This window comes from Desulfitobacterium chlororespirans DSM 11544, assembly GCF_900143285.1.
Lineage (GTDB): Bacteria > Bacillota > Desulfitobacteriia > Desulfitobacteriales > Desulfitobacteriaceae > Desulfitobacterium > Desulfitobacterium chlororespirans.
The window spans coordinates 65,878-122,665 of the sequence record NZ_FRDN01000004.1 but is presented as its reverse complement, the minus strand read 5'-3'; the positions used below and the strand labels follow the sequence as shown (position 1 = coordinate 122,665).

Genomic DNA, 56,788 nt, shown 5'->3' with positions numbered 1-56,788 from the left:
AAAAGCTGATCACTAAAAAAATTGCTGCCTATCCTCAAATGACCGGCAAGAATGCGGCCTTCTTCTATTTTATCCCCACCGATTTAGGCAAGTTCTATGTTTATCTGCCCACGGATCCCCGAGCTGCTTATCTGACGGATCTGGGCTTAAAGGTTCCGGAAAGTGTAGCTGAACTTGCTAAAGACTCTGCCAGCTTTGCCATTGAACTGAGTGCGGAGAATGTGGATATCCTGAAGGACGTGGATATAATCATTGCCTATGGTGATGAAGCCTTGCAGAAAAGCCTGCAGGCCGATCCGCTGATGGGTACATTGCCGGCTATCCAGAGAGGTTCTGTAGCCATGATTCAGGATGGAACTCCCCTGGCTGCTTCCGGTACTCCCAGTGCGCTGTCCATTCCGGCCACCATCGATGATTACTTAAGCATCATTGGCAAGGCCGCTGACCGGGTGCGATGAAATTAAGAAAAACAATGATCCTGGCGATCGCCGGTGTGCTGGGTGTGGTGTTGTGCATAGGGGCTTCGCTGGCCTTTGGTTCACGCAATGTGGGTCTGGATGAAGTGATCAAGGCTTTGTTATACTCCGGCAGTGATTCCTTTGATGCCCTGGTGGTTCGGGAGCGGATTCCCCGCACGGTGTTCAGCTTGCTCGCCGGGGCCTCTCTGGGGGTGGCCGGTGCTCTCATGCAGGCCATTACCCGCAATCCCATTGCCGATCCCAGCATTTTAGGGGTGAATACTGGTGCCTCTCTGTTTGTGGTGAGCGGAATCGCTTTCTTTCAGATCAGCACTGCCGGTCAATATATTGGTTTTGCTTTAATAGGGGCTTTAGTGACGGCAGTCTTTGTTTACCGAATCGGCTCCCTGGGCTATGGGGGAGCAACTCCTATCAAACTGGCTCTGGCGGGAGCAGCTACCAGCGCGGCTTTATCCTCTTTGGTCAGTGCCGTGATCCTTCCCCGGACCGAGGTTATGAATGCCTTCCGGTTTTGGCAGATAGGCAGTGTCAGTGGAGCTACCTGGGAAGGTATTCTGGCAGTGGCCCCCTTTCTGGCTCTGGGGTTAAGCATTGGCATGCTGACAGCTCCGGCCCTGGATGCCCTGGCTTTGGGGGATGATGTGGCCACAGGGTTAGGGGTAAATACGGGAATGATCCGGATTGCCGGGGCAGTGGCGGGGGTGCTGCTTTGTGGTGCCACAACAGCTCTGGCGGGGCCCATCGCCTTTGTAGGATTGATGATTCCCCATACGATGAGGCTGATCTGCGGGCCGGATATGAAGATCATTATTCCCATGTCGGCACTGGGAGGGGCTATGCTTTTAACGATTTCCGATATTATCGGCAGGCTCATAGGTCAGCCCAGTGAACTGGAAGCCGGGATTGTCACGGCCTTTTTGGGAGCGCCGATTCTGATTATGATCGCCATGAGAACGAAGGTGCGTTCCTTATGATTAATCATGAGCTGAGTATAAAGCAACCGAATCCTGTCCAAGAGGGCTTTTACCGCCGCCGGGTCCGCATTGCCGTGGTGACCCTGCTTTTATTAATCCTGACCTTGCTCCTGTGCGGGACGATGCTCTATCTGGGCAATACCCGTTATTCTCTGGGGGAGATCATCAGGGTTCTTTTGGGTGAACAGATCAAAGGAGCGACCTTTGCCATCGGCACGCTGCGGCTGCCCAGGATGCTGGCCGGACTGCTGGCGGGCATGGCTTTTGGCATGGCGGGAAGGACATTTCAGACCATGCTCAGAAACCCTCTGGCCAGCCCGGATATTATCGGGGTGGCTTCCGGCTCCAGTCTGGCAGCTGTGTTCTGTATTATTATCTTGAAAATCAGCGGTCCCCTGGTCTCTTTGGCGGCAGTCACCACGGGGCTGGCCGTGGCCTTCCTGATCTATATGCTCTCCCGGAGAGGGAATTTTTCCGGGGGACGATTGATTTTGATCGGCATTGGCGTTCAGGCTATGCTGAACTCCCTGATTTCTTTCCTGCTGCTGAGAGCCAATCAATACGATGTGCCTGCTGCCCTGCGCTGGCTTAGCGGCAGTTTAAACGGCATGCAAATGAAGTCTATGCCGGGGCTTTTCCTGGTAGTGCTGATCTTTGGCAGCGTGTTGGTTCTACTGAGCAGGCAGTTAAAGATCCTGGAACTGGGAGACCAGTCCGCTATTACCCTGGGGTTAAGGACGGACCGGATCCGTTTGGCTCTGGTTCTCAGCGCTGTTTTCTTGATTGCTTATGCCACAGCCGTCACAGGCCCCATCGCCTTTGTGGCTTTTCTGGCCGGTCCCATCGCCGGCCGTTTGGCAGGCCCCGGTTCGTCAAATATCCTGCCGGCCGGTCTGACAGGAGCAGCCCTGGTGCTTTTGGCGGATAGTATTGGGCAGTTTGTCTTTGACATTCGTTTTCCGGTGGGGATTATTACCGGAATCCTGGGTGCACCTTATCTGTTGTATTTACTGATCCGTATGAATCGAACCGGAGGAGCCGCATGAAAAAAACACCTGTACTTTCGGCCAGCCATGTGGTGGCCGGTTATGATCATAAAATTATTCTCAATACCATCGATCTGGTGATTCCCAGCCATAAAATCAGCGTGATCATCGGAGCTAATGCCTGTGGTAAATCCACCTTGTTAAAAACTCTGGCCAGGCTGATCAAACCTGTTTCCGGTGAGGTTGCTATTGACGGCAAGCCCATCAGCACCATTCCCCCCAAACAGCTGGCCCGGGTGCTGGGCTTGCTTCCCCAGTCTCCGGTGGTCCCGGAAGGAATCGCCGTGGCGGACCTGGTTTCCCGGGGGAGGTTTCCTTACCAGAGCTTTCTTAAAGGCTTAGGGAAAAAGGATTATGAGGCTGTGGAAGAGGCTCTGGAGATTATGGGAATTACAGAACTTGCCAACCGCAGTGTGGATGAATTGTCGGGAGGCCAGCGTCAAAGGGTCTGGATCGCCATGGCTCTCGCCCAGCAGACGGATATTTTGCTCCTGGATGAACCGACCACCTTTCTGGACATCACCTATCAGGTGGAAATCCTGGATCTGCTGACGGATTTGAATCGGAAGCGGGGGACCACCATCGTTATGGTTCTTCACGATATCAATCTGTCCGCCCGCTATGCAGATTATATCTTTGCCGTTCATCAAGGGAATCTGATTGCCCAGGGGGCCCCCAGAGAGATTATCAGCGCAGATTTGATGAAACAGGTCTTTGGACTGGACTGTGTGGTGGCCCAGGACCCGGTATCCGGTTCGCCCTTTATCGTACCGCGGGGAAGATATCATGGGGGAGGGGAAGCGACTGCCAAGTAGGTCGGAGTCAGGTATCGCTGCTGAGAAGGTTAAAGTAAAAATTTATATTTTGGTTAACAAAAAGCAAAATCCCTCAAAACACTTCGTTTGAGGGATTTTTTGCTCCAAATTGGCCAACATCTTACTTACCTTATCCTGCGTTTAAATGTCGAGATAATCCACCTTGTACTGCCGTAGCTCTGAGCGGCAGCCACGGTGCTTACCAGTTCCCATCCTTGTGAACCCAATTGGTTTAATTCGTTTTGGAAGGCATTTTGGTCAACTTTACCTCCTAATATTCCTTTAGCATCAGTAAACAGTGTTTTGTACTCGAAACTTTCCATAGTCTCAGCCCCCTGTGTTTTCAATAATAAAATCTTCCGAACTGAAATTAGCATAATACCGTCCTGTATTTGCCGTAAATTTCAATACGCAGTAATCTGGGTCGGCAACACCTTGGGGATAGTACATAGTGTCACCCTCTTGCCAGATCATTTCCTTGCTGGCCGCATCTTCCAATACTTCCATCACACCTTTAAGCATGACGCCACGAAAGAATCTTTTATCGCAAAAATAGATACATGCTTTGGGGTTCTCACGGTATTGAGCCACACGCTTTGACGAAGTGTTGGTTGTGAAATAGAACGTTTTAAGATCATCTCTTTTTCTCGGCGGCAGCATGGCCTTTAAGTTTGGAAACCCTTCCTCATCAACCGAACCTATAAAAGAAACATTTTGTTTATCAATTAAATTGCCGATGGTTTGCTTTACATCTTTCATCATGCTTTATCAGCCCCTTATCAGTCTATTTGAGGCAATTATAACTCATCATTTCCCCATGGTAAATTACCCGTTTTTTTGTAGATATCGTTAGATCTTTTGCTTATTGTTCCAGCATAGGTAAAAGAGCTATAATGATGTTATGCAATATATCTATAAGGATATAGATATGGGGCAGTGCAAGGATACTGCCTAAGGAGCTGCAATTAAAATGGAATTCATTCCTGCCAAAACAATTTTATCCGGGTATGCTGAAAACAACCTCTGGTTCGGCTGCAATTATACGATGAATATCTACAAGGGCTGCTGTCATGGCTGCATTTACTGTGACAGCCGGAGCGAATGTTACAGAGTGGATGATTTCGATGAGGTAAGAGCTAAGGAAAACGCCCTTGCCTTAATTGAACGCGAGCTCATGTCAAAGCGGAGAAAGGGTGTTGTCGGCACAGGAGCCATGAGTGATCCCTACAACCCATTTGAAAAAAAGTATGAGCTGACAAAAGGCGCCTTGGAGCTGATCCATCGGTACGGATTTGGTGCGGCCATTGCCACGAAAAGCGATCTGATTGTCCGGGACAGAGAACTTCTCAAGAAGATAGGCAAGCATTCACCGGTGCTGGTCAAGATGACGGTGACCACGGCCGATGATGCTCTGTGCCGTAAAATTGAACCTCATGCAGCCCTTTCCTCCCGGCGGCTTGAGGCAATCGCAGAACTGACTCAGGAAGGGATTTTTGCCGGCATATTATTAATGCCTGTGCTGCCGTTCATTGAGGATACGGAGGAGAATATCAGCCGGATTATTGATCTTGCTCATCAAAAAGGGGCAAAATTTATCTATCCTGCCTTCGGGGTAACCTTAAGACAGAATCAAAGAGCATGGTATTATGAAAAATTGGCTGAATTGTTTCCATCCCTTAAAGAAAAGTACATAGAAACCTATGGGAATGCCTATGAATGCCGTTCCCTTAAGGCCGGGGAATTGTGGAGTTTATTTCAGGATAAATGCAACCAATACGGGATTCTTTACAAAATGCCCGACATCATAGCGAGTTACAAAGGGCCTTGCCGACTGGAGCAGCTTTCCTTGTTTGAATAGGCCCTTCTGGGCAAACCCCTGCTATGGCTTGAAGGTCGAGTCGCTACAGAAGCTTTTCATATAATCTAAAGTAATCCAGTCCGTAATGACCTAGCCCTAAATCTACGGTACCCACATAGGTAAAGCCGCTTTTTTCATAGAGTCTGATAGCTGGAAGGTTATGGTCATAGACATCAAGCCTGATGGATTTGATATGTTCATTGATGCTGTAATGTACCGCAAATTCGATTAAGGATGATCCAATACCTTGTTTCAAATAGGCAGGGTGGACGGCAAAGGTATGGATTACAAAAATCTCCGAATAATCTGCGTCAATGCCCCAGTTCGCCCCGTGGTATGCAGGTACCGGCTCATGGTTGAGAATAATCGACCCGGCTAGTTTCCCGGATGCTCTGGCAACGTAGAGATGCCTGTTGGCAATCCCTTCTACAGCATTTTCACGAATAGGATAGAGGCCTTTTCTCCAGCCTGGATAATTTTCACCTCTGGCCAGATAATCATTCAAATCGTCATAAAGCAAGGCCAGCTCTTCTATATCCGATTCAAGCCCTTTTTCAATTATAATGTGCATAAACTACATCCTCTGCTAGTTAGATTAATCTGCTCATGCTGTATGAGTCTCTTTTACACTATACAGTGGTCCCCTCAACTTCACAATCCTGCAAACGGCAGACATCTCCTGGAACCGAAACCCTCCACTATAACACCAGGCTTTTACGCAGTAATAGGATAGTGGGGAGAAGGAGGGTGATATGCTTAGATGAAGACTTACCAGACCGCAGAAATTGCCCGGCGTATGGGCATCCATCCCAACACAGTACGGCTTTATGAAGACCTTGAACTTATTCCCAAACCGGAGCGCAAGGTCAATGGTTATCGCATTTTTACAGATTTCCACATAGAACAGATCGAATTGGCGAGAACGGCATTAAAGGTCGAGGTTTTGCAAAACGGATTGCGAAAGCAAGCCATTGCCATTATTAAGACCTCGGCCTCCGGGAATTTTGACAAGGCAATGCATTTGACTGAACGCTATTTGCAGCAAATAAGAAATGAACAAGGAAATGCCGAAGAAGCCATAGCAATTGTCGAAAAGCTGTTATCCGGTGATCACCAGGAAATAGGTACTGCCGTTTTAACCAGAAAAGAAACCGCTGATTATTTGCGAATCTCCATGGATGCTTTAAGAAATTGGGAGCTGAACGGCTTGCTGACCATAAAACGAAAACAAAATGGTTATCGTGTTTATACGGATGAAGATATCCGGCGGCTGAAAGTTATACGTTCCTTGCGTTGTGCCAATTACTCTCTTTCAGCAATTCTACGGATGCTGAATACTTTATCCAATAACCCCCAAGCGGATATCCGGCAAGTCATTGACACGCCAAAAGAAAGCGAGGATATTATTTCTGTATGTGACAAGCTGCTCACATCGTTGCATTACGCTGAACAAAATGCGGAAACGATGCTCTCCCATCTGGAGAAGATGAAAAAACAATTTGCAGCAAACCCTACACTTTGACACCAGACTTCGTTCTGGTGTTATTTTTTTTACGTAAAGAAAAAACAGGAGGAACGTATAGGTATGGAGACGACCATAAAAGTAGAAAAACTCTGCAAATCCTACGCTCATGTCAAAGCGGTAGAGAATGTTAACATCTCGATTCGCCGCGGGGAAGTATTTGGCTTGCTGGGTGCCAACGGCGCGGGTAAAAGCAGTACAATGGAATGTATCCTGGGAACGAAGAAACAAGACAGCGGAAGGGTATCTATTTTGGGAATGAATCCGCAAAAAGACCGGAAAAAGCTCTTTGCGAGAGTTGGAGTTCAATTTCAGGAAGCCAATTATCAGGACAAAATCAAGGTGGCTGAACTTTGTGAGGTGACGGCTTCCCTTTACAAAACCTCTCTGGATTATGGTGCGCTTTTAAAACAATTCGGGCTTTACGACAAGCCGAAAAGCCTGGTCAGTGAGCTCTCGGGAGGCCAGAAGCAACGGCTCTTCATCGTACTGGCACTGATTCCCAATCCTGAAGTCGTATTCCTGGATGAGTTGACCACAGGGCTGGACGCTAAGGCCCGACGTGATGTGTGGAGGAGTCTTTCCGGGTTAAAAGCGAAAGGGATGACCATTCTGCTAACCTCTCATTTTATGGACGAGGTAGAAGCTCTTTGTGATAAAATCATGATTTTGAAGAATGGGGGAAGCGTTTTTTGCGGGACGGTACAAGAAGCGGTTGAAGCAAGTCCTTATGAAAAACTTGAAGATGCCTATCTTTGGTATACAGATGAGGAGGTAGAAAATGAAAGCATTCAGAGCCTTGCTTAAAACAGAGATCAGGCTATCCCTTCGTGGAATGGATATGTTTATTTTTGCCATTTGCCTGCCTGTTGTGGTCGTTGTTATCTTAGGAGCCGTTTTCGGAAGTAAGCCCGCTTTCGACGGCGCAGACTATACTTTTTTGGAACAATCTTTCGGTGCCGTAGCGACCATTGCCATTTGTGCCGGAGGTGTGATGGGGCTTCCGCTGGTGATATCTGATTATCGAAGCAGAAAAATATTAAAGCGGTTTAAGGTAACACCCACCAGCCCTTCTCTTATCCTGGCAGTACAGGTTGTTATTTACGCGCTTTATTCGATTGCCTCTCTTATCCTTGTTTACACGACAGGGGCGATATTTTTCGGCTATCAGCTATACGGTTCATGGCTTCAATTCCTGGGAGCATATTTGCTGGTCATGCTGTCTATGTTCAGCATAGGGCTGTTGGTAGGGGGAATTGCACCAAATATGAAGATAGCCGGTGTTGCAGCCAGCCTGCTCTATTTTCCCATGCTTATTTTTTCCGGTGCTACGCTGCCTTATGAAGTGATGCCCGTTAATCTTCAAAAAGCAGCTGATCTACTGCCATTGACTCAGGGGATTAAACTTCTCAAAGCCGCTTCCCTTGGTCTGCCGATGGAAGGTGTTTTCATCCCCATTATGGTGATGATTGTCATTGCGGTGATATGTATAAGCATTTCTCTGCATTTTTTTAAGTGGGAATAAAGAGTTATATGCTCATAAGGTGAAGGCTAGCGAAGGTAATAAGGCAGGTAGGGATTGCCTTCCAGCAAAACTTCTCCGACGATGTCTCCCCCTAAAATATTCACGGCGATAGCATACTCCTTATTGTCTTTGCTTGCTTTAAATAAATAGAAGCCCAAATCATCTTGTGTGCCATCAGTTACGGTGGCTTTTCCCTCAAAAACAATAGCTAAAGCTGCTTTGTTATTAATGATGTCAACATACGCTGTGTCCGTATAATGAGTGTTTTCCAGTAAGACTTGCGTATTCCGGATCGTTTTTATTCCAGTTGCAGAAGTGAAAATAAGGGGAACAAGAATCAAAATAGCAAAAATAGATAATACGAAAACAGAGCGTTCCTTTTGATTGGCTTTGTTTTTGAGCTTTGTTTGCAGTTTCGGGAAGCGAGATAATAGGATTAAAATTAACGCAATTGTTAAAATAGCATAAAGTCCTACTGCATACGGTGATATAAAGAAGGTCCAGGTAAGGATACATACAGCAATCACATCTAAAACAAGGCCCATTTTCTTTTTTGTTTTATTTTCATTTTCTTTGGGCTTTGCTAAAAAATCAGTTATAGCAATTATTGGCGGAAAAATTATCACATACAAGAGAAGAACTTCGATCGCTCCGCCAAACATTTTGTATTTTATAAAATAGAGGGAATAAACAGTAATAATCAAACCGGTAAATACAGTTATTGCAAACAAATATTTTTGAAAGAAGTTTTTTAAACCTATCATTTTTCCTCCAGCGCACCTATGGCTAACTATAAATTTCCCTGGCATCAACTGTCATTGTTATCAGGAAAATTATACTACATTTCCGGCTATATTTCCGCAATAATTTCGTACAGGACAGCAATCCGTTGTTGAGTTTGTCACACTTAAGCCCTTGGCCACATAGCCTATAAGTAAATCGATTAAAATTAAAAAGGACGCGGTAACATGATCACGCACTATCTTTTTCCGGCCATTGTTGAGCGCAATACCCTGTCGGGCAGATATATCGTCGTTTTCCCGGATCTGCCGGATCTGATCTGTCAGGGGGAAACCCCGGAAGACGCTTTTCATCAGGCGGAACTTTCTCTGGGGATGCATCTCTATCATATGGAAAAAGCCAAGAAACAAATCCCGGAAGCCTCCAATCCCGCGAATTGGGAAAAGCGGGAGGGCGCTGAGATCATTACGCTGGAAGCTGATACACTGTTGGTACGGCAGGCTATTGATAAGAAATCCGTTCCCAAATGTATCATGATCCCTAAATGGTTAAAAGAGCTGGGGGAAGAAAATGACGTGGATTTCCTCGAAATCCTCAGGGTAGGGATAATGGATGAACTAGGAATTCCCGATTAAAGGAGAGAGGGGAGCATAGCTCCCCACAGTCCCCCTTGCCAGATTGGCAAGCGCTTGCCAATCTGAGTTACACACAGAGGCCTGTTCTGCCGGACGCCCCGGAGGAGGAACAGGCTCAGAGCTCCTGAACGGCTTCCCAGGCAGATGAGGATGTAGAACATAGCTTTTTACTGAAGGAGTGCAGATTGTCGTAAAGGCCAAAGAGGACTGCTTTGAAGAATGTCCTCCACTTCTTCATAACCAGCAGGGAAGGCATAGTTATAGCGGGCCGGTATGGCGAAGATGTAGCGGGAATTACCTCCCAGCTTACGGGGACCGATGGGGGCTGCACCGACAGATAATCCTTCTTCCCGGAGGGCCTGCCACTGTTCGGGAGTGAAGACCATAAGCGGGATGTCCTGGCGCGGAAGTTCCCGGGTCCACTCTGGATGCCGTATCAGAAGCAGGGGGCCGGTTTCAGCAGTTTCGCCGTTTTGGGTTCCCTGCCATTGCTCCGCGATGATGCTATATCCTTTCCAGGTCTCCGGCAGATGGAAAGCAAAGCCGTAGCGGGTATTTTCATAAACAACAGGGCCGGTCTGGACGTACTCGCCCATGCGCACGCCGCTGATAAACCAGCGGCCTTTTATCTGCCGCAAAGCAATTTCCACCGGGCGCTTGGCGGCAGCTCCGCCCTGTGTCATTTCTACGCTGGTGACCTCGATGATCTCTCCGCGAACTGTGTATTGGTCTGGCTCATACATTTCTGTTGCCAGAATATCAATACGATCGGGCCAGGGGCTGGAAACCAGGCGGCCCGGAGCCGTTTGCGGATCAGTCTGCCATTGTTGCAGCAGCTCGGGTGTTACATAGTCGCTGTAATGTTCGGCAATGCCGGCAGCCGCACTGCTGGGAGGGGCCGTAATGGAGACGGCCTGAATTCTTTTCCCGAAGGCTTCCACCAGTGCCTGCACATCCTGTTCATCGTGTATAAGACGGTTTGGCGCGGTTGGTAAAGGCTCTATATTAAACCGGATCACTGTGAGGTTCTCCGTATCCTGGGAACCGTTTTCCGGTATGTACGCTACGGAGATAAGCAGCTCATTCCCATCGATGGTCTTTTTATAAAACTGTTTCAGGCCGAGAGTGTCTGCCGGCTCCCAGCCGTCGTGAAGCAGCATAGTATGGTAATCCCGAAGTATTTCCTGTGGAGCCCTGCCGGTCAGATAAATAAGGTTGCCGTAGGTTTGGGCATCCTGGGGAACCGGAATTCCGTTGTTAAACAGTTGATGGATCCTCTGCAGCGTATCGCTGTTGTTGGACAAGCCCAACATGAGGCCAAGGTTTTCCGGGTTCAGTTTAAGGGAAAGGCCTGCAGGCTCGCAATGCAGCATTATCGATAAGGGCGCAGCATCCGGGCCGGTGGAGCTCGCACTGAGGGAAAACTCAGGCCCCTCTTTAATAGGGAAGCTGATTACATATAAACCAGAGCCTATGTCCTGGAAATAGAAGGAATTCCGGATTTCTGAGTAGCTGAGGCTTCCGGCCGTCAGTTCCTTAACGGCTTCCCAGGTAAGAAGGGGCTTGTCTTGTGCCCCGTCCTGCCGGGCCAATGGCGTGCCGGTTGATGGAATGGGAAGAGTGTTCATTGATATATCTGTACAGCCTGAAACAAGGATTAAAGCCATAGAAAAAACAATGAGCCTTTTCGGCAGCATGAAGTCGATCATGAAAACCATCGCTCCTTTCCGTAAAAGGTTTTTTATAAGCCAATTCTACTGCAGGAAAGAAAGAGGAGCAATAGATCGCCCAAAAGAAATAACCGCCCCAGACGGCGGTTATTTCAGATCTAATCTGCTGTTGTCTTAGGCCAGATCGAAGCGATCGGCATTCATTACTTTATTCCAGGCGGATACGAAGTCCTGAAGGAATTTATCCTGAGAATCACCGCAGGCATAGACTTCCGCCAGGGCCCGCAGTTGGGAATTGGAGCCGAAGACCAGATCCACGCGGGTGCCGGTCCATTTCAGTTTGCCGGTGGCCCGGTCCCGGCCCTCATAGAGAGCTTTTTCTTCCGATACGGCTTTCCATTCGGTGCTTAAGTCGAGAAGATTGACGAAGAAGTCGTTGGTAAGGGCTTCTGGACGCTGAGTGAAAACACCGTGCTTGGACTGGCCGTAATTGGCATTCAAAACCCGCAGGCCACCGATGAGAACGGTCATTTCCGGAGCGGTCAGGGTCAGCAGTTGGGCCCGGTCAACCAGCATTTCCTCCGCCGATGCAGAAGATTTGCCTTTCAGGTAGTTGCGGAAACCATCGGCTTTCGGTTCCATAACTGCGAAGGAATAGAGCTCGGTCTGCTCCTGAGAAGCGTCGGTGCGGCCCGGCGTAAAAGGAACGACCAGAGTGTGGCCGGCGTTTTTAGCAGCCTGTTCAATAGCGGCGGCACCGCCCAGGACGATTAAGTCGGCCAGAGAGACCTTCTTTGCGCCGGATTGGGAGCTGTTGAACTCAGCCTGGATCGTTTCCAGAGCTGCCAATACCTCAGCCAGCTGAGCCGGTTGATTGACTTCCCAATCTTTCTGAGGCGCCAGGCGGATCCGTGCTCCGTTGGCGCCGCCCCGTTTATCCGAACCCCGGAAGGTGGAAGCGGAAGCCCAGGCCGTGGAGACCAGCTGGGAGACGGAAAGGCCGGAAGCCAGGAGTTTAGCTTTAAGATCGGCGATATCCTGTTCGTCGATTAATTCATGCTCCACTGGGGGTACCGGGTCCTGCCAAATCAGTTCTTCCCCAGGAACTTCCGGACCCAAATAGCGGGAGCGGGGCCCCATATCGCGATGAGTCAGCTTGAACCAGGCCCGGGCGAAAGCATCAGCAAACTCCTCAGGGTTATCCCGGTATCGCTTGGCGATGGGTCCGTAGATCGGATCCATTCTCAGGGAGAGGTCTGCCGTAGTCATCATGGGGGCATGGCGTTTGGCAGGGTCATGAGCATCCTCGACGGTATCTGCTGCAGCCGGGTCAGTGGGAATCCACTGCCAAGCTCCGGCAGGGCTTTTCACTAAATCCCAGTCATATTTGAATAAAGTGTTTAAATAGCCCATATCCCAGGTAGTGGGGTTGGGTTTCCAGGCGCCTTCGATGCCGCTGCCGATGGTATCGCCGCCCTTGCCGCTGCGGAAAGTGCTCTTCCAGCCCAAGCCCTGCTCTTCAAGGTCGGCGCCCTCGGGTTCAGGACCGACATGGGATGCCGGGCCGGCACCATGGCATTTGCCGAAGGTATGTCCGCCGGCCACTAGGGCCACGGTTTCTTCATCATTCATAGCCATGCGTTTGAATGTATCCCGCACATCGCGGCCGGAAGCCAGGACACTGGGCTGTCCATTGGGACCTTCCGGGTTAACATAAATCAGGCCCATCTGTACTGCGGCGAGAGGGTTCTCAAGATCCCGATCTCCGGAATAGCGCTGGTCCCCCAGCCACTCTCCTTCAGAGCCCCAATAAATATCTTCCTGAGGCTCCCAAACATCCTCCCGGCCGCCGGCGAAGCCAAAGGTCTTGACGCCCATGGATTCCAAAGCACAATTGCCGGCCAGGATCATCAGATCGGCCCAGGAGATTTTTTTTCCATATTTTTGTTTAATGGGCCAGAGCAGACGGCGCGCCTTATCCAGGTTCACATTATCCGGCCAGCTGTTGAGGGGGGCAAAGCGCTGGGTTCCGTTTCCGGCGCCGCCCCGTCCGTCGTTCAAACGGTATGTTCCGGCACTGTGCCAGGCCATCCGGATGAAGAGGGGGCCATAGTGACCGTAATCGGCAGGCCACCAATCCTGGGAATCGGTCATTAAAGTATAAAGATCTTTCTTTACGGCTGCCAGGTCAAGTTTCTTAAATTCTTCAGCATAATTGAAGTCCGAATCCATGGGATTGCCCAAAGCAGAGTTTTGATGAAGAATGTTGAGGTTTAATTGATTTGGCCACCAGTTTTTGTTCTTGGTCCCACTGCCGGTAGGGGTGTGCTGGGTATGGCCTGTTACGGGGCATTTCTTTTCTTCCATTAAATGACCTCCTTCAATAATAGATTTTGAGAAAAAGTGCATAATCTTACTGGTTAGAAGATTGATGCAAATTATAATCATTATAATTATATATTTATTATAATTAAAACTGCAAAGATTGCAAGATTAAAGATCAGCTTAAAACTGAATAATAATTATACTTCTTCTCCATTTCATGCTTATTTTCCTCTTCATTCTAGGGAGCGAAGAAGATTTTTAGCAATAATGATCTTTTGTCTAAGTAATTGATGAATGAAAACTCCATATTTCCTGATGGTTAACTTTTTCTGCTTTTAGGTTAAACACGCGTCCGTTGTTTTTAGGATACTGTCATTGCTACAATAGAGACAGATCAGAGAAGTTTATGCTTTATAAAAAGGAGAGAATGGTATGGAACTGGATATGGGTAAGGTGATCACAGCCAAACGCAAAGAGAAATCATGGACACAGGAACAACTGGCTCAGGCCGTCGGGGTTTCGACACCGGCGGTGAGTAAATGGGAAACGGGAGCAACGTATCCCGATATTACGTTGCTTCCGCCTATCGCCCGTGCTCTGAACACGACAGTGGATGAATTGTTTTCTTACCAAAACGAGTTATCCGATGACGAGGTGAGCGGATTCACCCAAAAAGCCATCTCGCTATACGAGGCGGAGGGATTTGATGCCGGCTGGAACTATTGCCAAAAGCTTCTGCAGGAATTCCCTAACAGCATTCCTCTAAAGTTCTATCTGGGCAATTTATTTCAAAGCTTTATGATCATGAAGCCTGATCTGGGCAAGGAAGACATTCAAAGCTATTATCGCCAAGCCGCCATCCTGTATGAGGAGGTGCTGTTGTCGGGCTATCCGAAGTTCACTTACCACGCAACTCTTATTCTGGTAGGGTTTTATACCATGCTCAATGAGCTTGACCGGGCAGAAGAATTGTTGGATAGCTTGCCAAAGTTAAAAGCAGACCCTGATTTCCTCTATCCCTCAATCTATGCTTTGCGCGGAAAAAATGAGGAAGCCATGGAGCTGACCCAGAAGAATATCAGGCGGTATGTTTCCTATGTCAGTCAGGGGTTAAGTCTTTTAGGTGCTTTTGCCCGGGAGCAGGAAGATATGGACAAGGCCTGCACTCTCGCCAAAATGAACTTGGAAATAACGAGGCTTTTAGGCATCTCCAGGGAAATTGCCTATGCAGATATAGTGAAAATCATGGTGGTAAGAGGAGATAAGCAAGCGGCCCTCACGTATCTGGAAGAATACACACAGCACATCCTGGAGTTAAGCTATGATTATGCCAAGAGCCCTGTTTTTAACCGGGTCACGGACACATCCTACGTGAAAAAAGTGCTGGCCCAAAGCGTTTTAATAGATCAAGGATATGCTCCTTTAAAAGAGGAACCCCGCTACCTTCAGATCGTACATCAACTACGGGAGGTCATTGAAACTCAAACCCATACGTTTCGCGAATAATCGATTGGGCTTGGGCAAAGGGTCATATGTTTCTCAATTCATTTGCGCATTATTTTCTTGACAAAGAGGTCTATATTCTATAGACTCAAAATATAAGTCTATAAAACATAGACCGAGGAGGCTTTGTCATGAAAGAAGATAAATTATCCCAGAGCGAAGGGAGATTTGCTGAGTTGGTTTGGCAGCATGAGCCAATTCCCTCCGGTGAGTTGGTAAAGCTGTGCGAAAAAGAACTGAACTGGAAAAAATCCACCACCTATACGGTGCTGAAGAATTTGTGTGAAAAGGGCATTTTTCAAAATCAGCAGGCTGTGGTGACTGCGCTGATCAAAAAAGATGCCTTCTACGCTGAGCAAAGCAGACGGTTTGTGGAAAACGCTTTTGGCGGCTCTCTGCCCAGATTCCTGACCGCCTTTATCGGGGGCAAGAAATTGAGCGATGATCAGGTTGACGAATTGAAGAGGCTAATCGACGAGCATAAGGAGGAGTGATGATGGAAGGGCTGTTCCTTACCGTGTTGAATATGAGCCTGACCGGAAGCTATGTCATTGCCGCTATTATGCTGGCGCGGCTTTTCCTGAAGAAAGCGCCGAAAGCTGTTTCCTATGCTCTTTGGGGGACAGCAGGTTTCAGGCTGATCTTTCCCTTTTCCTTTGAGAGTGTCTTCAGCCTGATTCCCTTCAAAGCCCAGCTCATCCCTCAGACAGCTCCTTTGGGGGAGAATGTCTCTTTGGGCTCTGCCGTCGGTGCAGCCCTTCGTGCCGTCGGCGATGCGGCCAACGGTGGCCTGGGAACGGTTACAGTCTATCTCGGCCAGACAGCCGACGGCTACTCTATCACCACCCAGGCCTACCACTCGGAAGTGTGGCTGATGTTCGGCAGCTACCTCTGGCTGATAGGGATGGCCGCCTTGTTGCTCTACAGCGCTGTATCCATTGTCCTGCTGAAGAGGCGGTTGCATGGGGCAGTGCTTTCCGTGGGTAATATCTATGAATCCGATAAGCTGAGAACACCTTTTGTGCTGGGAGTTTTTCGGCCGAAAATCTACGTACCGATCGGATTGAGGGAAGAAGAACGGAGGTATATCCTTCTTCATGAGCAGACACATATCCAACGGTTTGATCATCTGGTGAAACCCTTTGCTTTCCTCATTCTTTCCCTCCATTGGTTTAATCCTCTGGTCTGGATGGCCTTCTCGCTGATGAGCACGGATATGGAGCTTTCCTGTGATGAAAAGGTGCTGAAGGCAATGGGCCAGGAAATGAAAAAGCCCTATGCCCAGTCCTTGTTGTCCCTGGCTGCGGGCCGGCGTTTCTTAAATGGAAGTCCCCTGGCTTTCGGAGAAGGAAATGTGAAAGCGAGAATCAAGAATGTGTTGAACTATAAAAAACCCGCCAACTGGGTCATCATGGTTGCAACGGTGTTCGTGGTGGCTTTGAGTATAGGACTGGCAGCGAATAAGGCCAACAGCGCCACCGGTGATTATGATTTCTCTAACTTCAGTATCAACGGGTTTATGCTCGGTGCGGATACAAAGGAAATGGATACCTCGGCTTTTACTCCCATCGAACCCTTGCAGATCAAAAATGGCTACGATTTTAATTTTGAGGAAGCGCGCTATAGTGTGGATGAGAACACCAGGCGGCTGATTAAATTGTTCGTTAACGTCTATGATGGTGCAGATATTCCCGCAGTGACCCTCCATAAGGGGGAAGGGGCAACGTACATCCCTGATAAGCTGAAGACTATTGAACAGGTTGTCGAAGTGTTTGGTCAAGGCAAGAGGGGGTGGCAGGATAGAGAGCAAGGACTTCGCTATCTGGAGTATCGGCAGAAAGAGGGGAGATTATCGGCAACGGTCCGGTTCGTTTACACAGACGGCTACTCCGACGGGATAAACCATCATCTTGTTTGGGTGATGGCTGAGAGCAGCCTGCCTTATCCCTACCCCACGAAAGCGCAAACTGATGAACCGTTGATCTTCTCATCCGGAGAAACGGATTTGATTAAGCTGGGCCAAGCCGCTTTTGAGACCTATATGGTCTTGCGGATGAGCGAAAAGACTCCTGTGGAAGAACGCATTGCCTCCTATCAGCTCAATGACATCTCCATTGTGGCCGGGGATATCCATGAGTTCTGCGTTGCTGTGAACTATGATTTTACCACCGATCACGACGGCTATCGCAATCCTGCCGAGGCGGCCAAAGGCAAGGGGACCTGGCCGGATAATTACCGGGAACTGAGAGTACAATATGCTTACGAGGATATTTATGCCATCATAAGCATCGGTACAGGAGGGGGCGGACAGGGGCTCCCGCCTTATCCCGCAGAGTAGGCAAGGCCTGACGCTTTACCCTAAATGAATCTTTAAGGCTTTGCCGATAAACTCTGCGGCACCCTCACCGTATTTTTGATCTGTGGTGCTGATAAAGAGGGGATTGGTAAGGTAATTTTCGGCCATAAAAGCCCAGTAGTTTTCTCCCATATCCAGACCATTATGGCCTTGATTGCACAAATCAATAAGTTCCAGAATCATTGTTTGGATTTCTGGAGAAGAAACATCTTTGCTTAAATCCGCTGTGAGCTGCCGGGTAAGTGAATCTGTCTTGGCCATGGATTCCTCGACATCGATGGTCTCAGTACCTTTTTTCAAATAGTTTTCCAAGTTCTTTTCGGAGGCTCTGGTATAGCTTTCGATGCTGCCATACTGTTTGATGGCAAGTTCAGCAATATCCGAGGCCTTTGCTTTTAGCTCACCGACCATTTCATCAAATGCACCAATATCGCCAAATTTCTTAAGGATTTCATCGGCATGGGTTTTTTTAAACGCCTCTAAAGCCTGGAAGTAACCATTCATATCAAATTCATTAAAGCTCATAATTTTTTCTCCTTTTTCCAGTTTCGCCAATAGATTGAGCAACCTATTCAGCCTATCCCGTTTGAGCTCAATTAAAGCCTTTTGCTTTTTGAAGGCTTCAACTTTATCGAAGTGGGGGTTAGCCATGATAGCTTTTATCTCTCTCAGGGTAAAATCAAGCTCTTTGAAAAACAATATTTGCTGCAATAGTTCCAAGGAAGCATCATCATATAATCTGTAGCCTGCATCGTTAACTTGGGTCGGTTTGAACAAATCAATTTCATCGTAGAATTGGAGTGTTCTGACACTAACACCTGTTAATGCGGAAACTTGTTTTACAGTTCTCATCATTGCCTTCCTTTCCGGGTTTTGAGATAAGATGCCATCACGTTGCCTCTGTCTGTAGAATAGCCTATCACGTTACGTGAGTGTCAATGATTTTTGTCATATTTTTATAGAGACATGAAAAGCATCCTTTCCGTATGGGCGTACCGCTTTCTGGATACGGGAAAGATGCTTTTTGTTTAACTAATATTGAATTGGTATGCCTGACTATGAATATCATGGCACCGGCAAAGCCTGCCCCTGATCTAATTTAAACGCAGGTGTAGCCGCCGTCAATGGGTAGAATGGCTCCGGTTACATAGGATGATTCATCAGCCGCCAGGAAGCAGGCGGCTGAATTCAATTCACCGGAATTGCCGTAACGTTTAAGGGGCACAGTGCGCTCCATATAAGCTTTGAATTCCTCCGTCTTGAGAAGATCGGCGGTCAATTCCGTTTCAAAATAGCCTGGGCAGAGACAATTGACGGTGACACCACGGTCGGCCCATTCCGCCGCCAAAGCCCGGGTGAGGTTGACCACACCGCCTTTGGCCGCATGGTAGGCAGAAGCGGGTGTAGCTGAATTTCCCACCATGCCGTACATGGAAGAAATATTGATAATACGCCCATAACCGGCTTCCAGCATGACTTTGCCAAATTCGCGGGCGATACGGAAGACACCGGTCAGATCCACAGACAGATTATGTTCCCAGACTGCATCCGCCATTGTTTCGGCAGGGGCAACGGAGCCGATACCGGCGTTATTAATAAGGATATCCACTTTGCCGAATCGGTCCCGGGCAGCTTGAACGGCGGCCTGAACAGAGGCCAGTTGAGTTACGTCACAAGGGAAGGGATAGGCTTGGACACCGTATTGGCTTTCAATATCTTCGGCCACTTTACGTAGCCGCTCCTCCCGGCGGGCCAGCAGCACCACATCGGCACCTTGTTCAGCCAGCCCATGAGCCATTTGGGTGCCTAATCCGCTGGACGCTCCGGTAATAACAGCCACACGGCCTTGTAGATTAAACATATTTTTATCCTCCTCTAGCTAAAACAGTCGTTCATTTTATCGGCGCGTTTAGTATGCACTGGAAGGATGAAAAAAATTAAATGATGCAATATCGGAAGACAGGCTTCAGAAGATCAATTATAGTAGAAATAGATTAGTGTGACATAACAATTGAGCGCTCAGGAAAAGGAAGTAATTTAAGGAGGTGTCCGGATGATGCTCAGTGCAGAAGAAAAGTGGCAAGCTGTCCTTGCCTGCGATGTGGCTTATGATGGACAGTTTTTTTACGGAGTAGAGACCACGGGGATTTTTTGCCGCCCCTCCTGCAAATCGAAAAACCCTAAGCGGGAGAATGTGGTTTTTTTTGACAACGTCGCCCAGGCACGTGCCTGGGGATTGCGGCCATGCAAACGCTGCCGGCCTGATTTGGCGGAATTTCAACCCCAAAAAGAGCTGGCTGAAAAAATTAAAGGGATCTATGATCTTTATTTTGCTGACCACAGCCGTTTGCGGGAAGAGCTGAAAAAACTTGGTGTCGGCCGGAACCGTGCCTGCCAGGTGTTTTATGCGCACTACGGCAAGATTCCGGCGGAGTATCTGAATACACTGCGCATCGAGTCTGCGCAAAAGCTCCTGACCCATACCCAGGACAGCACTCTGCAAATTGCCCTGCAAAGCGGTTTTGAAAGCCTTTCTACCTTTTACACTCACTTTCGCCGGCTGACCGGAGTATCCCCCAAGGAATACCGCTGTTCGGCTCTTGGCAAAGAGGAAAGCGGTTGAGGGGCATAGCCCCGAAAAAGCGCCGAAAGGGACCCATAAGTGTAGCAGTCTGAGCGATGTGCGGAAAGCTACAGGACCCAAACAAATCAAAGGAGTTGATCTAACCATGATTTATACCTGCAACCTCAGTACTCCTCTGGGAGCCATCACAGCGGCTGCTGAAGGAGAGGCGCTTACCGGACTTTGGTTTATCGGGCAAAAATACTACCCGTCTCCAACAGAAGCATGGGTCACTGAGCCGGAGCAGAGGGTTTTTCAGACTCTGCAGACCTGGCTGGACCATTATTTTTCCGGAAGGGAAGGTTCTGTCCTACTTCCTGAGCTTGCGCCCCAAGGGACGGATTTTCAAAAAAAGGTTTGGGAAATTCTTCTGGAAATTCCTCGTGGCTGTGTTACCACCTATGGTGAAATAGCTAAAAAGCTGGCTGCCGACAAGGGGCTGTCCTCCATGTCCGCTCAGGCTGTAGGAGGGGCGGTGGGGCATAATCCCATCTCGATTCTCATACCTTGCCACAGAGTGGTGGGGGCTAAGGGAAGCCTGACCGGCTATGCGGGAGGGCTGGAAAAGAAGCAAGCATTGCTGAGTCTTGAACAGGCGGACCTTAACTGCAGAAAAATGAGACCAGGATAATGCGGTCACGATAAATGACACCAACTATAATCAAGTTGGTGTTTTGTTTTTGGCTGTCAATGGTATAGTGGAAATAAAAGAACTATAATGAGCACAGGAGAACGGAGCTATGGATTATCTAAAGATGAAGATGAGGAGAACCGATGATGGAACCTAGGATTTTACTTTTGGAAGACGATCTAAGCCTGATTGATGGTTTGGAGTATGCCATGAAAAAGCATGGATTTCAGCTGGAAATCGCCCGTACAGTCAAGGAGGCCAGGGAATGGATAGCCAAAGAGCACTATGATTTATTGCTGCTTGATGTTACCTTGCCGGATGGAACGGGTTTTTCGGTATGCGAGCAGGTGAGAAAGGCGAGGAATCAGGTTCCGATTATCTTCCTGACTGCCGCTGATGAAGAAGTCAATGTGATCCGCGGCTTGGACAGCGGCGGGGACGATTACATAACCAAGCCCTTTAAGCTGGGTGAACTCTGTTCGCGGCTCCGGGCCCTGCTGCGCCGTGCCGGAGTTGCCCAGCCATCCCGATCATCCCTGCTTGCTTGCGGTGATATTGCCATTGATCTTCTGGCCAGCCGCGCTCTCCTTAAAGGCCGGGCGCTGGAATTAACCCATGCCGAATACCGGCTTCTTTGTCTATTGGTCCGTAACGCCGGACGGGTGGTCACCCGCAGGGTGATCCTGGATGAGCTGTGGGATGGAACCGGGGACTTTGTGGACGATAATACACTGTCTGTTTATATCCGCCGTCTGCGTGAAAAGGTGGAGGCTGATCCCTCCCATCCTGAACACTTAATAACTGTCCGGGGGTTCGGTTACCAATGGAAAGAGGTGCCGGCATGAGTTTTTGGCGAGAAAAGCAGTCCCGTCATTTCTGTTATAGCTTGATCTTGCTTGCCCTTCTTTGGCATGGCTGGAGCTGGTTATTCGGTATAGTGCAGACCCAGACTGCCCAGGAAATGCTGTTGTCCCGCGACAGCGCTGTGGCCGGTGCTCTTTTAAAGCAAGGTGTACCACCGGAGGTGATCGCTTCTGCCATGGCAGCTCCTCAGGATGATGGACAAGGGAAAAACCTGCTCAGGCAGCTGGGCTATACAGAACAAACTGCCTTCTATGATCTGCCGGCCCTCTCCGGATTTACAGCAGCTACCTTTCAGTGGGTATTTTTAGGCGCTTTTGTTTTCATGATCCTTCTCCTGGCCTTAGGCTGGTTTTTTCTGATAAGGAGAGAACGGCTGTATCGTCAGGCCCTGAAGGTCATCGGCGGCTTTGGGGAAGGTGACTTCACAGCTCATTTGCCCCGTTCCGCTGAAGGAACCCTGTCTCAGCTCTTCGCTGCTGTGGAGAACCTGGCCTCGGCATTGCAGGCCAAAGGAGAAACTGAACATAAGACCAGGGATTTTTTGAAAAACACCATCTCGGATATTTCTCATCAACTAAAAACGCCTCTGGCCGCCCTTACGGTGTATAACGAAATTATTTTGGCAGAGCCGGATAATCCGGCTCTAATCACTGAATTTTCCCGGAAGACCACAGCGGCTCTCCAGCGTATGGAGCAATTGATCCAAGCCCTTCTGAAAATCACCCGCCTTGATGCCGGAAGCATTACCTTTGCCAAAACACCCCAGCGGATAGCTGAGATGGCCGCGCAAGCCATTGGGGAGTTAAGGGTACGGGCCGCAAGGGAAGGGAAAAGCATCATCATCAGCGGCGAGCTGGAGGAAGAGCTTAACTGTGATGGGCAATGGACCAGGGAGGCTGTGGGAAACATCGTCAAGAACGCTTTGGATCACACCACTTCCGGCGGTCACATTCGCATTTCCTGGGAACGCTCGCCGGCAATGGTGCGAATTTCTATTGCCGATGATGGGAAGGGGATTGCTCCGGAGGATATTCATCATATTTTCAAGCGGTTTTACCGGAGCAGGCATTCCCAGAATATCCCAGGAGTCGGTCTGGGCCTGGCCTTAGCTCAAGCCATTATTGAAGGTCAGGGAGGAATGCTCTCCGTCCAAAGTGCGCCGAACGCGGGTGCAACCTTTACCCTATCTTTTCTTACAGAATTGTAAGCTGACAGTCACCTCGCTGTAAGCTCTGTCCCTTATCTTTAGGGAAAGGAGGTAAGGTTGCTATGGAAATTCTTAAGGTAGAAAAACTTTGCAAAACATATGGAACCAAAGAAGCTCAGGTCAAAGCCTTAAACGATGTTTCCTTTACTATGGATAAAGGGGAATTGGCGGCGGTGGTGGGTGAATCAGGCTCCGGCAAAAGCACGCTGCTCAACTGCATCGGCGGTTTGGACACCCCCACCTCCGGCAGAATCCTGCTGGAGGGCCGGGAGCTCTTCCGGATGCAGGAAGAAGAGCGGACCATTTTCCGGCGCCGCAATATCGGCTTTATTTTTCAGTCCTTTCAGCTGATACCGGAATTGACGGTGGAACAAAATATTATTTTTCCTCTTCTGCTGGACTATCAAAAGCCTGACCCCTATGCGGTCAAGGAGATTTTGCAGGTCCTGGGGTTGTCGGAACGCCGCAGCCATCTGCCCAGTCAGCTTTCCGGGGGGCAGCAGCAGCGGACTGCCATCGGCCGCGCTCTGATTACCAGGCCCCTGCTGATCCTGGCTGATGAGCCTACGGGAAATCTGGACAGCAAAAACAGCCGGGATGTGATGGACTTGCTGATCAAAGCTTCCCGGCACTATCAGCAGACCATCCTGATGATTACCCACAATATGAATCTGACCTCCGGGGTGGATCGGGTCCTGAGGGTAACGGACGGTATGCTTGCCGATCTGGGAGGGCTCAGGGAATGAAAAACTATCTGGATCTCATCCCAATTGCCGCGAAGGTGAATAAGAAGCAAAGCAGGATGACCCGAATCTGCATTATTCTGGCCGTTTTTCTGGTCACCGCCATTTTCGGTATGGCCGATATGGAGATGCGCAGCCAGCAAATACGGGAGATAAACGAAGGGGGCAACTGGCATGTGCTGTTCTCCGGCCTTGATGAACAAACCGCCGCCATGATCGCCGCCCGGCCGGAAGTCCGACTTTCCGGGTGGTATGACTATCTCGATGAAAAGCAGGAGTATACCCTGGCCGGGAAGTCCGTCCAGGCGGTCGGTTTGGATAAAGAGGTATGGGAGAGCGTGTTTCCTGGGAAAATCACGGAGGGTGTTTACCCAGCCGGGGAAAAAGAAGTGGCACTGACAAAGAATGCCAAAGGTGGTTTGGGCATCAATCTGGGAGATACAATCCTACTGGAGCATTCAGGTTCTCAACCGATCCGGCTTTCCGTAGTGGGATTTGTTGAAGGGACTTCGAAACTGTTGAAAGAGGACGGGAATGCTCTGGTGTTCGCGACTGAAGGATTCCGCTCATCCTTTCCCCAGGCAGAGGGGGCAAAGCATTATATCGTTCAATTATCGCACTACTGCAATATGCAGAAGGTGATCGCCGATATCACAAAACACTATCAACTTGCGGAGCAACAGGTTCTGCAGAATGGCAATCTGCTGGGGGTACTCGGCCAGAGCAATAACAGTTATTTGCTGGGGCTTTATGGCATCGCCGGGATTTTATTCAGCGTGGTTTTGCTGGCCGGGGTTCTGATGATCGCCGGCAGTTTGAACAGCAATGTTATGCAAAGAACGGAGTTTTTTGGCCTGCTGCGCTGTCTGGGAGCGACCCCCAAGCAAGTGATGAGGTTTGTCCGCCGGGAAGGTCTGCAATGGTGCAAGACCGCTATTCCGCTGGGAGTGGGCCTGGGAACGGTCAGTGTATGGGTGCTTTGCGGAATTCTGAAAGTGTTGAGTCCCGGTTATTTTTCCGAACTGCCTGCTTGGGGAATCAGCGGGATCGGTATTCTGTCCGGGATTGCCGTAGGTATTATTACGGTACTCTTAGCCGCCCGCTCACCGGCTAAAAAGGCGGCCCGGGTTTCCCCTCTGGCCGCGGTTTCGGGAAATGCCAGTGCTGTTCAGCCTATCCCCAGGGCAGCCCATACCGCTCTTTTCCCCATCGAAACCGCCCTTGGTCTTCATCATGCCACAGCCAGCAAAAAGAATTTCCTGCTGATGGTGGGCTCCTTCTCCCTCAGCATTATCCTTTTTCTGACCTTTTCAGCCATGGTTGACTTTATGCATCATGCGGTCAGGCCTCTAAAACCCTGGACGCCGGATCTTTCCATCGTCAGCATGGATAATACCCCCTCGGTAGCGGGCAGCCTTCAGGAAGCGTTCCGTGCTCAGGAGAAGGTCAAGCGGGTCTACGGTCGCATGTTCGCCTATGATGTTCCGGCCAAGGCCAAAGAACAGGAGAGGGTTATCGATCTGGTGTCTTATGAAGAGCAGCAGTTTGCCTGGGCGCAGGACAGCCTGATCGAGGGTTCTCTGGAGGGAGCGGTGCAAAAGCAGGATCAGGTATGGATCGTTTACAACCCGGCAAGTCCGTTGCAGGTGGGGGACAGGCTTACCCTCAGTGTTGGCGGGGCCTCCCCGGAGGTGAGGGTAGCCGGGGTCCTCTCCATCAGTCCTTTTACCGGCAGGGAGGGAGTGGATACGGTAATTTGCTCTGAAACAACATTTCGCAAACTGACCGGTGCAAGGGACTACACGATTCTTGATCTTCAGCTTTCTCCCAAGGCAACCGATGAAGATGTTCAGGAGATTCGTTCCCTAGCCGGCTCCGATGTCCGCTTTTCTGATCAGCGGGCTGGCAATCGTGAAGCCCGGGGAGCCTTTTACTCCATGGCTTTGTTTATCTATGGCTTTTTGGCGGTGATCCTGCTGATTACTGTCTTCAACATCATCAACAGTGTGGCTATGAGTGTGGCGGCCCGTATGAAACAGTATGGAGCGATGCGGGCCATCGGTATGAGTGACCGTCAGCTGATCAGGATGGTTAAGGCTGAAGCCATGACTTATTCCTCAGTGGGAAGCGGCGTCGGCTGTATTGTGGGGATGTACCTGCATCAACTGGTGTTCGAGAAAATGATCACGGCACATTGGGGCGATCCGTGGCAGCTTCCCTTGAGCGAGCTTGGTCTGATCCTGGTCATTGTTATGATCACATCTCTTCTGGCCGTACGTGGTCCGGCCCAACACATTCGCAGGATGTCGATTGTGGATACCATCAGCGCCCGGTAAGATGGAATTATTTAAAACAGCTCCGCTGCTGCGGAGCTGTTTTGGGTCGAATCAGGCATCGCTGTGCAATTTAAACTGTCATCTCTTGACATTTTTGCGAAAAAAGAATTAACTTAAAGATAAGTTGTTTTTTTAGGGATTCATGGCAGCGGAGATGATAAAAAATGCACAAGCGTCTTTTCAGTAATGTTGCCGAGATGAGCGGCGACTATACTAAATTGATGGAAAAAGCGGGTGAGAACCTCTTGCTGGCATCGATCCGGCGGGGGCTTATTTTAATGATTCCGGTGGTGCTGATTGGTTCTCTGGCGCTGCTGTTTTCCAGTTTTCCCGTACCCCAGTATCAGGAGCTGATGGCAAGGCTGTTCGGGCAAAATTGGCAGGACTTTTTCATCTATGTCCACGATGGTACGATTGGTATTTTATCTCTGGCCATGGTCACCTGCATCACCTATTCCTTAGCCACCGAGCTGGAGAACAGGGATAAGCTCAGAATCAATCCCGTGATCGTCTCCACTGTGGCCTTGTGTTCTTTTGTGGCTCTCTTTGGCATTAACAAAGATGGGTTTAAAATCACCAATTATGGAGTGACCGGGGTCTTTGTTTCCATACTGGTGGCGGTAGTCGCCAGCCTTTTGTTTTATAAGCTCAGTTCCATCAAGCTGCTGAGGATCCGGCCCTTTTCCGACGGTGATTCCATTACCTTCAGCCATGCCGTAGCCTCGATTATTCCGGCGGCCATCACGATCACTCTTTTTGCCGCCGTCAACCAGATTTTAGCCGCCCTTCTGAATATAACCGATATCAACGATTTCCTTGCCGACGTCCTCTATCATTTGTTCGCCAATATCAGCAATTCCTTTCTGCGGGCGCTGCTGTTTATTTTTCTGATCCATTTTCTTTGGTTTTTCGGCATTCATGGCAGCAATATGCTGGAACATGTCGCCCAGAGCATCTATGTCCCGGCCCTGGCCATTAATCAGGAGTTGATCCAGGCTGGCGGAGAACCTACCCAGATTTTTACCAAGACTTTCTTTGATACTTTTGTTCTGATGGGGGGCTGCGGAAGCACCCTCTGCCTGATCATTGCCGTATTTATGCTGAAAAAGAACAAAAATCAGCGCCGGATCGCTAAGTTCTCTCTGTTCCCCCTCCTTTTTAACATCAATGAGCTGATTGTCTTTGGCTTCCCCTTGGTCCTGAACCCCATCTATCTGATCCCCTTCCTGCTGGTGCCCCTGCTTTTGACCATGACCTCATATGCCGCCGTAAGCCTGGGGCTGGTCCCTTTCACGATTCAGACGGTGGAATGGACGACGCCGGTTTTTATCAGCGGCTACTATGCGACAGGGTTTTGGAGCGGCTGCTTATTGCAGCTTTTTAACCTGATTCTGGGGACCCTGTGCTATATACCCTTTGTTAAGCTGTCCCAGACTGTTTCGGTATCCAGGCTGAAAAAGAGCTTTGAGGCCCTTTGCGCGGAGTTCAAAAAATCGGAAAGAAGCAACAAAAGGCATAGTCTTTTGGAGCGGCAGGATATGCTCGGCAGCTTGGCCAAAGCCCTGGCCGAGGATCTGAAATACGATATCGAAACCAAGAAGCTGACCTTGTTTTATCAGCCCCAGGTGGATTATGAGGGGAAGGTGTTCTGCGCCGAAGCCTTGCTGAGATGGAATCATGTTCATTACGGCACCATTTATCCGCCCCTGGTCATTGCGCTGGCTGAGGAATATCATCTCATCGATGAACTGGGGCTTGAAATCATTGACCAAGCCTGCAGTACGATTAAGATCATGGCTGCCCTTGGGTTCACCGAGATGGCCGTTTCAGTGAATATTACCGCTTCCCAGCTTGAAAACCAAGACTTCTCCGGTAAGCTCAGGCAGCTCATCGAAAAACATCAGATCAGCCCTAAGGCCTTGAAAATTGAGATTACGGAACAGGTGGCCCTGGAAAACAACAAGTGGATCAAAGATACCCTCAATGCCATCAAGGAGATGGGAATTGAGCTGGAGATGGATGATTTCGGAATGGGCCACAGTTCACTGATGTATCTGAAAGAATATAATTTCGATACGGTTAAGCTGGACGGCTCTCTAGTGCGTGAAATTTCCACCAACATGAACTGCCGTGACATTATTTCTTCCATCATCTATTTAAGCCGCTCCATGAATTATGCTGTTTTGGCTGAATTCGTGGAAACGGAAGAGCAGCGGCAGATCCTTCACGAGCTGGGCTGCGACCTCTACCAGGGCTATCTTTACAGTCCGGCCATTCCCTTGGCCGATCTCCTGGCTTATATCAGGGGAAGTCAAGGCTGACAAAAAAGCGTCCTTTTCTCACCATAAGGTGGGATAAGGGCGCTTTTGATTCCCGGCAGAAAATTAGGAGAAGGGGCAGCCGCTGGAGAATGGTTAAATAATATGGAGCCGTCTGCCAAACTCTCTTAAGAAGGCTGCTGAAATTTCCATAGTCTCTTTAGCTTCCAGTTCATGGGTAGAATTTGAGGTCAGCTTAAGGGTTACCACCTCCTGCTCGATTAAACAAGCCACGGCGCTGATATTATCATTCATCTGACGATCTAAAGACTCGGAAATTCTTAAGATAACCCCTAGTTTACGGATCGTATTAATCTCCTGCTCCCGCAGCAGTCCTTTGTGGTCAGGATCGATCTTAACCTTGTTTTTGCGGTGAGAGGCTGCTGTATAGGCCGCCATTAATAATTCCTGCTGGCTGATGCCATTGATTTGGGAGTTAAGAATAATATAAAAGGAATGCAGGTGGTGATCGTAATAACTGATACTGATGCCGCTGTCATGGAAGAGGGCTGCCGTTTTCAGTACGTTTACAGTGGAAGCATTCAGCTCATGAACAGAGCCAAGTTGCTCAAATAGTGAGCGAGAGAGCTGCCAGACATGAAAGGCATGCTTTTTGTTCAGGCCAATATTGGACATCAGATTATTAATGGAGTAGTCGAGAACATCTTCCACCGGATGGAGAGCGCCAAGAATCTCCTCATAAATGATGCCTTCCCGCAACCCATAACCACTGATATAGATATCGCTGATTCCGCAATACATAAGCAGGGCGTTAATGGCTGTGGTGGCGCCCCAGATAATATCGGCCCGCTCTGAGGACAGGCCGCGGATATCCTTGCGGCGACCGGCGGGAGTGGTCATGATCAGTTGGTGGATATCCTGAAGACGCTCACTGGGAAGATAATAATTGTGAGAGAGCTCTAAAGGATAAACGCAGCGCTTTTTATCTATCTTGGCAATATTGCGGAAGCTGCCCCCAATACCAATGAGTGTTTTGCCGTGGGGGAGCCAGCCCAGTTGATGGAAAGAATGGATCAAGGAGTTGGTCACAGTCTGTTCTTTTTCATAGATATTGCCGGCCGCTTGATTCAACTGTTCAGTTATGCTGATGGTGCCAAAAGGCAAGCTGGCCATGTTGCGGACCTTGCGGTCTTTCATCCAGATCAGCTCGGTGCTGGCGCCCCCAATATCCATGATGAGATTTTCCGACATAGCAAAGGCATTGGCCACACTAAAATAATCATAGTAAGCCTCTTCTTCACCCTCCAGCACGCGCACGGCAAGGCCGGTTAAGCTATAAACCAGTTCCAGGAATTCCTTTTGATTGGCAGCTTTACGAATGGCTTCCGTCGCCACGACGATGATTTGGTCGGTCTGTATGGCATCGCAAAGAGTTTTATAAAATTGCAAGGTTTCGATGGCCCGCTGCATCCTTATCGGGTGAAGATTGCCGTTGGGCAGGATGTCTTTCCCCAGACGGACGGAATGCTTTACATCGTCAATAATCCGGTAAGAATTATCGTCAGTAAGCTGAACAATGACGAGACGCATTGAGTTTGAACCGATGTCGATAATTCCCAATATCCTCATAGTAAACTCCTCAATGTTTAAGTAGCCGGCCGCTGCCGCTCATCTGGGACCTGTATCAGTATGACATAATTTGGTGGGCCTTTCAAGTTGGAATCCTTTGTGTGGTCCCGGAGAAATGTAAAATATTTGTAAAGAAAAAATATTCTTAAAAGATTATGCTATAATTACCATATTAACGCAAGATTTTGCAATTCTTTTTATTCTGTGTCGAAGTTTGCTTATATGGGGAGAAAAAAATGGAGCTGAAGATTCCGCTTATTGCTGCTATTGATGTGGGATCGAACTACATACAAATGATCATCGCTGAACTCAACCCTGGGGGGCAGGTCAAGATCCTCGAAGATGTTATCCAGCCGACCTCCATCGGCCGGGATACATTCACCATGGGCAGAATCGATCGCAAAACGATTCAGGAAACCTGTGAAATTCTGAAGGGTTTCAGCCAATTGCTGAAGGATTACCGGGTCAAGGATTACCATGCTGTCGGCACCAGCGGAATTCGCGAAGCGGAAAATCGGGAGTATGTGCTGGAGCTGATTCGACTAAAAACCAAAATAGAGGTTGAGATCATCAACAGTGCCCAAGAGCGGTTCTTTATGTATCGGGCTCTGCGCAGCTGCCTGCCCGGGCCTTTGCTGGCTGAGCACACCTCCCTGATCGTCAATTTGGCGGCAGGCGGTGTGGAAACCTCAATTTATGAGAACGGGGCGCTTATTTTTACCGAGTATTTAAAAATAGGCTCCTTGCGCTTAAGGGAAACTCTGGCCGATTTAGAAGCGAAAAGCATCAATTTTCCCGCTGTGATGGAAGAATTCATCGACAGCAAGACCTCATTGTTAAAAAGATTCCTTCAGGACATCAAGTTTACCAACTTTATCATGATCGGCAATGAAGTCCGTACCGTGGCCAATCTATGCGGAGAAGACCAGCGCATTGAGGTTGAAGACTTTACGAAGCTCTATGAAAAGCTCTTAATCATGACCGACGATCAAATAACCCGGACCTACGGCCTGGCCAAGAACCAGGCGGATACCTTTCTGCCCACGGTCATCACCTTGCATTGTTTTTTGAAGCTGACCCATGCCCGGCAGATTTATGTCCCGGATATCTCCCTGAAGAACGGTCTCATCTATGATTTGGCCGATGCACTGGTTGAGAGTCCGCAAAGCAAGGATTCCTTGAATGATATAATCAGCTCTGTCTGGTATATTGCCAATCGTTTTGGAGCAGACAGACGGCATGCAGAGCAAGTTGAAAAACTCGCCCTTTCCCTGTTTGATCAGACCGGGAAGATCCACGGGCTGGGCAGTCAGGAAAGGCTGTATCTGCAGGTTGCGGCCATACTCCATGCTGTGGGCTATTTTATCAGCTTTACAGATCCCCAGGAGCATGCCTATCGGATCATCAGGCACCGCAATATTATGGGGCTGTCTGCCCGGGACCTGATCTTGATTGCCAATATTGTACGCTATAACACTCAGGAATCCCCCAGTCATCAGGACGAAAATTATGAAGGGCTAATGGATAGGGATAAAATTGTCGTATCGAAGCTGGCGGCCCTTCTGAAGCTGGCTGAAGCCCTGGATGTTTCCCATAAAAACAAAGTGGAGAAGGTGGAGGTTCATCGGAAGGGAGAACAATTGATTTTCACCATGTATTCCTGGCAGGACCCCTTTTTGGAAGAATGGACCTTTCAGAACTGCAGTTCCCTTTTTGAGGAAGTCACGGGGATGCAAGTCATAGTGAAACGAAAAGGATTAAGCTTATGATGAAAACTATCTACGACAGCACGGGGAATTTTATCAATCGTGAATTAAGCTGGCTGGAGTTTAATCAGCGTGTTTTGGAGGGGGCTCAGGATACCGCCAATCCACTGTTTGAACGGTTTAATTTCCTTTCCATTGTCAGCTCCAATCTGGATGAGTTTTTTGCGGTGAGAGTCGCATCCTTAGGCGACCAAATCCTGGCTGGTCTGGACAAACGTGATCCCTCCGGCTTGCTTCCTCAGGAATGTATGGCTCAAGTTGTGGCGCGTGCCCATGGGATAATAGAAGATCAGTACCGGTGTTACAGGAACTCTCTGCTTAAAAAACTCAGGAAGGAAAACATCAATATTGTCAACCCTAAATCTTTAACCAAGGACCAAAAGAAATTTGTGAAGGATTATTACCTGCATAGAGTTTTTCCGGTGCTCACCCCCCTGGTGGTGGATCAGGGCCGGCCTTTTCCTTTATTACGCAGCAGAGAGCTGTATATTGCCTTATTGATTAAAGGAGCGGAGACCCATCTTTTCGCCACGGTTCAAGTTCCGAAAGTCCTGCCCCGCTTTGTGGAAGTTCCCTCGGCGACCAAAGACAGGGAATTTATAATGTTGGAGGATCTGATCACCTTAAAATTGCCGGATCTTTTTCAAGGGCATAAGCTGGCAGCCACAGGTTTTTTCCGCATTACCCGCAATGCCGACCTGGATTTCGACGAAGAGGGGGCGGAAGATTTATTAGAAGCCATTGAATTATCCATACGTCAGCGCAAATGGGGTTCGGTGATCCGCCTGGAGGTGGGCAAAGGGTTTCATAAAGATCTTCTGGCCATCCTTAAGGAAGAATTGGAAATAACGCAGGACAAAATTTATGAAATACGGGGACCCATTGATCTGACGTTTCTCTCGGACTTCATTAAGCTTAAGGGATGTGAGCATTTACGCTATCTCCCTTTTCAACCTCAGGATGTCCCGGAACTGATCAGGGAAAAGGATATCTTCAAGGCCATTCAGGAGCAGGATATTCTGCTTCATCACCCCTACCAATCCTTCCAGCCGGTGGTCGAGTTAGTGAAAAGGGCAGCCAGAGATCCTCAGGTCCTGGCTATTAAACAAACCCTTTACCGCGTCAGCGGTAATTCGCCGATTATCGCCGCCCTGGCTCAGGCGGCAGAGCTTGGCAAACAGGTTACGGTTCTTGTGGAACTTAAGGCCCGCTTTGACGAGGAGAAAAACATTCATTGGGCCAAGCATCTGGAAGAGGCCGGCTGCCATGTCATCTATGGTTTAGTGGGGCTGAAAACCCATTGTAAGGTCCTCCTGATTGTGCGCCGGGAGGAAGATGGCATCAAGCGCTATGTTCACATGGGCACGGGCAATTATAATGATGTGACGGCTAAAATCTATACGGATATCGGGCTGATGACCGTGAACCCCCAGTTCGGGGCCGATGCCTCGGCTTTGTTCAATATGCTTTCCGGGCTCTCCCAGCCTGTTAACCTGAATAAATTTACTCTGGCTCCCCATGGGATGAGAGAGAAATTCCTCCAGCTTATTGAGGATGAAGCACATAACGCCCAAAAGGGAATGAAGGCGGTCATCGTCGTCAAGGTTAATTCTCTGCTTGATAAGCAAATCATTCTCGCTTTATATCATGCTTCCAGCCAGGGTGTGGAAATCAAGCTGATTGTGCGGGGAATCTGCTGCCTCCGGCCCGGTCTGCCGGGAATCAGCGAGACTATTTCCGTCCGCAGTATTGTGGGAAGATTTCTGGAGCACAGCCGTATCTTTTATTTCTATCATGGCGGAGAAGAGCTGGTGTATTTATCCAGTGCCGACTGGATGCCAAGAAACCTGGATCGCCGGGTTGAGCTGCTCTTTCCTGTCGAAAATCCGGAGACCAAGGAAGAAGTAAAGGCCATACTGGACATAGCCTGGCAGGATACGGTAAAGGCCCGCATATTAAACGCCAAAGGTATCTATAAAAAGGTGGATAAACGGCGGAAAAAATCAGTCAAAAGCCAGGATGCCCTCTGTGAACGAGCGGTAGCTCAAAGCACCAGGGAAAAAGCAAGGCTGCAGGAAAGACTGGAGGGGAGTTTTCATCCCGTGACTGCCGATGTTGAAATGCAGGGGCTTACTGGAATGAAATAAGCATAGCTGAAAAGTACAAATACCGGGAGGAATTCGCAATGGAATTAATCTTGATGCGCCATGGACAAGCTGAAGAGAATATGGAGAATGATGCGGAACGCACCTTAACAAAAGAGGGGCAGAAGAAGCTCAAACGGGTAGCCTTTGGTATCGATCATTTGCTGGACGGGAAGAAAAAGATTTGTATTTGGACGAGTCCGCTGGAAAGAGCTTGGCAGACGGCTCAGATCATCGCTAAGAAGCTGAATGTATCGGAGGTGGAAAAGGTCGAGCTCCTGGCCACAGGGGGCGATCTCATGGCTTTGCTCGAAGAGTGGCTGCCGCAAAAGCAAGCCGATTGCTTAATCATCGTGGGTCATCAGCCCTATCTGTCGGACTGGAGCGTGAAACTGGCTGCTACCCCCCTGCCTTTTAAAAAAGGAGCCATCGCAGGGTATAAATTTAATGAGGAGTCTCCCTTAACGGCTCAATTGCGCTGGTTTGTGCAGCCCGGTGTGTGGTCGAAATAAGGCTGCGGAGAAGAGCATAACAGATTGGTTCAGATAAGATAAGCTCAAAGTCAGATAAGATTAGATTAATAGAAAAAACCCGGCTCGACGAAAGTTGAGCGGGTTTTTTTCAGGTTAACCATAAGTTCATGCCGACAAACCTCCCCTGATCAAGTAGGTTGATTTATTCGCGATTTTGATCATGGCCGGTTGGTGGTTGGTATAGACGGCCACGTACTTAAAGCCGGCCTTTTGCAGCCGTTCCAGGCCGTCTTGAATGCCTTCGCCCACATCTTCAGCCCAGTGGGCATCCGAACCCACGGTAATGATTTCCCCGCCCAGCTCCTTGTAGAGGCGGATAATATCCAAATCCGGCAAGCATTCCCGAGACGCTTGACGGAGCCCGGAGGTGTTTACTTCGATGCCTTTGCCTTTGTCAATGACGATCTTGAGAATTTCCGCCAATTGCTCCCGATCATTTATAAGGTTGGCCCGCAGCCGGTAATTGGCCGCATAGCGCTTGACCAGATCCAGATGTCCGAGACAATCATAGTGGCCCCATTGGGCTAAGGCTTTGAGTTCTTTCAGGTAGATTGCACAATAGGCGGTCAGGTTTTCCGGTGTGTAGCGCACTTCGCTGAAATCCACATTGTCCGGCATACGGTGGGCGGAGCCGAGCACATAATCATAAGGATACTCTTCGATGAGCTGCAGTGAATACTTGGCAAAACGATGGGGCTGGCCTAACTCCACTCCGCTCTTGATGCGGAGTTTCCCCTCGAAGTGCTGGCGGGCTTCGGAAATCTCGGCAAAATACTTCCGGGCATCATACTCCAAATACTCTTCATTGCCCGCAGAGGGTTCGAAGTGATCGGTGATGGCGATTTCCTGCAAGCCCCGGGCGACGGCTTTAGCGCAGAGGGCGAAAATCCCGTCATGGGCATCCGTGGAGTTCAGGGAATGCATGTGATAATCCACTAAAACCATAGTGTCCTCCTTTTCAATAATGATTTACCGCTTTTACTATAACAGGAGATTGTTAACATGGTTTTATGCCTGTGTTAAAAGACAGTTAAAAATAAGGTAAAAAATGGTTAAAAAGAAGGTTGAATGCGGAACAGCCGGATTACTGCGAATCGGGATTCAGGCAGAAGGCGGATTTGAGCAAATCGGTTTCCTGTTGAAGCCAGGCGATAACCTCCGCTTTTTTTTTCATCACGGGAGCGATTTGCTGCCAGAGTATTTGGAAAGACGCTTCTGCGCTGTTGAGAACCATGGGTTCGTTAATAGAAAAACGCACCGGCTCAGTATTGGCCGGTCCCAGGATCTCGACGATGAGGGTATGCCTTTCTTTAAGCACGCAAGATACATTTTTCTCCAGCCCGGGAAGGAGCGCGTGCTTTCGGACAAAAGCCATTGAGTAATGATCATAGGTCTTTAGAAGGGTAATGAGGTGCTGCAGGAAATCGATCAATTCTTCCCTTTCCAGATCTACCGCATAGAGTCCAACGGGATCACAGAGGTAGAATTGGCGGTTTTTTACGAGATAATTGAGGCTGTCCATAGTGTAGATATCCTTGTATTCGTAGATTTTGATATTGGTCTGGAAAGCTTCCAGGCATTTTTGGTGGAAAGCCAGGGCTGAAGCCATTTCTTGGCTGGATGGGTTCCTTTTCTGCAACAGTTTTTTATAGAGCTGGAGGGGAAGAGTAAAGATGCTGAAGCTATTCTTAAAAAGAAAGCGATTGCCGATGGCCTCTTCACTTTCCAGCAGAGAGTTGCGGAAACGTTCATCTTTGTCTGCCGGATAGTGATTAAGCAAAGGGGTTGCGGAAGACTGGGTAAGCCCCAGCCAATACTCTTCATAAAAGGAAATGGCCAGAGGGTTGCGGAGATACAGGGCGCAGGATTTATCGGACTGAGCGACAAAACAAGAGAGAACCCCGGTTTCCGGCACGATAAAATAATCCTTGCCGAGGGTCAAGGAATCGTAGCTTTTCAAATAGTAGAGATAAAGTTGATTTGTGCCAAGGAGTGGTTTGAAAAAATTGAGCAAATCCATCATCCGCTGCAGGTCATGGGTGATTCGCAGCAGGTAGTGGATCTCGCAGCCCTGAGCCATTAAATCCACCAGCATGGTTTGGAATTGCCGTAGATCATCTTCGCCGGACATATAAAAAAATACATCATTGAAATAAGTGATGTATATTACTTTTCTTCTCTTATGGGTTTGAAGTGCCAGGCCTAAAAGATGCCTGAAGGCTGCGGCCACATTAGGGGTTCCGGAAATAATCTTGTCGTCATGGGACATACTGACCACTTCATTATAAAAAGGCGGATTCGCTATCGATTTTTTGTATTTAAGCAATTTCTTGGCTTCCTTAGTGTGCAGTTTATGATTGTTCAGGGAAATGCCCTGAGCTTCAAAAAGCACTTTTTTAATCTTTACTTCGTTGCAGTCCGTTTCGGCATCAACACCAAAAACCCTTTCAAATAGCTCATTGATAAGCTGAATTTGCAAAGAGTTTTTTATGTTTGCTGATAAAAACTGGGTGATTGCTTCTATGTAATTGGAGTCATACGATGGAATCCTTTTCCCATTTACCCATCGGTTAACAAGGGAGCCATCCACATTAAGGGCTTTGGAGAGCCTGTTGATACTTACTCCCAGTGCAGAAAGCAGGTATTTCAGGCAATGGGCAAAATCAATGGATGTGTTCATGCATATACCTTCTTTATTTCCTTCTTTTTCATTATAAAGATTTATAGATATTTGTCTTAAAAAGATGTTCAGATGTCATAGCCATGGTTATGACATCTGGGGAAAGATTGTTTCATTCTTCCAAATAACATTATAATATGATTCTTATATGAAGATTAACGACATATTTTGTCTGGAAGCGACATGAAGCAAAACTATTCTTCTCGTTGACTTTAATGATTAAGGTGATGGAGAGGGAAGAGGGAACCGTGGAAGAGGAAACTGTGATCACAACTGTCAACACAAGTTCCAATAAGGACAAAACTTCGCCGGACTCCAAAGACTGTGCTCTGGAGAAGCTTAACCTGAAGCTCTCGGCAAGCGTCATTGCCCAGCACGGCTACCGGGTTTCCCGGCTTTGTGAAAGCATGGGCAGGCAATTAGGCTTAAGGGAAATGGCTCTCAGGGAACTCAGTATGGCGGGACTCTTTCATGATCTGGGCAAGATAGCTATCAGCAGAGCTATTCTTGAAAAAGCCGGCAAGCTGACTGAAGAGGAATATAGGGAGATACAACGCCACTCGGAAATAGGGTCCCAAATCCTCAGTTCGGTCAAAGGAATGGAAAAAGTGGCGGAGTATGTGCTTTATCATCACGAGCGCTGGGACGGACAGGGCTATCCCCGGCAGCTTCAGGGGAAGGAGATTCCGCTGTACTCCCGGGTGATTGGCTTGGCTGATGCTTATGATGCCATGACAAACAACCGGAGCTATCGCAAGGCCTTATCCAAAAAAGCGGCTATTCAGGAGTTGCTATGGCATTCAGGGACCCAATTTGATCCGGATCTGGTGGGGGAATTCATTAAGATACTGTAGGTGCTTAGTGAGGTGCCGGACAGAAACAAAAGGGAGCTGCAACAATGCAAAAATTTCGCAATTTGAAAACGGCCACAAAACTGAATAGCTTGACAATGTTCATGGCTGTATTTCTCGGCCTTGTCGGCTTGGTGGGGATCTATTCCGCCCATAACCTGGCCGCTTCGGTGGAAAATATGTACCAGAATAATCTGCTCCCCGTCAAATGGGTGAATGGGGCCCGGGGACAAACCAGAGCGGTAGAGGCTCTGACCCTTGAAGTATTTATGGCTCAGGATCAAATCAAGCAGCAGGAGATTCTGCAGGAGATGGAGGAGCGGGTCGCGGAAGTGGATACTCTTCTTGCTGATTACAGCAAAGCAGATATGGATGCCCATGAGCGGGAACAGTTCACGAAGCTGATGGATATCCTGCAGATCTACCGTACGGAAAGGAATAAAGCCATCGATATGGCAACAGCGGGAAACCAGGATGAGGCGTTTAGGTATTTTTCTGCCAATGCGGCAAGCCAGGTTGATGCTGTGAATGATCTTTTAAAGGATCTTGCCGATTATAACGCCCAGCTTGCCGATGAGGAAGAGATAAAAAGCAAGGCAACGGCAGCCATGACCACTAAAATTATGGTGGGCATAACGTTGGCTGCCATAGTCTTGGCTTTAGGTATCGGCCGGTTCATCGCCAGGCTGATTGCTAATCCCCTGATTCAAGTGGAAGGCACCGTTCGGGAAATCGCCCAGGGGAACCTGACCGTGGAAAAAATGGCGATAGATTCTGAAGATGAGGTGGGCCGGCTGGCTGCGGGGATCAATGCTATGACGGAAAATTTGCGGCTTTTAATTGAAAACATAACCCACACAGCGGAGCAAGTAGCCGCTTCGTCAGAGGAACTGACAGCCAGTGCCGAGCAGTCCGCCTCGGCTACCAATTCGATTGCCGCAACCATTACCGAAGTAGCGGCAGGAGCGGCCAGACAGGAAGCAGCCGTTGATGATGCGGCGTCGATTGTGGAAGAGATGTCGGCCGGCATTCAACAGGTTGCAGCTACGACCAACAGTGTCTCAAGATCTGCCGAGCTGACAGCCAATGCGGCCGGTCAAGGAGACAAGGCGGTAAACGCGGCTGTGAGTCAGATGAAAAACATCGAAAAAACGGTAGCAGGCACGGCCCAGGTCGTTACCCAATTAGGGGAGCGATCGAAAGAAATCGGTCAGATTGTGGATGCTATCTCCGGAATTGCCGCCCAAACCAATCTGCTGGCCCTCAATGCGGCGATCGAGGCGGCTCGTGCCGGTGAGCAGGGCAGAGGGTTCGCTGTCGTTGCCGAGGAAGTACGCAAGCTGGCCGAGCAATCCCAGGAAGCGGCTAAGCAGATTGCCGATCTGATTGCAGAGATCCAGAAGGAGACCCTTAGTGCTGTGAAGGCTATGAATGAGGGTACCCATGAAGTGAAGATCGGCTCGGAAGTGGTCAACACTGCCGGAGAGGCCTTTGCCGAGATTGTCGGCCTGATCGGCGACGTTTCCACTCAGGTCAGGGAAATCTCCGCAGCAATTCAGCAGATGGCTTCCGGAAGTCAGCAAATTGTGGATTCGGTACGGGATATCGACCGCGTCAGCAAGGAAGCATCCGGTCAGACGCAGACCGTTTCAGCTGCCACCGAAGAACAGTCCGCATCCATAGAGGAAGTAGCGGCATCCAGTGAGGAACTGGCTAAAATGGCGGAGGAGCTGCAGCGTGCGGTCAGGAAGTTCAGGATATAGAAAATCGGGGAGAGGGCTGCAAGGATTTTAAAGAGTGTTTAAAGTGTTAAGTAGCATTATGTAGCGTTAAAGGGCGTCTTTAGGTTTCGATTGAATTCAATTGAATCTTAAAGACGCTGTTTTTTTGCACCTTTTGATGGCTGGTCTTTTTGCTTTGTTTGATTGCTGGTATGATAGAGCCGGATAACAGCAAATTATTTAAGAAAATTATTTTAAGAAATTATGCGAAAAGTTGCTTTTAACTTCGTTGTATAGAGTGTAAGAGCTCTTACAAGGAAAAGAGGGAAACCATGAAGACCAAGGACAATTACATAGGGCGCTTGAAAAATAGAGATGAAGATGCTCTGGAATTCATTATGGATGAATACTTCCCTTTAGTGAAGGGGATTGTCCGTCAAGTCCTGCTTCCTATCGGCAGCCGGGAACTGACGGAGGAATGCATCAGTGATGTGTTTCTTGCTGTTTGGCATCATGCCCAAAAGTTCAAGGGAGAAGGAGAAGAGGAGTTTCGCAAGTGGCTTTGCGCTATCGCTAAATACAAAGCCATAGATTTTTACCGCCGGGAAAGAAAAAACCTGGAAGTTCCTGCTTCCGATCGTGAAGGAATTGACCTGTTTCCGCCTCAAGAATCGGCGGAAGAGCAGGTGCTTTTTATGGAGAATGCCAAGGAAATGAATAAACTGCTGAACTCTTTCTCTGCTACAGATCGCAATATATTCATCATGAAATTCTTTTGGGGGATGCCCTCGGAAGAGATCTCCAGAAAACTGGGATTGACCAAATCAGCTGTGGATAATCGTATCTACAGGAGCAAAAAACAACTGGTAAACGGTGTCTTGAGCTTGGGAGAAGGGGGATATTGAGGATGAAGGATCTTTACGATTTTTTTAATGAGATAGACATTGATTTAAATGAGTTTGCAGAGGCGGAGGTGGATGAGTTGGAAAAGTCGAGAGTTAAACAAAGGGTGAGAGAAGGTATCGCCGCAAGCGGTCAGCCGGGCGGGCTGAAGAAACGGAGCAAAAGCAAGGCGATGGTGGCTGTTGCCGCCGCTCTGGTCATGACCGTTGGACTCTCCGGGTTTGGCCTGGTCTTTCCCGCTTATGCCAGGGAAGTCCCTGTCATCGGTGATATTTTCCGGTTTTTAGATGACGGACGTACGGGAGTTTATGATTTATATACGGAAAAAGCCTTGGACATCAATATGGTCAAGGCGGATAATGGCATTGAAGTGACCTTGAATCAAGGGATTTACGACGGCAGAACCTTATCCTTCACCTATACCATCAAGACGGAAAAGGATTTTGGGGAAAGACCTTATTTGAACAGCAGGGTCGAGGTCGATTTTGCCCAGGCTTCCACTGGCAGCGCCCAATTAAAACGGGTCAGCCCTGGCGTCTATGTGGGGCAAAGCAACTATACCTTTTTCAGTGAGGAGGAAGTCCGGGAGGCGATTTCCTTCCGCTGGAGGATTTCCGGGATGACGAATATGGAGGAAAGCACAGAAACAGGAGACTATCCAAAGACAGATTGCAAGCTGAACTTCAGCGTATCCTTAAATGCTCTGGATTATACCGTGGTCAAGATTGATGACAATCAGACTCAGGCTCAGAATGTGGCCATCAGTCTAAATCGCCTCTCCCTAACCCCTATCAATACCCTTCTCTACTACTCTGAAATAGTCCCTAATAATCTCTCCCATGCAGTGCAGATGGATTGGGAAATTAAGGATGATTTGGGCAATGTCTATGAGTATGAAGGAAATGGGGGGCAGGGCAAAGTCGGTGATCAAACCACGGAGATGGAAAATATCATCACCTTTAAACGTCTTGATCCTAAGGCGAAAACCCTGTTGATCACACCGACCTTGAAGCTGGTTCATAGCCAGGGCGGCGGTATGGCATTCGATGCAAACGGAAAGGAAACCCCGCTTGTCTATGAAGGGCTGCCGGAAGGGGTCGATGCCGGGGAGTGGACCATGAACCCGATTAGGGTAGACCTCAGTACCGTGAACTAAGACCTTCCCGGGCTTGCCTTGCGGGTCTGAGCAGTGCGGTGCAGGATACTATGGTGTAGGATACTATATAATCTGATAGCAAAAGAGGAAGACCTGCTCTGTTTAAGGGCGGGTCTTCCTCTTTTTACATTGTCAAAAAGTATAAGTGCAACCTGCGGACTTCGCCTCATTTGTGAGCATGGGTTTAAGGCGCTGCGAAGCCGGTTTTTCTTTAGGGCACTTTCAGCGAAGTTTAATCACTGGGGAATGATGATCTCCGCTTTTTCGCCAATTTTTAAGGGGATTTCGGGAGTCAGGTTAACTTTGATCTTCATGCTTTCCTTATTCTTATTGGCAGAGGTCTGCATGTCTTTGGGGGTATACTGGGCCTTCACATCGATAAAGCTGACGGTTCCTTCATATTCCTTCTCTCCCCAGCGGATGGCGACCGTTTGTCCGTGGCTTATTTTCGGCAGAGATTCCTTGGGCAGATAAGCTACCAGGTGTTTCTCTGTTTCGGAAGCGATATCGACGAGATTAAATCCGGGAGAGATCATATTTCCGGGCAGATAATTCCTGCTGATCACCGTTCCGTCCTGAAGAGCGTGCAGGGTATATTTGCTTAAATTATCTTTGGTCTGGCGGATTTGCACTTCCGTCAAAGCCAGATCGGCCTGAGCCGCGTCTATTTTTTCCTGGGAGGTGCCTTTCTGGATTAAGGCTAATTGCCGGCGGGCATTATCCAATTGGATGGCGGCCGTGGATACCGCAGCTTCGGCTAAATCCGCCTGGTATTTGATTTTATCCAGTTCGGACTGAGCCATAGCGCCGGCTTCCTGCAGAACCTGAGCATCTTCATAATCCTTTTTGGTCCGGCCTTGGGTCAGCTGAGCATTGGCAGAGGCTATTTCCGCTAAAGCGACGTTATTCTGGCGCTGCTTCACTTCCTCAGGGTCCGCTCCTGCCGTCAATTCAGCCAAAACCGCCTGTTTTTTGGCCAGGGCTTGCTCCAATTGCTCCAGAGCATACCGCTCATTGCTGTCATCCAGCACCGCCAGAATGTCACCGGCTTTGACTGCCTGGCCAAGCTCTACATTCAGTTGACTGATTTTCCCGGATACTTCGCTGTAATGGGCGTAGATGCTCGTCTCCGCGATGCCGGTCAAGACCAGGCCGGATGGGGAAGAACAGCCGGATGCGGTTAAGATGAATCCAAGCAGGCCTATGAATAAGAAGCCGAAGTTTATGGGTCTTTTTTGCATAACCCAGTTTCCTCCTCAGTTAGATTAAGTTTGTGGAGTATTTGCCTTGGAAAAGAACGTTTGGAAAGGGCCGATGGAGTAGTCTCCAGGATTTTGCTTTACAGCGGTCGCTCCATAAGCTGCGCGGACAAAACTAGCGCTCAAGTTCTCCGCTACGTCGGGTGCACCTGCGCCGTTAAGTAGTCTCTGTGGTGTGGCGGCTTGGGCGAAACCCTCGCCCGGGTTTCGTGGCCAAATCGCTCCTCGAAAGCACTGCTTTCGCACTTGTTCTCAATGGCCGGTTGGAAACGTCCTGTTTCCAACCCGACTCCGCTGCGTGCTTTTCGCGAAGTTTTGTTTCCGCTCGCTTAAATTCGCTCCCTTTCGTAAAGCAAAATCTCTGGGTTGTTTTTTTGGTTTGAGCGGAGCGATGTGAGAAATGCGGGGGAAGTCGTCTGACCCAAGCAGTTTTTTCAGCTTTGCCGACGCCGCTTGCGGCATGGTCGGCTACCTTGGGAAAGCCGCTGGGGATGACCCCAGAAAAAGCTTGTAAAAGATCCAAGAGAAGCTAAAAAAACCTAAAAGCGTAGCTTTGCGTACAAAAGCGGACGGATTTAGCGGAGGGGCGGTCGGGTGAACGAGGCTTTCTTAACATTGTGAAGCCACTGGTTGACATGCAGAAAGCAGCGGGGTTTGGCGTAACAGTTAAGAAAGCGAGTGAACCAGCTCCGGAGCTATGGAGTACGCGTTGTGCGTAAAGCTACGTGACCCGGGCATCCGTACCCTCTCTTTCAGATCCTTCGATACTTCTTCAGAAGCAGGGTATTCACCATCATGAACAGTACAGAGCAAGCCAGGATAATCCCTAAATCCCAGGCGATGACGGCAAAGCCGCCGCCTTTGATCATCACTTCGGTCAGAGCATGGGCTATATAATAGAGGGGCATAGCGTAGCCGACGACCTCCATCCCGGCGGGCAGATCAAACAAACCGGAGAAGAAAATCTGAGGGACGATGATCAAGGGGATAAATTGAATCATCTGAAACTCATTATTAGCCAGAGTGGAAGCCAGAATCCCCAAAGTCAGGGCGATCATGGCGGTGAGTAGGGTAATGAGCAGGATCAAAGCAAAGGAACCGATCATCATGACCTTGAGCACATAGACACAGTACCAGGAGATCAGGAAGGATTGCAGAACTGTAAAGAGGCCAAAGCCCAGAACATAACCCACTACGATCTCCCAGCGCCGGACCGGGGTGGACAGGAGTTTTTCCAAAGTTCCCGAAGTGCGCTCCTGCAAGAAGGAAATTCCCGATACCAAAAAAACAAAGAAGAAAATAATAAAACCGATTAAGGTGGCCCCGAAATTATCGAAGGTTGGCAAATCCTCCTGACCGTAAACATAATTGACTTCTGACTTAAGATCCGGCCTGGAAGACAGAGCAGAATTCTTGGCCTGCTCCAAAGCGGCCAGAGCGGCTTTAGCCTTGGTGGGGTTGCTGCCGTCCACGTCGATGGCGGATTTTCCGCCGCTTATGTCAATGCTGGCGATGATCTCTCCCTGCTCCAGGGCCCGGCGGGCTTCGCTCTCGCTGTAGCGCAAGCCTCGGACATTGTGTTCCTCAAGTTTATCCTCAAATCCCGCCGGGGCATTGATAACGGCTACCTTCACCAGGGGAACGGTGTCCCCCAGAATAAAATAAACCAGGGTGAGGAGAAAAATAGGGGCCACCAGCATCAAAGCCAGGGTGCGCCGATCATGGCGCAGTTGATTTAAGATCCGGAAGGTTAAAGCTCTAACTCTCATCTTGTTGTCCTCCATAATAGATGAAAGCTTCTTCGATGTCGTTGACACCGATCCTTTCCTGCAGCTCCCGGGAGGTGCCCTTAGCGATCAGGCGCCCATCCCGCATCATCGCCAGGCTGTGGCACTTATCCGCTTCATCCATGACATGGGTTGTGACCAGGATCGTAATCCCTTGCCTGGCCAAGGTGTTTAATTCCGCCCAGATCGTTCGCCTTAAAAGTGGGTCGATCCCTACCGTAGGTTCATCCAAAACCAGTACCGGCGGGTTGTGCATAACCGCCATAGCCAGGGAAAGCCGCCGTTTCATCCCGCCGGAAAAGGCCTGGACCGGTTTGTGGAGGTGTTCGGTAAGATTGACCAACTCCATGACTTCCACCGTCCGTTTCTTGATCTCTCCCTTGCTCATGCCGTATATTGCTCCAAAAAACTGCAGATTTTCTGCTGCAGTCAAGGTACCATAGAGAGCATCGGACTGAGCCATATACCCCACCTTGTTCATTAAGCTCAGCTGGGGCATTCTTTCACCGAGAACATAAGTTTCACCGGAAGTAGCTTCCAGTATCCCGGCAATTATTTTCACGATCGTGGTTTTGCCGCAGCCGGAAGGGCCCAGCAAGCCGTAGATATGGCCATAGGGAATTTCCAGGTCGATCTCTTTAAGGACATGCTTTTTGCCAAAGAATTTATTGACCTTACGCAAAACAATGCAATGCGGTTGCTCCATTTCTGTCCTCCTGAATTCAGCATTAGTTATTGGACAGTGAGTTGATTATTTTCCTGATTCGATTATAATCAAATCAAAATGAGTCTTCAATAAACAAAATCAAGCATAATGACGGTTAGTGAACACTGGGCTTTAATATGTTCATTTATTAATTTAAGCAAAGACATTTTAAGTAAGAATATTTTGAGTAGGAGATATTTTGAGTAAGGGATATTTCAGGAAAGGGGAAATCAGGCTATGAATCCAACGGAAGATCGGCGCATTATCCGTACTAAAGAAGCCATTCGTGCCGCCTTAGTGGCCCTAATCGAAGCAAAGGGTTTTGAGGCACTATCGGTTAAGGATATTACGGCAAAAGCGAATATTAATCGGGGGACTTTTTACCTCCACTATAGGGATAAATTTGATCTGCTGGATCAGACCCTGGAAGAAGTGATCAAGGATATCGAAAGGATCGTCCTGAAGATTACCGCGCTTTCCACAGCGGATTTTGCTGATGCCCGCATACCCGCTGCCGTGGTTGTAAGATTGTTCCAGTATGTCGATGACAATGCTGCCTTAATGCAAGCCATTATGGCGACCAAAGGAAATTATGCTTTGCAATCTAAGATGAAGAAATTAATGTGGAGCAATATTTTCGAAAAAAATTGCCTCACCTTAGTCAAAAAGGAGAAGTTTCTGGTGCCCGGTGAGTACCTGGCTTCCTATATCGCTTCCGCCCATTTTGGCGTGATTCAGGAGTGGCTGGACAGGGGACGGCAGGAATCACCGGAGGAAATGGCCAGGATTCTCATCAATATCACATTTCGCGGCCCCCTCTTTGCAGCCGGAATCCTTCCTTAATGGTGTGATTGCTTGTGAAGTAAAGAAAGAGTAGAATGTATTAAGAAAAGTTTTATGAGAAAAAAATAACAATGTGATACAGGGAGGGACACCAATGAAAATGACGGTGTTATATCATTCCAAGACAGGAAATACCAAACAGATGGCCGAAGTGATTGTTGAAGGTATTCAAACAGTGGAGGGGGTTGAAGCCAAAGCATTTCCCATTGAAGCCATTGATGAAGCGTGGGCAAAGGAAAGCAAATGCATCATCCTGGGTTCCCCGACCTATATGGCCAGTGTATGCGGAACTATCAAAAGTTGGCTGGAAGGCCCTTGCAAAAAATATAATCTGCCCGGAAAAATTGGCGGGGCTTTCGCTACTGCCGATTACATACATGGGGGTGGTGAGCTTGGCATTCGCTTGATTCTCGACCATATGCTGGTATATGGGATGCTTACTTATTCCGGCGGTGGCTCGTATGGGAAGCCTGTGATTCATTTGGGGCCGGTCGCCTTGAAGGACCATCTGGAAGAAAGCAAAGACACCTTCCGGCTCTATGGACAACGCATGGCAACCAAGACACTGGAGGTTTTTAATTGAATTCAGGATTATTAAAACTACTGGAATCTTCCCTTAATATAGCAAAACAAACGGTGGACCGGACTGCGAACCGGCCGCCGTTTGTTGATGGTTTGCTTGACTATAGAAGACTAAGACAAGGTTAAAACAAGGCTAAAACACGACTAAAACGTGATCACTCTAGGAGCCTCTGTAAAAGAGGAAAAAGTAGCTGTGGCATCTTTCAGGTAGAATACGATAGTGTTACCGTCATCGGCTTTATACCTTCCCTGCAGGGATGGGTAAGCATCCAGCAGATGCTGCTTGGCTTCCAGGCGGTCATCCTCAACAGCGACCGCTGCCACACGAATCCATTTGCCGCCCTCCAACACCCCGCAGATTTCGATTTTAGGGCTGGCCTTTAATTGTTTGTACACATCCTTGACCTTGCCGGTTTGAATATAGAGCTTGTCTTCAAAAATAGTGACGGTGCCGAAAGGGCGGACCCGGGGCTGATCCCCATCTTGAGTGGCCAGGTAATAGGTTCCGCACTGTTTCAAAAATTCATAGACTTCCTGCATGGCTGCATCCTCCGTTTCTTAGGGATTGACGGATAATCCCCTGATCATTATTATTGAATCATGACGGGATAGTTAGTTCAAGTACGATTATTTAGTATAGTAAGTATCTAATAGGATACTAAGGAGGATCTATGGAAAAAGATTTATATGGAATTTGTCCCTATGTGACGGCGCAAAAATTGCTTACAGGGAAATGGACGTTGCTGATCATGTATCATTTGAGTCTTAAGACGATGCGCTTTAATGAACTGCAAAGAGCGCTCCCCAGTCTAACCCAGGCTACCCTGACCAAACAGCTGCGGATGATGAGTGATAATGGTCTGATTATCCGCACTGTCTATGATCAAATACCGCCCAAGGTCGAGTATTCTCTCAGCGAGCTGGGAGAGCGGTTTCAGCCGGTTTTAAATGCGATTCAGGAGTGGGGAACCGAATATATCGATTTTTTGAAAGGCAAATCAAGTTAAAGCTTCATAGTTTAAAATGAGTAGTTTAGCTTTATTCAATAAAAATTTAATGAATTCCTAAGAATTCTTTAGCGTATTTTTAAGAACTAAGACCTATAATGCAGTTAGCAGGGTTACAGTGAAGCTTGATCAAGCATATTTTTTGGAAAAGCGTTTTTACAGTTTGCGTACCTCTGCATAGAAAGAAAGTCTATGACTAAGTGAAAAGGAAGTTAAAAGAGATGCAAACTATCATTAAAAACCTCAGGCCTCTTAGTTACATGTTGTCCATTCCTATTTTGAATATTTTTTATGCTTTGCTCAATAATGCTGATCGCGGAACGTATAGCCTGGTGACAGACTTAGATCAAACCATTCCTTTTTTAAAAGGGTTTATTGTGCCTTATATCATTTGGTATTTTTTCATTTTCGGAACCCTGGTTTATTTTTGCCTCAAGGATAAAAAGGTCTACTACCGGACCTTGTTGGCTTTTAACCTTGGCTTGCTGGTGTGTTACGGGACTTATTTTGTTTTCCAAACCCATGTTCCCAGACCGGAGCTCGTTGGCTATGATGTTCTGACGAAACTGGTTGCGCTGATTTATAGTCAGGATCAGCCTTATAACGCCTTTCCAAGTATTCATGTTCTATCGACCTTTTTAATGGTTAAAGGAATCAATAAGTGCCAAGGCAAAAATTATCTGAATACGTCTCTGGTCTACGCCAATGCGGTTCTGATTATTTTATCGACTCTCTTTGTCAAACAGCATGTCATTTTAGATGTCTTGGCAGCGATAGTATTGGGCAGTCTGCTTTTCGATCTGGTTTATCATGCCAATTGGGAGGACTTACGGCTAAGTCTAAAGAAACCTTCTTTAATAAGGAAGCCCGCTTTGATAAGGAGCCACTCTTTGGTAAGGAACCAATCTTTGGTGCTGATGGTGAAAAAGAAGTCAGAAGTCTGAGGCCTTTGAAAATACAAAAATCCCCGTCATTAGCGGGCGTGCTTGTAATTCCATCCAGATACGCTATAATGGGTATAGGTGGAAATAAAAGGCTTGGCAGCACCTGTTGATTATGTGCGACTTGAGGAACAGAAGCTTGAGACAGAATGAAGCAGGCGCATGTGTAGGATAAAAACCTTGCATGCGCTTTTTGACATTAGGAAGGTGAATTGATGGGACATATTACAAGTAAAGATGCCTATAAGAATTTAGAAGAGAGAATCAACTGGTTTACACAAGGGGCTCCGCCCTCGGAAAGCCTGTATAAAATTTTGCAGGTTCTCTATACAGAACCTGAAGCCAAATGGGTGGCCCTCTTGCCGGTTCGTCCCTTTACGGCCAAAAAAGCAGCGAAAATCTGGCAGATCAGCGAAGGAAAAGCAGAAGCCCTTTTAGAGAATCTTTGCCAGAAGGCGCTGCTTGTGGATTCATTTTATAACGGGGTCCGTCAATTTGTCATGCCACCGCCTATGGCAGGGTTTATTGAATTTGCCTTGATGCGGACAAGAGGCGACATTGATCAGAAATACTTAAGTGAATTGTATTATCAGTATATGAATGTGGAAGAAGATTTTGTCAAGGACTTGTTTTTCGCAACGGAGACGCGTCTGGGGCGGGTGTATGTTCAAGAGCCGGTTTTGACCAATAATAACACCATTCATATTCTGGATTATGAAAGAGCCAGCCATATTATTGAGGAAGCAACACATATCGGCCTGGGAACGTGTTATTGCCGGCATAAGATGCACCATACAGGTCAATCCTGCGCCATCAATGCCCCCTGGGATGTTTGCCTGACCCTTGGCAATGTTGCCCGCTCTCTTGCCGAACATGGGCAGCATGCCAGGTTGATTGATAAGCAAGAGGCCATGGATGTCTTAGAGCGCTCTTATGCAGCCAATCTGGTGCAAATGGGCGAAAATGTCCGCGAGGACCCGGCCTTTATCTGCAATTGCTGCGGGTGCTGTTGTGAAGCCTTGCAGGCAGCAAGAAAATTCAGCCCCATGCAGCCGGTGGCTACGACAAATTATCTGCCGAAGATTGCCCAGGAATGCATAGGCTGTGGCAAATGTGAAAAGGTATGCCCGGTCTTGGCAATTTCCATGTCAACCAACTCAGAGGGTAAGAAGGTAGCTCAGGTAGATCATGAGGTCTGTCTTGGGTGTGGGATATGTGTGCGAAGCTGCCCCAAAAAGGTCATTGAATTAGTGCGCAGAGAGGTTCAGGTCATTACGCCGGTGAACAGTACCCATCGCTTTGTCCTGCAAGCCATCGAAAAAGGAACCCTCCAAAATCTGATCTTTGATAACCAGGCATTTGCCAATCATCGGGCGATGGCGGCAGTACTTGGCGTTATTCTTAAATTACCGCCTTTAAAGCAGATGCTGGCCAGTAAACAGTTTAAATCCATCTATTTGGATAAATTACTGTCAAAATAAAATGCTGAAGGGCTAATAACGCAGGTCACTGCAATAGATAGGGAGAGAAAAGATGAACACCAATTTATTTCATTCATTGGCAGGTAAAGATATCTGCTTTAAAGTACTGAGCATAAATGACACTCAGGAGATACATAATTATGCGGGAGATGAGGAGGTTGCGCGTTTTATCGGCTGGAATTTAATGCATACCTTGGCTGAAACCCGTGAGCACATTGCAACCATGATCAAACGGGAGGAGGCAGGCACTCATCTCTATGCCTCCATTGTCCTAAAATCAACCCAGGCAGTGATTGGGACGGCGATGATGTTTAACTTTAACGCCAAAGCGAACCATGCTGAAATAGGTTATGTCCTGCATAAAGAATATTGGGGCAAAGGTTATGGCACTGAGAGCCTTGTCCTCATGACTGATTTTGCCTTGACAACACATAAGCTTCACAAACTCCAGGCCGGTGTAGTGGATGCCAATATTGGTTCTGCCCGGATCCTGGAAAAGAACGGATATGAGCTGGAGGGACGACTAAAAGACCACTATTTTATTGATGGTGAATACTATGATGCTTTGCTTTTCGGGAAGATTTTAAAGGACTTATAAAGACTGGATTCAGCGTTACATCATTGAGGGTTCATTCTAAGACAAAAAGGAGGGGTATGCTTTGCATAGCCCCCTTTTTCAGTTTCATGTCATGTACACCTACGGCACCACCATCTATGACACCCTGTAAAATGAAACGGGGGCCAGGCCCGGCAGGAGCCGGTCAGCCACTGGCGGGATATTGTGGAGGAGCTGTCGGAAGGGATGTTGAAAATCGCCGTTTTTAAAAATCGCGAAGCAGGCTTCGTCATTTTCAAAGCAGCCGGATTTTAACGGAGGAAACCGCAGGGGCGGCTGTTGAGACATTTAGGAGTGAGTGCGGCGGAACTGTGCAGCAATGATTTTCTGCAGATGAGTTTATTCAATAACATCTAGCTACAGGCCTAAGTCCGGTCCAGGTCCTCGCGGACCATTTTTCCCAAGCTGCGTGCCCCTATCCATCACACGGTTTTCTTTGCTACAGCTCTGAAGGAGACTGCCTTAGAACCGATATGCAGAAAATTCATAAAAGAAAACGGATGTCCGGTCACTTTCAAGGATGGGTCGGAGTTTTTTATTCCTCTCCATCAACATTGATTAAATTACTATAGTATTTGGTCTTCCCTGAAAGGACATCGTCATAAAAATTCTGTTTCCAATCTATATAATCAATAGCGGCCTGCAGTTCCTGCATTTTAAGCTCCAAGTCTTTGCGATGCTTCTCTAATACGATTTTTCGCTCAGGAATTGACGACTCGCCTTTTAAACAGAGGGCAAGGTATGCTTTCATTTCTGCAATTCCCATGCCACAGTTCTTGAGACACGATAGACTGCTGATCCATTTGACATCATGGTCATCAAACATCCTGTAATTGTTGGGACCACGTTTGACATTCGGGACCAGTCCTTCGTTGCAATAATATTTCAGTGTTTCATATGACATACCGGTCTGTTCACAGACCTGCTTTATTGTATACATAAAAATCCTCCAAATTTCTTTGCAAATTTTTTAAAAGAAACATTGACTCGGTAGTTGCTACCGACTTTATAATTTAATTGTACTCGAAAAGAGCAAGATAAACAATCGGTTTTAAGGAGGATATCCCATGGAATATGTAACACTGAATAACGGCGTGAAGATGCCGATTCTTGGCTTTGGAATGTATCAGATCACTGACCCCGCAGAGTGTGAGCAGGCAGTCATAGATGCAATGAGCGTTGGATATAGAAGTATTGACACAGCGGCCTCGTATGGTAATGAAGAGGCTGTAGGAAGGGCGATCAAAAGGTGTGGCATTCCGAGAGAAGATCTTTTTATCACGACAAAGCTTTGGCTCACAGATACGAGCTATGAAGGAGCAAAGAAAGGGTTTCAGAAGTCTCTTGCTCAGCTGCAGCTTGACTATATCGACTTGTATCTGATTCATCAACCGTTCAATGATTATTATGGTGCATGGCGAGCCATGACAGAACTTTACAAAGAGGGCAAGATTCGGGCGATTGGCGTATGCAGCTTTTATCCTGACAGACTTGCGGATCTGATTGCATTCAATGAAGTAACCCCGGCAGTAAACCAGGTAGAAGCGAATGTCTTCTTTCAGCAGGAGGAAGCAAGACAGTTCATGTTGACGAAGCATGTACAGATGGAAGGTTGGGCACCGTTTGCCGAGGGCAGGGGAAACCTGTTCGGTAATGAAGTCTTAAAGAGTATCGGAGAAAAATATCAGAAAAGCGTGGCACAGGTTGTGTTGCGCTGGCTGCTCCAGAGAGGAATCGTCTGTATTCCCAAAAGCACGAAAATAGAACGGATGCAACAGAATTTTGATGTGTTTGACTTTGAACTGATGGTTGAGGATATGCAGAAGATTGCAGCCCTTGATACAAATACCAGCTCTTTCTTCAGCCACAGAGACCCGGCAGCGGTAGAGAGATTGACAAACCTGGTGAGATATGTATGAGGACATGTGGCAATGAAGCAAGCAATAGGAAAACAAAACTAAAAAGGGAGATTACCAAAATGGGCTTTTTTGAATTAAAAACAATCGAACAGATAAAGGAAGAAAATACTCATAATGGCAACCTATATGGTTTGGTGTATGATGGAGCGATTACTGAAAACAAGGACGGACAGGTAACTATCCATCCGATCTCGTATCATCTGAACGGACTGGCAATTGCGGCAAATATATATACCCCGTCAGGGTATGATGAGAATAATAAGTATCCTGCGCTTGTGGTTGCCCATCCGAATGGCGGTGTGAAAGAACAGGTTGCAGGCAATTATGCGCAGAAGCTTGCTGAAAACGGCTATATTACCATGGCAATGGATGCCGCCTATCAAGGCGGAAGTGAAGGAATGCCCCGCAATACTGACAAGCCTGCAAACCGTGTGGAGGATATTCATCGGGCAGCAGACATTATCGCCCATTTTCCCGGTGTGGATGCTGTCAGAGTAGGTATCCTTGGTATCTGCGGCGGTGGTGGATATACCATCAAGGCAGTGCAGACAGACAAGCGTTTTAAGGCAGTTGCAACGCTTTCTATGTTCAATTCCGGCATCGTGAGAAGAAACGGGTTCCTTGACGGACAAACTGCCACGATTCAGAAAAGGCTTGCCCAGGCTTCCAAGGCACGTCAGCGGGAGAAGGATGGTGGAGAAGTGCTTTATACGCCGGATATGTGTGATATGCCGGAAGAGGAGGCAAAGAAGCTCCCGGCAGGCCTCTATCGGGATGGCTATTACTATTATGGTGTAAATTATCGTCATCCGCAGTCTACATTCCGTTACACCGTCAGCAGCTTTCTTGATCTTATGAGCTTTGACGCAAGGAATAATGCGGACTTGATTAACCAGCCGCTCCTGATGATTGCCGGAAGTGCGGCTGATACCTTCTATATGACGGAGGGCGTGTTTTCCGCGGCAACAGGTACAAATGATAAGGAATTGTTCCTGATTCCGGGTGCTGCCCATATTGAAACCTACTGGAAGCCGGAATACGTGAAACAAGCAGTAGACAAGCTGGTAGATTTCTTTGGGAAAAAGCTGTAACGCAAAGGAGTGACAGACTATGAAGAAAACACTTTCCATGCTGTTGAGTGTAATGATTATTGTTGGCCTTACTGCCTGCGGCAATATTGCCGATAACGGAACAGGCGGCATGCCAAAAGAGACAGATTCTCAGACAACCAATGAGCCGGAGGATGCCACAGGAGATGTGCCTAAGGTTTTAGTGACGTACTATTCGGCTTCCGGCAATACAGAGCGTGTTGCGAATAGTGTAGCGGAGGCATCTGGGGCAGATATATTTGTGATTACGCCAGTTGATGAATATACGGATGCCGATCTTGTCTGGAGAGATGAGAACAGCAGAGTAAATCAGGAACATGAAGATGAAAACCGTCGCGTGGAACTTATTTCCACGGCGGTTAAGGACTTTGATTCTTACGAAGTGATCTTCATCGGATATCCCATATGGTGGGGTGACGCAGCATGGGTTGTGGATGATTTTGTAAAGAATAATGATTTTACAGGCAAAACGGTGATTCCATTCTGTACTTCATCCTCTTTGCCGCTTGGAGAAAGCGGAACAAAGCTTGCTGCCATGGCAGGGACCGGCGAGTGGCTGGAAGGAAAGCGCTTCCCAAGTGGAGCAGATGAATCAGAGGTGAAAGAGTGGGTAGGCTCACTGGATTTTTTTCAGTAAACGGTGATGCTTTGATAGATGCAACCAACATTGCATCAGATGGAAACTATGCTCCTGTTACAGCAGGCACCACCGTTTCAGAAATAATCAATGATCCTGCTTTTGTGGATTTCGGAAGACTGCTTTTTCCAGTTGACAGAACTATAAGCACAGATATGACACTTACTGATATCAGCAGCAGCAATGTGTATGTATGGTATTCAGAAATTAAGGCCGATACAACCGTGAAGATTATCAACCGCTTAAAGAAGGATGCGGAAGAAGGAAACCAGATTTTCTTCCCGATTTATTCAGAGAAAGAAATGCAGGAGGATTCCTCGAAAAAAGATACTGGTCTGTTTTTCTTCAGAGGTGAGCCTGGTGCAAAGTTTGCGATGATGAACGCAGGCGGTGGGTTTATGTATGTCGGGGCAATGCACGACAGCTTTCCTCATGCCCTTGAAGTCAGCGAGATGGGATATCATGCATTTGCACTTATTTATAGACCGGATGATGCCTATGCTGATTTGGCACGGGGGATTGCTTATATTTATGATCATGCAGACGAGCTTGAGGTAGACCCGGAGGGGTACTCCTTATGGGGCGGCTCTGCAGGAGCGAGAATGGCTGCCACCCTCGGGAACCGTGATGCCATGCGCTATTTTGGAAGACCGGATATTCCGCAGGCAGCGGCGGTCATCATGCAATATACCGGATACACGGCCGTTTCAAAGCAGGATGCACCGACTTATGCATGTGTCGGTACCAATGACGGGATTGCAAGCTGGAGGACGATGCAGCGCAGACTGCAAACATTAGCGGATTATGGGATACCAACTGAATTTCATGCCTATGATGGTCTGAGCCATGGATTCGGCCTCGGTATCGGTACGAATGCCGAGGGGTGGGTTAATGATGCAGTTGCATTCTGGAAAAAACAAATGGAATGAAAAAGAATGGAGGAGCCAATGAAAATACTTTTTATTAACGGAAGTCCTAACGAAAAGGGTAACACAGCGGCTTTGGCAGATTGTCTTCTAAAGGGTAAGGAGTACGAGACTTTAAATTTGAGTCATTATAGGATCAATGTCTATGGGCAGGACTTGCCGGGGGATCAGTTTGCTGAGATTCTCGAAAAGATGAAGGAAGCAAAGATCATTGTGATTGGCTCTCCGGTCTATTGGCATAATCTGGCCGGAACGGTGAGAACGCTGCTTGATCGTTTTTATGGTCCTGTGAGTCAAGGCGAACTAAAAGGAAGAAAGCTGCTGCTCTTGTTCCAAGGAGCTGCACCGGAAAAATGGATGCTGGACGCAGGCGAATATACGATAAGGCGATTTGCCAAGCTTTATGGATTGGATTATGTCGGGATGGCAACCGACAAAGCGCAGGCACGGCAATTGGCGGATTCGATTTGAAAATATTATATTCAATAGAATATATACAGATTACTCACCCTTGAGAAGAAACCCTTTAGCCGGAAAATTTCCAATTTACAAAGAGAAATGACAAGCGGGAAAAGAGATAAAAATGTTTCAACGTGAGAGGAGACTTTCACGTCTTTTCTTTTAGGTAGAAGAAAAACTATATTTGCAGCTTTGCCAGTCTTGTCCAATTACAGGTTGGGAATTGATTTAGAACAGAGTGGAAAATAAGAAAAATAAAACGATGGCGGATACAGCATTTGTGGTGACCGAGCCTAGCGGTGCTGCAATTTTATATGAAGATGCTGCTTGTGTATTCCAGCCCCAAGGTGGAGGACGGTTTGGAAGCCATCACCAATTATCAGGTGATTAATAAAACCCCAGACTATTCTCTGTTGAATATTCAACTGGAAACAGGCCTCAAGAATCAAACCCGCGTGCACATGAAAGGATTAGGGCATTCTGTCGTGGGCGATACTAAATATGCTGCTAAAACCAATCCCTTGAAGCGATTAGGGTTGCATGCGCATAAACTGGAACTCAGGCATCCCTTTTCTAATCAATTGCTAGGCTTTGAAACAGAAGTACCAGAGAATTTTAAAGTGTAATTAAAGCTCTGGAATAGGTTAAGTTATTCATAGATGTTCGTATATTGATTATCGGCTGGGGCCGTCGGGTGTGAATCTATTTTAGTGTAAATGGAATAATCATCCAGATAATTGACAATACTATTATTGCGGCATAAATAGGGCCACGCTGAGGAGCGACCCAACGCCTGTCGCAGCTTATACGATGAACGGTGGAGATGTCTTCCGCCGTTTTTTGTTCATCGGTAAGCTCCAAGCGGATAAACCTCGGGAGTTTGAGGGCAGCGCCCTCAAGACCTTACGATGTAAGCCTGTCTGCAAAGAAGATCATCATCTGGCTGTAGGCCATGGGCCAGTCTCTTGATGGCTGCGTCCATTTTTTTGTGATCTCCTTGG

54 protein-coding genes and 1 pseudogene (1 of these 55 cut by a window edge) are annotated in these 56,788 nt (G+C 48.0%); 38 read left to right on the top strand and 17 right to left on the bottom strand.

Features of this window, described 5'->3' with window-relative positions; translation table 11 throughout:
- The 4 genes in view from BUA14_RS03480 to BUA14_RS03465 are tightly spaced (each overlapping or abutting the next) and all read left to right on the top strand, a layout consistent with a single transcriptional unit that may run on beyond the window.
- On the top strand, positions 1–458 hold the 3' portion of the coding sequence (locus tag BUA14_RS03480) for an iron-siderophore ABC transporter substrate-binding protein (RefSeq protein WP_084078340.1). The gene continues 607 nt to the left of window position 1, outside the view; 458 of the gene's 1,065 nt are visible here — the last part of the coding sequence; its start codon lies off the left edge, out of view; the stop codon is at positions 456–458.
- Entirely contained in the window at positions 455–1,453 is a 999-nt protein-coding gene (locus tag BUA14_RS03475; RefSeq protein ID WP_072771303.1) for a FecCD family ABC transporter permease, read from the top strand. Before BUA14_RS03480 ends, BUA14_RS03475 begins: the two co-directional genes overlap by 4 nt.
- Positions 1,450–2,499: a FecCD family ABC transporter permease gene (locus BUA14_RS03470; protein ID WP_072771302.1), complete on the top strand. Its 1,050-nt coding sequence runs from the start codon at positions 1,450–1,452 to the stop codon at positions 2,497–2,499. The genes BUA14_RS03475 and BUA14_RS03470 overlap by 4 nt, the downstream gene beginning before the upstream one ends.
- Positions 2,496–3,314 carry an ABC transporter ATP-binding protein gene (locus BUA14_RS03465; RefSeq protein ID WP_072771301.1) on the top strand — a complete coding sequence of 273 codons (819 nt, stop codon included), beginning with the start codon at positions 2,496–2,498 and terminating at the stop codon, positions 3,312–3,314. The genes BUA14_RS03470 and BUA14_RS03465 overlap by 4 nt, the downstream gene beginning before the upstream one ends.
- A 125-nt stretch (positions 3,315–3,439) precedes the next feature.
- Here the strand turns inward: BUA14_RS03465 and BUA14_RS03460 are convergent, their stop codons facing one another.
- Both BUA14_RS03460 and BUA14_RS03455 read right to left on the bottom strand, forming a co-directional pair.
- Positions 3,440–3,637 (bottom strand): DUF4177 domain-containing protein, encoded by a 198-nt coding sequence (locus BUA14_RS03460; RefSeq protein WP_072771300.1) that lies wholly within the window; start codon positions 3,635–3,637, stop codon positions 3,440–3,442.
- 4 nt (positions 3,638–3,641) lie between these two features.
- Entirely contained in the window at positions 3,642–4,076 is a 435-nt protein-coding gene (locus tag BUA14_RS03455) for a pyridoxamine 5'-phosphate oxidase family protein (RefSeq protein ID WP_084078338.1), read from the bottom strand.
- Positions 4,077–4,284: 208 nt separating this feature from the next.
- On the opposite strand from BUA14_RS03455, the gene BUA14_RS03450 reads away from it, so the two are divergent.
- Entirely contained in the window at positions 4,285–5,172 is an 888-nt protein-coding gene (locus BUA14_RS03450; RefSeq protein WP_072771299.1) for an SPL family radical SAM protein, read from the top strand.
- 43 nt (positions 5,173–5,215) lie between these two features.
- Here BUA14_RS03450 and BUA14_RS03445 read toward each other — a convergent pair whose 3' ends face one another.
- Positions 5,216–5,743: a GNAT family N-acetyltransferase gene (locus BUA14_RS03445; RefSeq protein WP_072771298.1), complete on the bottom strand. Its 528-nt coding sequence runs from the start codon at positions 5,741–5,743 to the stop codon at positions 5,216–5,218.
- 189 nt (positions 5,744–5,932) lie between these two features.
- Here BUA14_RS03445 and BUA14_RS03440 point away from each other — a divergent pair, with 189 nt between their 5' ends.
- The 3 genes from BUA14_RS03440 (at position 5,933) to BUA14_RS03430 (ending at position 8,219) form a co-directional block, all read left to right on the top strand.
- Positions 5,933–6,694 carry a MerR family transcriptional regulator gene (locus BUA14_RS03440; protein WP_072771297.1) on the top strand — a complete coding sequence of 254 codons (762 nt, stop codon included), beginning with the start codon at positions 5,933–5,935 and terminating at the stop codon, positions 6,692–6,694.
- 63 nt (positions 6,695–6,757) lie between these two features.
- Positions 6,758–7,501, top strand: coding sequence for an ABC transporter ATP-binding protein (locus BUA14_RS03435; RefSeq protein ID WP_072771296.1), 744 nt, complete (start codon positions 6,758–6,760; stop codon positions 7,499–7,501).
- On the top strand, positions 7,476–8,219 hold the full coding sequence (locus BUA14_RS03430) for an ABC transporter permease (RefSeq protein WP_072771295.1): 744 nt from the start codon (positions 7,476–7,478) through the stop codon (positions 8,217–8,219). The genes BUA14_RS03435 and BUA14_RS03430 overlap by 26 nt, the downstream gene beginning before the upstream one ends.
- Positions 8,220–8,245: 26 nt before the next feature.
- On the opposite strand, the gene BUA14_RS03425 is transcribed toward BUA14_RS03430, so the two are convergent.
- The gene (locus BUA14_RS03425; protein ID WP_072771294.1) at positions 8,246–8,983 is read right to left on the bottom strand and encodes a hypothetical protein; all 738 of its coding nucleotides are present in this window, start codon (positions 8,981–8,983) and stop codon (positions 8,246–8,248) included.
- 204 nt (positions 8,984–9,187) lie between these two features.
- On the opposite strand from BUA14_RS03425, the gene BUA14_RS03420 reads away from it, so the two are divergent.
- Positions 9,188–9,595: a type II toxin-antitoxin system HicB family antitoxin gene (locus tag BUA14_RS03420; protein WP_072771293.1), complete on the top strand. Its 408-nt coding sequence runs from the start codon at positions 9,188–9,190 to the stop codon at positions 9,593–9,595.
- A gap of 167 nt (positions 9,596–9,762) precedes the next feature.
- Here the strand turns inward: BUA14_RS03420 and BUA14_RS03415 are convergent, their stop codons facing one another.
- Positions 9,763–11,304, bottom strand: coding sequence for a hypothetical protein (locus BUA14_RS03415; RefSeq protein WP_072771292.1), 1,542 nt, complete (start codon positions 11,302–11,304; stop codon positions 9,763–9,765).
- 135 nt (positions 11,305–11,439) lie between these two features.
- On the bottom strand, positions 11,440–13,632 hold the full coding sequence (gene katG / locus BUA14_RS03410) for a catalase/peroxidase HPI (RefSeq protein WP_072771291.1): 2,193 nt from the start codon (positions 13,630–13,632) through the stop codon (positions 11,440–11,442).
- 390 nt (positions 13,633–14,022) lie between these two features.
- Between katG and BUA14_RS03405 the strand changes: the two genes are divergently transcribed.
- The 3 genes from BUA14_RS03405 (at position 14,023) to BUA14_RS03395 (ending at position 17,431) form a co-directional block, all read left to right on the top strand.
- On the top strand, positions 14,023–15,096 hold the full coding sequence (locus tag BUA14_RS03405; RefSeq protein WP_072771290.1) for a helix-turn-helix domain-containing protein: 1,074 nt from the start codon (positions 14,023–14,025) through the stop codon (positions 15,094–15,096).
- Positions 15,097–15,224: 128 nt separating this feature from the next.
- Complete coding sequence (locus tag BUA14_RS03400) at positions 15,225–15,587, top strand: BlaI/MecI/CopY family transcriptional regulator (protein ID WP_072771289.1); 363 nt, start codon at positions 15,225–15,227, stop codon at positions 15,585–15,587.
- Positions 15,587–17,431 (top strand): M56 family metallopeptidase, encoded by a 1,845-nt coding sequence (locus BUA14_RS03395; protein WP_242954536.1) that lies wholly within the window; start codon positions 15,587–15,589, stop codon positions 17,429–17,431. Before BUA14_RS03400 ends, BUA14_RS03395 begins: the two co-directional genes overlap by 1 nt.
- Positions 17,432–17,446: 15 nt before the next feature.
- On the opposite strand, the gene BUA14_RS03390 is transcribed toward BUA14_RS03395, so the two are convergent.
- Together BUA14_RS03390 and BUA14_RS03385 are read right to left on the bottom strand one after the other, a co-directional pair.
- Entirely contained in the window at positions 17,447–18,304 is an 858-nt protein-coding gene (locus BUA14_RS03390) for a MerR family transcriptional regulator (protein ID WP_427846678.1), read from the bottom strand.
- Between the two features lie 244 nt (positions 18,305–18,548).
- The gene (locus BUA14_RS03385; protein ID WP_072771286.1) at positions 18,549–19,310 is read right to left on the bottom strand and encodes an SDR family NAD(P)-dependent oxidoreductase; all 762 of its coding nucleotides are present in this window, start codon (positions 19,308–19,310) and stop codon (positions 18,549–18,551) included.
- A gap of 192 nt (positions 19,311–19,502) precedes the next feature.
- On the opposite strand from BUA14_RS03385, the gene BUA14_RS03380 reads away from it, so the two are divergent.
- From BUA14_RS03380 to BUA14_RS03350, 7 genes are all read left to right on the top strand, one after another.
- Positions 19,503–20,072, top strand: coding sequence for a bifunctional transcriptional activator/DNA repair enzyme AdaA (locus BUA14_RS03380; RefSeq protein WP_072771285.1), 570 nt, complete (start codon positions 19,503–19,505; stop codon positions 20,070–20,072).
- A 106-nt stretch (positions 20,073–20,178) separates the two neighbouring features.
- Complete coding sequence (locus tag BUA14_RS03375; protein ID WP_072771284.1) at positions 20,179–20,703, top strand: methylated-DNA--[protein]-cysteine S-methyltransferase; 525 nt, start codon at positions 20,179–20,181, stop codon at positions 20,701–20,703.
- A 146-nt stretch (positions 20,704–20,849) separates the two neighbouring features.
- Complete coding sequence (locus tag BUA14_RS03370) at positions 20,850–21,548, top strand: response regulator transcription factor (RefSeq protein WP_072771283.1); 699 nt, start codon at positions 20,850–20,852, stop codon at positions 21,546–21,548.
- Positions 21,545–22,774 carry a sensor histidine kinase gene (locus BUA14_RS03365; RefSeq protein WP_072771282.1) on the top strand — a complete coding sequence of 410 codons (1,230 nt, stop codon included), beginning with the start codon at positions 21,545–21,547 and terminating at the stop codon, positions 22,772–22,774. The genes BUA14_RS03370 and BUA14_RS03365 overlap by 4 nt, the downstream gene beginning before the upstream one ends.
- A 62-nt stretch (positions 22,775–22,836) precedes the next feature.
- Positions 22,837–23,520: an ABC transporter ATP-binding protein gene (locus BUA14_RS03360; RefSeq protein ID WP_072771281.1), complete on the top strand. Its 684-nt coding sequence runs from the start codon at positions 22,837–22,839 to the stop codon at positions 23,518–23,520.
- Positions 23,517–25,853: an ABC transporter permease gene (locus BUA14_RS03355; RefSeq protein ID WP_072771280.1), complete on the top strand. Its 2,337-nt coding sequence runs from the start codon at positions 23,517–23,519 to the stop codon at positions 25,851–25,853. Before BUA14_RS03360 ends, BUA14_RS03355 begins: the two co-directional genes overlap by 4 nt.
- A 164-nt stretch (positions 25,854–26,017) precedes the next feature.
- Positions 26,018–28,174 carry an EAL domain-containing protein gene (locus BUA14_RS03350; RefSeq protein ID WP_072771279.1) on the top strand — a complete coding sequence of 719 codons (2,157 nt, stop codon included), beginning with the start codon at positions 26,018–26,020 and terminating at the stop codon, positions 28,172–28,174.
- A 93-nt stretch (positions 28,175–28,267) separates the two neighbouring features.
- On the opposite strand, the gene BUA14_RS03345 is transcribed toward BUA14_RS03350, so the two are convergent.
- Positions 28,268–29,761 carry a Ppx/GppA phosphatase family protein gene (locus BUA14_RS03345; RefSeq protein ID WP_072771278.1) on the bottom strand — a complete coding sequence of 498 codons (1,494 nt, stop codon included), beginning with the start codon at positions 29,759–29,761 and terminating at the stop codon, positions 28,268–28,270.
- Between the two features lie 236 nt (positions 29,762–29,997).
- On the opposite strand from BUA14_RS03345, the gene BUA14_RS03340 reads away from it, so the two are divergent.
- Genes BUA14_RS03340 through sixA form a run of 3 tightly spaced genes read left to right on the top strand, consistent with a single transcriptional unit; the run spans position 29,998 to position 34,183 of the window.
- Positions 29,998–31,530: a Ppx/GppA phosphatase family protein gene (locus BUA14_RS03340; RefSeq protein ID WP_072771277.1), complete on the top strand. Its 1,533-nt coding sequence runs from the start codon at positions 29,998–30,000 to the stop codon at positions 31,528–31,530.
- A complete protein-coding gene (locus BUA14_RS03335; RefSeq protein WP_072771276.1) occupies positions 31,527–33,674 on the top strand; it encodes an RNA degradosome polyphosphate kinase in 2,148 nt (715 codons plus the stop codon). Before BUA14_RS03340 ends, BUA14_RS03335 begins: the two co-directional genes overlap by 4 nt.
- A gap of 38 nt (positions 33,675–33,712) precedes the next feature.
- Positions 33,713–34,183 (top strand): phosphohistidine phosphatase SixA, encoded by a 471-nt coding sequence (gene sixA / locus BUA14_RS03330; RefSeq protein ID WP_072771275.1) that lies wholly within the window; start codon positions 33,713–33,715, stop codon positions 34,181–34,183.
- A gap of 126 nt (positions 34,184–34,309) precedes the next feature.
- Here the strand turns inward: sixA and BUA14_RS03325 are convergent, their stop codons facing one another.
- Together BUA14_RS03325 and BUA14_RS03320 are read right to left on the bottom strand one after the other, a co-directional pair.
- Positions 34,310–35,149, bottom strand: a complete 840-nt coding sequence (locus BUA14_RS03325) for a histidinol-phosphatase HisJ family protein (RefSeq protein ID WP_072771274.1) — start codon at positions 35,147–35,149, stop codon at positions 34,310–34,312.
- Between the two features lie 139 nt (positions 35,150–35,288).
- Positions 35,289–36,884, bottom strand: coding sequence for a helix-turn-helix domain-containing protein (locus BUA14_RS03320; protein ID WP_072771273.1), 1,596 nt, complete (start codon positions 36,882–36,884; stop codon positions 35,289–35,291).
- A 248-nt stretch (positions 36,885–37,132) separates the two neighbouring features.
- On the opposite strand from BUA14_RS03320, the gene BUA14_RS03315 reads away from it, so the two are divergent.
- The 4 genes from BUA14_RS03315 (at position 37,133) to BUA14_RS03300 (ending at position 41,515) form a co-directional block, all read left to right on the top strand.
- Positions 37,133–37,738: an HD-GYP domain-containing protein gene (locus BUA14_RS03315; protein WP_242954535.1), complete on the top strand. Its 606-nt coding sequence runs from the start codon at positions 37,133–37,135 to the stop codon at positions 37,736–37,738.
- A gap of 44 nt (positions 37,739–37,782) precedes the next feature.
- Positions 37,783–39,498, top strand: coding sequence for a methyl-accepting chemotaxis protein (locus tag BUA14_RS03310; protein WP_072771272.1), 1,716 nt, complete (start codon positions 37,783–37,785; stop codon positions 39,496–39,498).
- Between the two features lie 290 nt (positions 39,499–39,788).
- The gene (locus BUA14_RS03305; protein ID WP_072771271.1) at positions 39,789–40,361 is read left to right on the top strand and encodes a sigma-70 family RNA polymerase sigma factor; all 573 of its coding nucleotides are present in this window, start codon (positions 39,789–39,791) and stop codon (positions 40,359–40,361) included.
- Between the two features lie 2 nt (positions 40,362–40,363).
- Positions 40,364–41,515: a DUF4179 domain-containing protein gene (locus tag BUA14_RS03300; protein WP_072771270.1), complete on the top strand. Its 1,152-nt coding sequence runs from the start codon at positions 40,364–40,366 to the stop codon at positions 41,513–41,515.
- 236 nt (positions 41,516–41,751) lie between these two features.
- Here BUA14_RS03300 and BUA14_RS03295 read toward each other — a convergent pair whose 3' ends face one another.
- From BUA14_RS03295 to BUA14_RS03280, 4 genes and pseudogenes are all read right to left on the bottom strand, one after another.
- On the bottom strand, positions 41,752–42,756 hold the full coding sequence (locus BUA14_RS03295; protein WP_072771269.1) for an HlyD family secretion protein: 1,005 nt from the start codon (positions 42,754–42,756) through the stop codon (positions 41,752–41,754).
- A gap of 24 nt (positions 42,757–42,780) precedes the next feature.
- Positions 42,781–43,058: pseudogene (locus tag BUA14_RS28940) on the bottom strand (hypothetical protein).
- A gap of 468 nt (positions 43,059–43,526) precedes the next feature.
- On the bottom strand, positions 43,527–44,543 hold the full coding sequence (locus BUA14_RS03285; RefSeq protein WP_072771268.1) for an ABC transporter permease: 1,017 nt from the start codon (positions 44,541–44,543) through the stop codon (positions 43,527–43,529).
- Complete coding sequence (locus BUA14_RS03280; RefSeq protein WP_072771267.1) at positions 44,533–45,267, bottom strand: ABC transporter ATP-binding protein; 735 nt, start codon at positions 45,265–45,267, stop codon at positions 44,533–44,535. The genes BUA14_RS03285 and BUA14_RS03280 overlap by 11 nt, the downstream gene beginning before the upstream one ends.
- 237 nt (positions 45,268–45,504) lie before the next feature.
- Here BUA14_RS03280 and BUA14_RS03275 point away from each other — a divergent pair, with 237 nt between their 5' ends.
- Both BUA14_RS03275 and BUA14_RS03270 read left to right on the top strand, forming a co-directional pair.
- Positions 45,505–46,110, top strand: a complete 606-nt coding sequence (locus BUA14_RS03275) for a TetR/AcrR family transcriptional regulator (protein WP_072771266.1) — start codon at positions 45,505–45,507, stop codon at positions 46,108–46,110.
- A gap of 94 nt (positions 46,111–46,204) precedes the next feature.
- A complete protein-coding gene (locus tag BUA14_RS03270) occupies positions 46,205–46,693 on the top strand; it encodes a flavodoxin family protein (RefSeq protein ID WP_072771265.1) in 489 nt (162 codons plus the stop codon).
- 143 nt (positions 46,694–46,836) lie between these two features.
- On the opposite strand, the gene BUA14_RS03265 is transcribed toward BUA14_RS03270, so the two are convergent.
- The gene (locus BUA14_RS03265) at positions 46,837–47,232 is read right to left on the bottom strand and encodes a pyridoxamine 5'-phosphate oxidase family protein (protein WP_072771264.1); all 396 of its coding nucleotides are present in this window, start codon (positions 47,230–47,232) and stop codon (positions 46,837–46,839) included.
- Between the two features lie 131 nt (positions 47,233–47,363).
- Here BUA14_RS03265 and BUA14_RS03260 point away from each other — a divergent pair, with 131 nt between their 5' ends.
- From BUA14_RS03260 to BUA14_RS03245, 4 genes are all read left to right on the top strand, one after another.
- Complete coding sequence (locus tag BUA14_RS03260) at positions 47,364–47,699, top strand: winged helix-turn-helix transcriptional regulator (protein WP_072771263.1); 336 nt, start codon at positions 47,364–47,366, stop codon at positions 47,697–47,699.
- Between the two features lie 221 nt (positions 47,700–47,920).
- A complete protein-coding gene (locus tag BUA14_RS03255; protein ID WP_178371615.1) occupies positions 47,921–48,643 on the top strand; it encodes a phosphatase PAP2 family protein in 723 nt (240 codons plus the stop codon).
- Positions 48,644–48,855: 212 nt separating this feature from the next.
- Positions 48,856–50,121, top strand: coding sequence for a 4Fe-4S dicluster domain-containing protein (locus tag BUA14_RS03250; protein ID WP_072771261.1), 1,266 nt, complete (start codon positions 48,856–48,858; stop codon positions 50,119–50,121).
- Between the two features lie 52 nt (positions 50,122–50,173).
- The gene (locus tag BUA14_RS03245) at positions 50,174–50,719 is read left to right on the top strand and encodes a GNAT family N-acetyltransferase (protein WP_072771260.1); all 546 of its coding nucleotides are present in this window, start codon (positions 50,174–50,176) and stop codon (positions 50,717–50,719) included.
- 553 nt (positions 50,720–51,272) lie between these two features.
- Here BUA14_RS03245 and BUA14_RS03240 read toward each other — a convergent pair.
- Entirely contained in the window at positions 51,273–51,677 is a 405-nt protein-coding gene (locus BUA14_RS03240) for a MerR family transcriptional regulator (protein WP_072771259.1), read from the bottom strand.
- A 127-nt stretch (positions 51,678–51,804) separates the two neighbouring features.
- On the opposite strand from BUA14_RS03240, the gene BUA14_RS03235 reads away from it, so the two are divergent.
- The 6 genes from BUA14_RS03235 (at position 51,805) to BUA14_RS03210 (ending at position 56,413) form a co-directional block, all read left to right on the top strand.
- The gene (locus tag BUA14_RS03235) at positions 51,805–52,656 is read left to right on the top strand and encodes an aldo/keto reductase (protein WP_072771258.1); all 852 of its coding nucleotides are present in this window, start codon (positions 51,805–51,807) and stop codon (positions 52,654–52,656) included.
- 59 nt (positions 52,657–52,715) lie between these two features.
- A complete protein-coding gene (locus BUA14_RS03230; protein WP_143153418.1) occupies positions 52,716–53,747 on the top strand; it encodes an alpha/beta hydrolase in 1,032 nt (343 codons plus the stop codon).
- Between the two features lie 19 nt (positions 53,748–53,766).
- A complete protein-coding gene (locus tag BUA14_RS03225; RefSeq protein ID WP_072771256.1) occupies positions 53,767–54,402 on the top strand; it encodes a flavodoxin in 636 nt (211 codons plus the stop codon).
- Positions 54,372–55,331, top strand: a complete 960-nt coding sequence (locus BUA14_RS03220; RefSeq protein WP_242954534.1) for an alpha/beta hydrolase — start codon at positions 54,372–54,374, stop codon at positions 55,329–55,331. The genes BUA14_RS03225 and BUA14_RS03220 overlap by 31 nt, the downstream gene beginning before the upstream one ends.
- An 18-nt stretch (positions 55,332–55,349) precedes the next feature.
- A complete protein-coding gene (locus tag BUA14_RS03215; RefSeq protein WP_072771255.1) occupies positions 55,350–55,799 on the top strand; it encodes a flavodoxin family protein in 450 nt (149 codons plus the stop codon).
- Positions 55,800–56,146: 347 nt separating this feature from the next.
- Complete coding sequence (locus BUA14_RS03210) at positions 56,147–56,413, top strand: RluA family pseudouridine synthase (RefSeq protein WP_242954533.1); 267 nt, start codon at positions 56,147–56,149, stop codon at positions 56,411–56,413.
- Positions 56,414–56,788 lie beyond the last annotated feature (375 nt).

Bases quoted from the DNA above. Each gene is read 5' to 3' on its own strand.
- BUA14_RS03475 (WP_072771303.1), top strand. From the start codon at position 455: ATGAAATTAAGAAAAACAATGATCCTGGCGATCGCCGGTGTGCTGGGT.
- BUA14_RS03470 (WP_072771302.1), top strand. From the start codon at position 1,450: ATGATTAATCATGAGCTGAGTATAAAGCAACCGAATCCTGTCCAAGAG.
- BUA14_RS03465 (WP_072771301.1), top strand. From the start codon at position 2,496: ATGAAAAAAACACCTGTACTTTCGGCCAGCCATGTGGTGGCCGGTTAT.
- BUA14_RS03460 (WP_072771300.1), bottom strand. From the start codon at position 3,637: ATGGAAAGTTTCGAGTACAAAACACTGTTTACTGATGCTAAAGGAATA.
- BUA14_RS03455 (WP_084078338.1), bottom strand. From the start codon at position 4,076: ATGATGAAAGATGTAAAGCAAACCATCGGCAATTTAATTGATAAACAA.
- BUA14_RS03450 (WP_072771299.1), top strand. From the start codon at position 4,285: ATGGAATTCATTCCTGCCAAAACAATTTTATCCGGGTATGCTGAAAAC.
- BUA14_RS03445 (WP_072771298.1), bottom strand. From the start codon at position 5,743: ATGCACATTATAATTGAAAAAGGGCTTGAATCGGATATAGAAGAGCTG.
- BUA14_RS03440 (WP_072771297.1), top strand. From the start codon at position 5,933: ATGAAGACTTACCAGACCGCAGAAATTGCCCGGCGTATGGGCATCCAT.
- BUA14_RS03435 (WP_072771296.1), top strand. From the start codon at position 6,758: ATGGAGACGACCATAAAAGTAGAAAAACTCTGCAAATCCTACGCTCAT.
- BUA14_RS03430 (WP_072771295.1), top strand. From the start codon at position 7,476: ATGAAAGCATTCAGAGCCTTGCTTAAAACAGAGATCAGGCTATCCCTT.
- BUA14_RS03425 (WP_072771294.1), bottom strand. From the start codon at position 8,983: ATGATAGGTTTAAAAAACTTCTTTCAAAAATATTTGTTTGCAATAACT.
- BUA14_RS03420 (WP_072771293.1), top strand. From the start codon at position 9,188: ATGATCACGCACTATCTTTTTCCGGCCATTGTTGAGCGCAATACCCTG.
- BUA14_RS03415 (WP_072771292.1), bottom strand. From the start codon at position 11,304: ATGATCGACTTCATGCTGCCGAAAAGGCTCATTGTTTTTTCTATGGCT.
- katG (WP_072771291.1), bottom strand. From the start codon at position 13,632: ATGGAAGAAAAGAAATGCCCCGTAACAGGCCATACCCAGCACACCCCT.
- BUA14_RS03405 (WP_072771290.1), top strand. From the start codon at position 14,023: ATGGAACTGGATATGGGTAAGGTGATCACAGCCAAACGCAAAGAGAAA.
- BUA14_RS03400 (WP_072771289.1), top strand. From the start codon at position 15,225: ATGAAAGAAGATAAATTATCCCAGAGCGAAGGGAGATTTGCTGAGTTG.
- BUA14_RS03395 (WP_242954536.1), top strand. From the start codon at position 15,587: ATGATGGAAGGGCTGTTCCTTACCGTGTTGAATATGAGCCTGACCGGA.
- BUA14_RS03390 (WP_427846678.1), bottom strand. From the start codon at position 18,304: ATGATGAGAACTGTAAAACAAGTTTCCGCATTAACAGGTGTTAGTGTC.
- BUA14_RS03385 (WP_072771286.1), bottom strand. From the start codon at position 19,310: ATGTTTAATCTACAAGGCCGTGTGGCTGTTATTACCGGAGCGTCCAGC.
- BUA14_RS03380 (WP_072771285.1), top strand. From the start codon at position 19,503: ATGATGCTCAGTGCAGAAGAAAAGTGGCAAGCTGTCCTTGCCTGCGAT.
- BUA14_RS03375 (WP_072771284.1), top strand. From the start codon at position 20,179: ATGATTTATACCTGCAACCTCAGTACTCCTCTGGGAGCCATCACAGCG.
- BUA14_RS03370 (WP_072771283.1), top strand. From the start codon at position 20,850: ATGGAACCTAGGATTTTACTTTTGGAAGACGATCTAAGCCTGATTGAT.
- BUA14_RS03365 (WP_072771282.1), top strand. From the start codon at position 21,545: ATGAGTTTTTGGCGAGAAAAGCAGTCCCGTCATTTCTGTTATAGCTTG.
- BUA14_RS03360 (WP_072771281.1), top strand. From the start codon at position 22,837: ATGGAAATTCTTAAGGTAGAAAAACTTTGCAAAACATATGGAACCAAA.
- BUA14_RS03355 (WP_072771280.1), top strand. From the start codon at position 23,517: ATGAAAAACTATCTGGATCTCATCCCAATTGCCGCGAAGGTGAATAAG.
- BUA14_RS03350 (WP_072771279.1), top strand. From the start codon at position 26,018: ATGCACAAGCGTCTTTTCAGTAATGTTGCCGAGATGAGCGGCGACTAT.
- BUA14_RS03345 (WP_072771278.1), bottom strand. From the start codon at position 29,761: ATGAGGATATTGGGAATTATCGACATCGGTTCAAACTCAATGCGTCTC.
- BUA14_RS03340 (WP_072771277.1), top strand. From the start codon at position 29,998: ATGGAGCTGAAGATTCCGCTTATTGCTGCTATTGATGTGGGATCGAAC.
- BUA14_RS03335 (WP_072771276.1), top strand. From the start codon at position 31,527: ATGATGAAAACTATCTACGACAGCACGGGGAATTTTATCAATCGTGAA.
- sixA (WP_072771275.1), top strand. From the start codon at position 33,713: ATGGAATTAATCTTGATGCGCCATGGACAAGCTGAAGAGAATATGGAG.
- BUA14_RS03325 (WP_072771274.1), bottom strand. From the start codon at position 35,149: ATGGTTTTAGTGGATTATCACATGCATTCCCTGAACTCCACGGATGCC.
- BUA14_RS03320 (WP_072771273.1), bottom strand. From the start codon at position 36,884: ATGAACACATCCATTGATTTTGCCCATTGCCTGAAATACCTGCTTTCT.
- BUA14_RS03310 (WP_072771272.1), top strand. From the start codon at position 37,783: ATGCAAAAATTTCGCAATTTGAAAACGGCCACAAAACTGAATAGCTTG.
- BUA14_RS03305 (WP_072771271.1), top strand. From the start codon at position 39,789: ATGAAGACCAAGGACAATTACATAGGGCGCTTGAAAAATAGAGATGAA.
- BUA14_RS03300 (WP_072771270.1), top strand. From the start codon at position 40,364: ATGAAGGATCTTTACGATTTTTTTAATGAGATAGACATTGATTTAAAT.
- BUA14_RS03295 (WP_072771269.1), bottom strand. From the start codon at position 42,756: ATGCAAAAAAGACCCATAAACTTCGGCTTCTTATTCATAGGCCTGCTT.
- BUA14_RS03285 (WP_072771268.1), bottom strand. From the start codon at position 44,543: ATGAGAGTTAGAGCTTTAACCTTCCGGATCTTAAATCAACTGCGCCAT.
- BUA14_RS03280 (WP_072771267.1), bottom strand. From the start codon at position 45,267: ATGGAGCAACCGCATTGCATTGTTTTGCGTAAGGTCAATAAATTCTTT.
- BUA14_RS03275 (WP_072771266.1), top strand. From the start codon at position 45,505: ATGAATCCAACGGAAGATCGGCGCATTATCCGTACTAAAGAAGCCATT.
- BUA14_RS03270 (WP_072771265.1), top strand. From the start codon at position 46,205: ATGAAAATGACGGTGTTATATCATTCCAAGACAGGAAATACCAAACAG.
- BUA14_RS03265 (WP_072771264.1), bottom strand. From the start codon at position 47,232: ATGCAGGAAGTCTATGAATTTTTGAAACAGTGCGGAACCTATTACCTG.
- BUA14_RS03260 (WP_072771263.1), top strand. From the start codon at position 47,364: ATGGAAAAAGATTTATATGGAATTTGTCCCTATGTGACGGCGCAAAAA.
- BUA14_RS03255 (WP_178371615.1), top strand. From the start codon at position 47,921: ATGCAAACTATCATTAAAAACCTCAGGCCTCTTAGTTACATGTTGTCC.
- BUA14_RS03250 (WP_072771261.1), top strand. From the start codon at position 48,856: ATGGGACATATTACAAGTAAAGATGCCTATAAGAATTTAGAAGAGAGA.
- BUA14_RS03245 (WP_072771260.1), top strand. From the start codon at position 50,174: ATGAACACCAATTTATTTCATTCATTGGCAGGTAAAGATATCTGCTTT.
- BUA14_RS03240 (WP_072771259.1), bottom strand. From the start codon at position 51,677: ATGTATACAATAAAGCAGGTCTGTGAACAGACCGGTATGTCATATGAA.
- BUA14_RS03235 (WP_072771258.1), top strand. From the start codon at position 51,805: ATGGAATATGTAACACTGAATAACGGCGTGAAGATGCCGATTCTTGGC.
- BUA14_RS03230 (WP_143153418.1), top strand. From the start codon at position 52,716: ATGGGCTTTTTTGAATTAAAAACAATCGAACAGATAAAGGAAGAAAAT.
- BUA14_RS03225 (WP_072771256.1), top strand. From the start codon at position 53,767: ATGAAGAAAACACTTTCCATGCTGTTGAGTGTAATGATTATTGTTGGC.
- BUA14_RS03215 (WP_072771255.1), top strand. From the start codon at position 55,350: ATGAAAATACTTTTTATTAACGGAAGTCCTAACGAAAAGGGTAACACA.